This is a genomic window from Gordonia sp. (in: high G+C Gram-positive bacteria), assembly GCF_052106715.1.
Classification (GTDB): Bacteria; Actinomycetota; Actinomycetes; order Mycobacteriales; family Mycobacteriaceae; genus Gordonia.
Map to the genome: position 1 here is coordinate 20293 of NZ_JBQEDL010000008.1, position 57671 is coordinate 77963.

Annotated in this window: 48 protein-coding genes and 1 pseudogene (1 of these 49 running past the window's edge); 28 read left to right on the forward strand and 21 right to left on the reverse strand. The window is 65.7% G+C overall.

Annotation, left to right across the window (positions count from 1 at the left end; translation table 11 throughout):
* Window positions 1-16: 16 nt before the first annotated feature.
* Window positions 17-1087, forward strand: a pseudogene (locus ACTIMF_RS05845) (MFS transporter); the annotation flags it as partial.
* A 345-nt stretch (window positions 1088-1432) separates the two neighbouring features.
* On the opposite strand, the gene ACTIMF_RS05850 reads toward ACTIMF_RS05845, so the two are convergent.
* The 6 genes from ACTIMF_RS05850 to ACTIMF_RS05875 form a co-directional block, all read right to left on the reverse strand.
* Window positions 1433-3667: an NADP-dependent isocitrate dehydrogenase gene (locus ACTIMF_RS05850; RefSeq protein WP_442349341.1), complete on the reverse strand. Its 2235-nt coding sequence runs from the start codon at window positions 3665-3667 to the stop codon at window positions 1433-1435.
* 346 nt (window positions 3668-4013) lie between these two features.
* The gene (locus tag ACTIMF_RS05855; protein ID WP_442349342.1) at window positions 4014-4757 is read right to left on the reverse strand and encodes a MerR family transcriptional regulator; all 744 of its coding nucleotides are present in this window, start codon (window positions 4755-4757) and stop codon (window positions 4014-4016) included.
* A gap of 9 nt (window positions 4758-4766) precedes the next feature.
* The gene (locus ACTIMF_RS05860; protein WP_442349343.1) at window positions 4767-6281 is read right to left on the reverse strand and encodes a flavin-containing monooxygenase; all 1515 of its coding nucleotides are present in this window, start codon (window positions 6279-6281) and stop codon (window positions 4767-4769) included.
* Window positions 6282-6291: 10 nt separating this feature from the next.
* Complete coding sequence (locus ACTIMF_RS05865; protein WP_442349344.1) at window positions 6292-7215, reverse strand: ferritin-like domain-containing protein; 924 nt, start codon at window positions 7213-7215, stop codon at window positions 6292-6294.
* A 21-nt stretch (window positions 7216-7236) separates the two neighbouring features.
* Window positions 7237-8136 (reverse strand): SDR family NAD(P)-dependent oxidoreductase, encoded by a 900-nt coding sequence (locus tag ACTIMF_RS05870; RefSeq protein ID WP_442349345.1) that lies wholly within the window; start codon window positions 8134-8136, stop codon window positions 7237-7239.
* Window positions 8133-9119, reverse strand: coding sequence for an alpha/beta hydrolase (locus ACTIMF_RS05875; RefSeq protein WP_442349346.1), 987 nt, complete (start codon window positions 9117-9119; stop codon window positions 8133-8135). Before ACTIMF_RS05875 ends, ACTIMF_RS05870 begins: the two co-directional genes overlap by 4 nt.
* A gap of 169 nt (window positions 9120-9288) precedes the next feature.
* Here ACTIMF_RS05875 and ACTIMF_RS05880 point away from each other — a divergent pair, with 169 nt between their 5' ends.
* Both ACTIMF_RS05880 and ACTIMF_RS05885 read left to right on the forward strand, forming a co-directional pair.
* A complete protein-coding gene (locus tag ACTIMF_RS05880) occupies window positions 9289-9825 on the forward strand; it encodes a hypothetical protein (RefSeq protein ID WP_442349347.1) in 537 nt (178 codons plus the stop codon).
* On the forward strand, window positions 9822-11081 hold the full coding sequence (locus ACTIMF_RS05885; protein WP_442349348.1) for a flotillin family protein: 1260 nt from the start codon (window positions 9822-9824) through the stop codon (window positions 11079-11081). Before ACTIMF_RS05880 ends, ACTIMF_RS05885 begins: the two co-directional genes overlap by 4 nt.
* A 16-nt stretch (window positions 11082-11097) precedes the next feature.
* On the opposite strand, the gene ACTIMF_RS05890 is transcribed toward ACTIMF_RS05885, so the two are convergent.
* On the reverse strand, window positions 11098-11718 hold the full coding sequence (locus ACTIMF_RS05890) for a pyridoxamine 5'-phosphate oxidase family protein (RefSeq protein WP_442349349.1): 621 nt from the start codon (window positions 11716-11718) through the stop codon (window positions 11098-11100).
* Between the two features lie 111 nt (window positions 11719-11829).
* On the opposite strand from ACTIMF_RS05890, the gene ACTIMF_RS05895 reads away from it, so the two are divergent.
* The gene (locus tag ACTIMF_RS05895; protein ID WP_442349350.1) at window positions 11830-12291 is read left to right on the forward strand and encodes a carboxymuconolactone decarboxylase family protein; all 462 of its coding nucleotides are present in this window, start codon (window positions 11830-11832) and stop codon (window positions 12289-12291) included.
* A 45-nt stretch (window positions 12292-12336) separates the two neighbouring features.
* On the opposite strand, the gene ACTIMF_RS05900 is transcribed toward ACTIMF_RS05895, so the two are convergent.
* The 4 genes from ACTIMF_RS05900 to ACTIMF_RS05915 are packed head-to-tail and all read right to left on the reverse strand — an operon-like array spanning window position 12337 to window position 14990.
* Window positions 12337-12672, reverse strand: coding sequence for a GNAT family N-acetyltransferase (locus ACTIMF_RS05900; RefSeq protein WP_442349351.1), 336 nt, complete (start codon window positions 12670-12672; stop codon window positions 12337-12339).
* Window positions 12669-13658, reverse strand: a complete 990-nt coding sequence (locus ACTIMF_RS05905) for a pirin family protein (protein ID WP_442349352.1) — start codon at window positions 13656-13658, stop codon at window positions 12669-12671. Before ACTIMF_RS05905 ends, ACTIMF_RS05900 begins: the two co-directional genes overlap by 4 nt.
* A gap of 28 nt (window positions 13659-13686) precedes the next feature.
* Complete coding sequence (locus ACTIMF_RS05910; RefSeq protein ID WP_442349434.1) at window positions 13687-14307, reverse strand: LON peptidase substrate-binding domain-containing protein; 621 nt, start codon at window positions 14305-14307, stop codon at window positions 13687-13689.
* A gap of 5 nt (window positions 14308-14312) precedes the next feature.
* Entirely contained in the window at window positions 14313-14990 is a 678-nt protein-coding gene (locus tag ACTIMF_RS05915; protein WP_442349353.1) for a VOC family protein, read from the reverse strand.
* 101 nt (window positions 14991-15091) lie between these two features.
* Between ACTIMF_RS05915 and ACTIMF_RS05920 the strand changes: the two genes are divergently transcribed.
* Both ACTIMF_RS05920 and ACTIMF_RS05925 read left to right on the forward strand, forming a co-directional pair.
* Window positions 15092-16810 (forward strand): alpha/beta hydrolase, encoded by a 1719-nt coding sequence (locus ACTIMF_RS05920; protein ID WP_442349354.1) that lies wholly within the window; start codon window positions 15092-15094, stop codon window positions 16808-16810.
* A gap of 62 nt (window positions 16811-16872) precedes the next feature.
* Complete coding sequence (locus ACTIMF_RS05925; protein ID WP_442349355.1) at window positions 16873-17730, forward strand: crotonase/enoyl-CoA hydratase family protein; 858 nt, start codon at window positions 16873-16875, stop codon at window positions 17728-17730.
* Window positions 17731-17786: 56 nt separating this feature from the next.
* Here ACTIMF_RS05925 and ACTIMF_RS05930 read toward each other — a convergent pair whose 3' ends face one another.
* Together ACTIMF_RS05930 and htpG are read right to left on the reverse strand one after the other, a co-directional pair.
* A complete protein-coding gene (locus ACTIMF_RS05930; RefSeq protein ID WP_442349356.1) occupies window positions 17787-18245 on the reverse strand; it encodes a nitroreductase family deazaflavin-dependent oxidoreductase in 459 nt (152 codons plus the stop codon).
* A gap of 3 nt (window positions 18246-18248) precedes the next feature.
* Window positions 18249-20147 carry a molecular chaperone HtpG gene (gene htpG / locus ACTIMF_RS05935; protein WP_442349435.1) on the reverse strand — a complete coding sequence of 633 codons (1899 nt, stop codon included), beginning with the start codon at window positions 20145-20147 and terminating at the stop codon, window positions 18249-18251.
* A gap of 136 nt (window positions 20148-20283) precedes the next feature.
* Here htpG and ACTIMF_RS05940 point away from each other — a divergent pair, with 136 nt between their 5' ends.
* On the forward strand, window positions 20284-21060 hold the full coding sequence (locus ACTIMF_RS05940) for a PIG-L family deacetylase (RefSeq protein ID WP_442349357.1): 777 nt from the start codon (window positions 20284-20286) through the stop codon (window positions 21058-21060).
* 17 nt (window positions 21061-21077) lie between these two features.
* Here ACTIMF_RS05940 and recD read toward each other — a convergent pair whose 3' ends face one another.
* Genes recD through ACTIMF_RS05960 form a run of 4 tightly spaced genes read right to left on the reverse strand, consistent with a single transcriptional unit; the run spans window position 21078 to window position 30201 of the window.
* Window positions 21078-22943, reverse strand: a complete 1866-nt coding sequence (gene recD / locus ACTIMF_RS05945; RefSeq protein WP_442349358.1) for an exodeoxyribonuclease V subunit alpha — start codon at window positions 22941-22943, stop codon at window positions 21078-21080.
* A complete protein-coding gene (locus ACTIMF_RS05950; protein WP_442349359.1) occupies window positions 22940-26296 on the reverse strand; it encodes a UvrD-helicase domain-containing protein in 3357 nt (1118 codons plus the stop codon). Before ACTIMF_RS05950 ends, recD begins: the two co-directional genes overlap by 4 nt.
* Window positions 26293-29661, reverse strand: coding sequence for an exodeoxyribonuclease V subunit gamma (recC, locus tag ACTIMF_RS05955; protein WP_442349360.1), 3369 nt, complete (start codon window positions 29659-29661; stop codon window positions 26293-26295). The genes ACTIMF_RS05950 and recC overlap by 4 nt, the downstream gene beginning before the upstream one ends.
* 54 nt (window positions 29662-29715) lie before the next feature.
* On the reverse strand, window positions 29716-30201 hold the full coding sequence (locus ACTIMF_RS05960; protein WP_442349361.1) for an acyl-CoA thioesterase: 486 nt from the start codon (window positions 30199-30201) through the stop codon (window positions 29716-29718).
* A 60-nt stretch (window positions 30202-30261) separates the two neighbouring features.
* Here ACTIMF_RS05960 and ACTIMF_RS05965 point away from each other — a divergent pair, with 60 nt between their 5' ends.
* Both ACTIMF_RS05965 and ACTIMF_RS05970 read left to right on the forward strand, forming a co-directional pair.
* Window positions 30262-30879, forward strand: a complete 618-nt coding sequence (locus tag ACTIMF_RS05965; RefSeq protein WP_442349362.1) for a GNAT family N-acetyltransferase — start codon at window positions 30262-30264, stop codon at window positions 30877-30879.
* An 87-nt stretch (window positions 30880-30966) separates the two neighbouring features.
* On the forward strand, window positions 30967-32397 hold the full coding sequence (locus tag ACTIMF_RS05970) for an NAD(P)/FAD-dependent oxidoreductase (RefSeq protein ID WP_442349363.1): 1431 nt from the start codon (window positions 30967-30969) through the stop codon (window positions 32395-32397).
* A 210-nt stretch (window positions 32398-32607) separates the two neighbouring features.
* Here the strand turns inward: ACTIMF_RS05970 and ACTIMF_RS05975 are convergent, their stop codons facing one another.
* Both ACTIMF_RS05975 and ACTIMF_RS05980 read right to left on the reverse strand, forming a co-directional pair.
* The gene (locus ACTIMF_RS05975) at window positions 32608-34344 is read right to left on the reverse strand and encodes a BCCT family transporter (protein ID WP_442349364.1); all 1737 of its coding nucleotides are present in this window, start codon (window positions 34342-34344) and stop codon (window positions 32608-32610) included.
* Between the two features lie 240 nt (window positions 34345-34584).
* Window positions 34585-35004 carry a PaaI family thioesterase gene (locus ACTIMF_RS05980; protein WP_442349365.1) on the reverse strand — a complete coding sequence of 140 codons (420 nt, stop codon included), beginning with the start codon at window positions 35002-35004 and terminating at the stop codon, window positions 34585-34587.
* Between the two features lie 282 nt (window positions 35005-35286).
* Between ACTIMF_RS05980 and ACTIMF_RS05985 the strand changes: the two genes are divergently transcribed.
* The 8 genes from ACTIMF_RS05985 (at window position 35287) to ACTIMF_RS06020 (ending at window position 45155) form a co-directional block, all read left to right on the forward strand.
* Window positions 35287-35679, forward strand: coding sequence for a BlaI/MecI/CopY family transcriptional regulator (locus ACTIMF_RS05985; protein WP_442349366.1), 393 nt, complete (start codon window positions 35287-35289; stop codon window positions 35677-35679).
* A gap of 53 nt (window positions 35680-35732) precedes the next feature.
* A complete protein-coding gene (locus tag ACTIMF_RS05990; RefSeq protein WP_442349367.1) occupies window positions 35733-36674 on the forward strand; it encodes a M56 family metallopeptidase in 942 nt (313 codons plus the stop codon).
* Window positions 36675-36737: 63 nt separating this feature from the next.
* Window positions 36738-38177 (forward strand): GuaB1 family IMP dehydrogenase-related protein, encoded by a 1440-nt coding sequence (locus tag ACTIMF_RS05995; protein ID WP_442349368.1) that lies wholly within the window; start codon window positions 36738-36740, stop codon window positions 38175-38177.
* Between the two features lie 10 nt (window positions 38178-38187).
* Entirely contained in the window at window positions 38188-39570 is a 1383-nt protein-coding gene (locus ACTIMF_RS06000; protein WP_442349369.1) for a hemolysin family protein, read from the forward strand.
* Window positions 39563-40639 (forward strand): hemolysin family protein, encoded by a 1077-nt coding sequence (locus ACTIMF_RS06005; RefSeq protein ID WP_442349370.1) that lies wholly within the window; start codon window positions 39563-39565, stop codon window positions 40637-40639. Before ACTIMF_RS06000 ends, ACTIMF_RS06005 begins: the two co-directional genes overlap by 8 nt.
* Window positions 40639-41535, forward strand: a complete 897-nt coding sequence (locus ACTIMF_RS06010) for a 3-methyladenine DNA glycosylase (RefSeq protein ID WP_442349371.1) — start codon at window positions 40639-40641, stop codon at window positions 41533-41535. The genes ACTIMF_RS06005 and ACTIMF_RS06010 overlap by 1 nt, the downstream gene beginning before the upstream one ends.
* 110 nt (window positions 41536-41645) lie before the next feature.
* Complete coding sequence (locus ACTIMF_RS06015) at window positions 41646-43808, forward strand: malate synthase G (RefSeq protein WP_442349372.1); 2163 nt, start codon at window positions 41646-41648, stop codon at window positions 43806-43808.
* A gap of 135 nt (window positions 43809-43943) precedes the next feature.
* Window positions 43944-45155 (forward strand): hypothetical protein, encoded by a 1212-nt coding sequence (locus ACTIMF_RS06020; protein ID WP_442349373.1) that lies wholly within the window; start codon window positions 43944-43946, stop codon window positions 45153-45155.
* Here ACTIMF_RS06020 and ACTIMF_RS06025 read toward each other — a convergent pair.
* Window positions 45152-46327 (reverse strand): Cmx/CmrA family chloramphenicol efflux MFS transporter, encoded by a 1176-nt coding sequence (locus ACTIMF_RS06025; RefSeq protein WP_442349374.1) that lies wholly within the window; start codon window positions 46325-46327, stop codon window positions 45152-45154. The two genes, ACTIMF_RS06020 and ACTIMF_RS06025, sit on opposite strands and share 4 nt — an antisense overlap.
* A gap of 399 nt (window positions 46328-46726) precedes the next feature.
* Between ACTIMF_RS06025 and sfnG the strand changes: the two genes are divergently transcribed.
* The 6 genes from sfnG to ACTIMF_RS06055 are packed head-to-tail and all read left to right on the forward strand — an operon-like array spanning window position 46727 to window position 52602.
* Entirely contained in the window at window positions 46727-47893 is a 1167-nt protein-coding gene (sfnG, locus tag ACTIMF_RS06030; RefSeq protein WP_442349375.1) for a dimethylsulfone monooxygenase SfnG, read from the forward strand.
* Window positions 47894-47938: 45 nt separating this feature from the next.
* Entirely contained in the window at window positions 47939-49174 is a 1236-nt protein-coding gene (locus tag ACTIMF_RS06035; RefSeq protein WP_442349376.1) for an acyl-CoA dehydrogenase family protein, read from the forward strand.
* Window positions 49175-49178: 4 nt separating this feature from the next.
* The gene (locus ACTIMF_RS06040; RefSeq protein WP_442349377.1) at window positions 49179-50348 is read left to right on the forward strand and encodes an SfnB family sulfur acquisition oxidoreductase; all 1170 of its coding nucleotides are present in this window, start codon (window positions 49179-49181) and stop codon (window positions 50346-50348) included.
* Window positions 50349-50396: 48 nt separating this feature from the next.
* Window positions 50397-51569 carry an LLM class flavin-dependent oxidoreductase gene (locus ACTIMF_RS06045; protein ID WP_442349378.1) on the forward strand — a complete coding sequence of 391 codons (1173 nt, stop codon included), beginning with the start codon at window positions 50397-50399 and terminating at the stop codon, window positions 51567-51569.
* A 59-nt stretch (window positions 51570-51628) separates the two neighbouring features.
* Window positions 51629-52177, forward strand: a complete 549-nt coding sequence (locus tag ACTIMF_RS06050; RefSeq protein WP_442349379.1) for a flavin reductase family protein — start codon at window positions 51629-51631, stop codon at window positions 52175-52177.
* A complete protein-coding gene (locus tag ACTIMF_RS06055; RefSeq protein WP_442349380.1) occupies window positions 52174-52602 on the forward strand; it encodes a hypothetical protein in 429 nt (142 codons plus the stop codon). Before ACTIMF_RS06050 ends, ACTIMF_RS06055 begins: the two co-directional genes overlap by 4 nt.
* Window positions 52603-52647: 45 nt before the next feature.
* Here the strand turns inward: ACTIMF_RS06055 and ACTIMF_RS06060 are convergent, their stop codons facing one another.
* Entirely contained in the window at window positions 52648-53148 is a 501-nt protein-coding gene (locus ACTIMF_RS06060) for a nuclear transport factor 2 family protein (protein ID WP_442349381.1), read from the reverse strand.
* 151 nt (window positions 53149-53299) lie between these two features.
* Between ACTIMF_RS06060 and ACTIMF_RS06065 the strand changes: the two genes are divergently transcribed.
* The 5 genes from ACTIMF_RS06065 to ACTIMF_RS06085 all read left to right on the forward strand — a co-directional run.
* Window positions 53300-54484 (forward strand): acyl-CoA dehydrogenase family protein, encoded by a 1185-nt coding sequence (locus ACTIMF_RS06065; protein ID WP_442349382.1) that lies wholly within the window; start codon window positions 53300-53302, stop codon window positions 54482-54484.
* A gap of 35 nt (window positions 54485-54519) precedes the next feature.
* A complete protein-coding gene (bphC, locus tag ACTIMF_RS06070; protein WP_442349383.1) occupies window positions 54520-55443 on the forward strand; it encodes a biphenyl-2,3-diol 1,2-dioxygenase in 924 nt (307 codons plus the stop codon).
* A 55-nt stretch (window positions 55444-55498) separates the two neighbouring features.
* Window positions 55499-56305, forward strand: a complete 807-nt coding sequence (locus ACTIMF_RS06075; RefSeq protein WP_442349384.1) for an SDR family NAD(P)-dependent oxidoreductase — start codon at window positions 55499-55501, stop codon at window positions 56303-56305.
* Between the two features lie 85 nt (window positions 56306-56390).
* Complete coding sequence (locus ACTIMF_RS06080) at window positions 56391-57185, forward strand: IclR family transcriptional regulator (RefSeq protein ID WP_442349385.1); 795 nt, start codon at window positions 56391-56393, stop codon at window positions 57183-57185.
* A 175-nt stretch (window positions 57186-57360) separates the two neighbouring features.
* On the forward strand, window positions 57361-57671 hold the 5' portion of the coding sequence (locus tag ACTIMF_RS06085; protein WP_442349386.1) for an NADH:flavin oxidoreductase. The gene runs 967 nt beyond the window's last position; the window shows 311 of its 1278 coding nt (coding positions 1-311); the start codon lies at window positions 57361-57363; the stop codon falls past the right edge of the window.

Consider the following 57671-nt stretch of genomic DNA (forward strand, 5'->3'; position numbering starts at 1 on the left):
CCCTCTCATCCCCCAACTGCCCGACCTCGTCCACACCTCGTCCAGTAATGCTTCCTGGGCGCTGACCATCACGCTGCTGGTCGGGGCCGTGGCGACACCGATCGCGGGCCGACTCGGCGACATGTACGGCAAGCGCCGCGTGATGATCGGCAACATGGTCTCTGTCGCCGCCGGCTCAGCGATCTGTGCCGTGTCGACAGCACTGCTGCCGTTCCTCCTCGGCCGAGCCCTGCAAGGCGTCGGCATCGGAACCATCGCGGTCGGCATCAGCATCCTGCGCGACATCGTCCCGGCCGATCGCCTCGGCTCGTCGGTCGGCGCCATGAGCGCATCGCTCGGCGTCGGCGGCGCGCTCGGGCTCCCGTTCGCCGCCGTCATTGCCGAACAGATCAGTTGGCACGCACTGTTCTGGATCAGCGCCGCGACCGCGATCGCAGGCGGGATCGGTCTACGCCTGTGCGTACCCGAGAGCCAGGAACGCGCCGGCGGCAAGTTCGACGTGATCGGAGCACTCGGCCTCACCGCGGTCCTCACGTTCGTCCTACTGCCGATATCGAAGGGCGCCCAGTGGGGCTGGACCGAACCGGTGACCCTCGGACTGTTCGCGGCGTTCGCAGTCGCCGCAGTCATCTGGTGGCGGTGGGAGCGGCGGGCCCCCAACTCGCTCATCGATCTCGACGTGCTGACGAGCAAGCCGATCATGCTGACGAACATCGCGTCGATCGCGACCGGATTCGCGTTCTACGCGTCGCAGATGGCACCCATTCAACTCCTCATGGCGCCGACCGAGACGCCGGGCGGCGTCGGCATGACTATGGTCATGGCCAGTCTCGTCCTGATGCCGATGGGGCTGGTCATGTTCGGCTTTTCATACGTCAGCGCATGGCTGACCGATCGGAACGGCGCGCGTATCTCCCTGGCCTTCGGCGGCCTGGTGATCGGCGCGGGCTATGTCGTATTTCTGCTCGCGCTGATCGGACCGTGGACGGTGAACTGGCTGTCGATCCTGCTGTCCGGAGCGTTCGTCGGTGCAGGCCTCGGTCTCGCGTACTCGGCCATGCCCGCCCTCATCATGCAAGTGGTCCCCGCGTCACAGACCGGGGAGGCCAACGGCGTCAACGCCCTCATGCGTGCCATCGGCACCTCGACGTCGACCGCAGTGGTCGGCATGGTGCTCACCGCGTCAACCGTCTCGACGTCGACACCTAGCGGACTGGTCGTCACGCCGACCATCTCCGCGTACTCGGCGACCGTCCTGGTATGTCTGGCCGTCTGCCTCATCGCATTCTTCAGTTCCATGGCGATCCCGCGCCGCACGGTGCTGATCAGCGACGCCGTGATCGGACGGCCTGGCGATACAGCGACCGACGGCGGCGACCCCCGAGGATCATCCTCGGGGGTCGCCTCCTATCGAAATCTGCGACTTCGTGTGTCAGACGGCTGCCTCGTCGAGCAGCGCGTTCAGCGTCGTGCTCGGACGCATCGCCGCCGCCATCTTGTCGGCGGCCGCCTCGTAGTAACCGCCCAGATCGACCGGGTTGCCCTGTACCTCGGAGAGTTCGTCGATGATCTTCTGCTCGTCGGCAGCGAGCTTCTCGGCGAGTGCGCTGAAGTGTGACGCGAGTTCCGCATCGTCGGTCTGCGCCGCCAACTCCTGGGCCCAGTAGAGGGCGAGGTAGAACTGACTGCCGCGGTTGTCGAGCTCGCCGGTGGTGCGCGACGGCGACTTCCGGTTCTTCAACAGTTTGCCGGTCGCCGCGTCGAGCGTCTCACCGAGCACCCTGGCCTTCGCGTTGTCGTTCTTGCGGCCCAGGTCGTCCAGGCTCGCAGCGAGAGCGAGGAACTCGCCGAGCGAGTCCCACCGCAGGTGATTCTCCTCGACGAGCTGCTTGACGTGTTTCGGGGCGCTTCCGCCCGCGCCGGTCTCGTACAGTCCGCCGCCGGCCATCAAAGGGACGATCGACAGCATCTTGGCGCTGGTACCCAGTTCCAGTATCGGGAACAGGTCGGTGAGGTAGTCGCGCAGAATGTTTCCGGTCACCGAAATGGTGTCGAGCCCACGCCACGCCCGCTCGAGCGTGTAGCGCATGGCGCGCACCTGCGACATGATCTGGATGTCCAGGCCCTCGGTGTCGTGGTCCTGCAGGTACTTCTTCACCAGCGAGATCAGGTTGTTCTCGTGCGGACGGTACGGATCGAGCCAGAACACGGCAGGCATACCGGACTCCCTCGACCGCGTCACCGCGAGCTTCACCCAGTCGCGGATCGGTGCGTCCTTGACAATGCACATGCGCCAGATGTCGCCCGCTTCGACGTCCTGCGACAGCAGAACCTCGCCGGTCGACGCGTCGACGATGTTCGCGACGCCGGCCTCCGGGATCTCGAACGTCTTGTCGTGCGAGCCGTATTCTTCGGCCTTCTGCGCCATGAGGCCGACGTTCGGGACGGTGCCCATCGTGGTCGGGTCGAATGCACCATTGGTCTTACAGAAGTTGATGATCTCCTGGTAGATACGCGCGAAGGTCGATTCCGGCATCACTGCCTTGGTGTCCTTCTTACGGCCGTCCGCGCCGTACATCTTGCCGCCGATACGGATCATGGCGGGCATTGAGGCGTCGACAATGACGTCGCTCGGCGAGTGGAAATTCGAGATGCCGCGCGCCGAGTCGACCATCGCCAGTTCGGGGCGGTGCTCATGGCAACGATGGAGATCTTCGACGATCTCTTCCTTCTTCGACGCGGGGAGCGTCTCGATCTTGTCGTAGAGATCGGCCATTCCGTTGTTGACGTTGACGCCGAGTTCGTCAAACAGGTCGCCGTGCTTGGCGAAGGCGTCCTTGTAGAAGACCTTGACGCAGTGCCCGAACACGATCGGGTGCGAGACCTTCATCATGGTCGCCTTGACGTGGAGCGAGAACATGACGCCGGTCTCCTTGGCGTCGTTGAGCTGCTCTTCGTAGAAGTCCAGAAGCGCCTTCTTACTCATGAACATGCTGTCGATGACGTCGCCCTCGTCGAGCGGGACCGTCTTCATCAGGTGGGTCTGACCGTCCGGCGTCACGACCTCCATACGTGCCTCGCACGCATGGTCCAGGATCATCGACTTCTCGCCAGCGTAGAAGTCGCCGTGCGTCATGTGCGCAACGTGCGACTGTGACGCCATCGACCACTTGCCCATGCTGTGCGGGTTCTCCCGGGCGTACTCCTTCACCGCTTTCGGCGCGCGGCGGTCCGAGTTCCCCTCACGGAGAACCGGATTCACCGCGCTGCCGAGGCACGCCGCGTAACGATCGCGGACCTGCTCTTCCTCCGGAGTCTTCGGATCCTGCGGGAAGTTAGGGACAGCGAACCCCTTCTCCTGCAGTTCGCGGATCGCAGCATTCAACTGCGGCACCGAAGCGCTGATGTTCGGCAGCTTGATGATGTTGGTCTCCGGCAACTGAGTGAGGCGGCCTAACTCGGCGAGGTTGTCTTGGACCTTCTGCTCGTCGGTCAGGTAGTCCGGAAACGCGGCCAGTATTCGCGACGCGACCGAGATGTCACTCGTCTCGACTTCGATTCCGGCTGGTCCTGCGAAGGTGCGGATGATCGGCAGAAACGCTTCCGTCGCCAGGCGGGGAGCCTCGTCGGTGAGCGTGTAGATGATCGTCTGCTTCTGGGAGGTCATGGGTGTCGCTGCCTCTTCTCGATCGTGTTCTTGTGGAACTCGTTATTTGCGTCGCTGACATTGTCCCGCTTGTTGTGACCCGGTGCGACCGGTCCCCGATTTTGCGAGGCAGCGCACACACCGTCGGCCACTGACCTGCACCGCTTGCTGTGGGCAGCGGAGCAGATCTGTCAGCGGGTGCCAGATCGGGTGAAATCGACCGGTGTCTACCGGCGATTTGCAGTGCTCGGGACGGCGTTGTCGATCCGAGCGCTTCCACCGGCATCATACGCCGGAGACCGAACGATCCCTCGGCGGGTGATGGTGTGTCCGACCGCCGACGGCCCGCTCGCCAGACAGCTCGGTCCTACTGCCGAATGATCGGCCGGCCCGACGCCTGCTCGTGTTCGCGGAGTTGCTCGTCGAGGGTGGAGTCGAGTGCCCGATCCAATGCGCTGTACGCGTTGTCGGTCGCGACCCGCCGCATCGCCGCCAAGAGGTCGGTGACCCAGGCGACCTCGTCGGAGGTCTGCGGAACCCACCCGATCCCCTCTCGCCTGATGAACTCGTCGTGCGCCGCTCGCATCAGGACTCGGACCGCGTCGGACAACTTGTCGGTGAACTCCGCGTGTGCGTCGACCACCGATTCGAAGGGCATGCCGCGGTCGATCAGTGTGGCGAGGTTGTCGACGATCCGTGCGTCGATCGCCTGAACGTCTTCGGAGCCCTCGATCCGACTCACGATCCCCGCACCGACCAGCCGATCGACGGTAGCGTCGTCGGCCATGCCCAGCTTCACCGCCAACTCACGTCGCGACATCCGGCGACTCGGCTCGCGCGACCAGTGCTCGCCGAGTACGTCTGTGAGTTCGAGCGCCTCGCCGACTCGCGCACGCGGATCGGTCAGGAACGTGGCGATGTGCTTGAGATTGAATCCTTTGCCGAGCAGATCGTTGATCGCCCGCAGGTTGGCCAGATGTCGTTCGGTATAGATGGCGACCCGTCCGCGCCGAAACGGTGCGGGCAGGAGGCCCCGTTCCTGGTATCCGCGGATGTTCCGGGTCGTGGTACCCGACTCACGGGCGAGGTCGTCGATCCGGTACTCGGTCATCGAACGACCTTATCTTGACATCGCGGGCCCAGACACAGCGTGTGTAGCCGTGTCATGAGTGGTCGGGTCGTGCACGAGAATCCGGTAGTCCTGCAAGTCGACTCTGGCCAACTGGTTGGTGTACTGCGTGGCGAATCCGGGGAACATCGTGGCGTTGAAGCCGTCCTCCGTGAGATACCAACTCTGGCAGCCCGAGTTCCACGTCGTCGCCCCGAGTCGCTTCTGGATCTCCCGGTTGTATGTGGACTGAACCTCTTCCCGGACGTCGAGCGCTTTCCATCCGTTGACTTCGAGCATCGAGACAGCATCTGTGATGTAGTCGATCTGCGCCTCCATGTACACGAGCGCCGAGTTGTGGCCCGGCCCGGAGTTCGGACCGAACGTGACGTGAAGATTCGGGTACCCGGCCACGTTCACGCTGCGGTACGCATACGCGCCGCCCGCCCACTCGTCGGTGAGTGTCCGACCGCCGACACCGGTCACGGGGAACGGCGTCCCCTGTTTGCCTACGTCGAATCCGGTCGCGTACACGATGACATCGGCTTGGTGTTCGATGCCTTCGACGGTGCGGATGCCTTTCGGCGAGACCCGCGCGATCGGCCAGGTGACGAGCTTGCAGTTGTCGGCTTGCAGCGCCGGGTAGTAGTCACTGGTCATCAGCAGACGTTTGCACCCGGCCGAGAAGTCCGGCGTCAGTTGGCGACGCAGCCACGGATCCTTCACCTGCAGACGCAGATTCAGCTTGCTCACCGCCTCGACGACTCGGGTCAGCGGCGTGTCCCACACGACGCCGAGAGCGACTGACTCGTGACCCCAGAACCACGCGGCACGGGCGAGCCTCTGCGCGCCGGGTACCTTGCGGTACACGCTCTTCGCGAATTCGCCGGTCTCCACATCGATACGTGGAAGCACCCACCCCGGTGTCCGCTGGAACACCTTGACCGATGCTGCGTCGTTCACCAGGTGCGGAACGATCTGGACCGCGCTGGCGCCCGTACCGACGACAGCGACCTTCTTACCGCTGAAGTCATAGTCATGATCCCAGCGCGCGCTGTGGATCCGGTGGCCTTCGAACGTGTCGATACCCCGGATGTCGGGGAACGACGGGTTCGCGAGCGGCCCGGCCGCCATGATCACCGAACGGGCCTTGACCGCCCGACGTCGGCCCGCGAATCGCACGGTCCACTCCCCTGACTTCTCGTCATACGAGAGCCCGGTCACGTCGTAGCCGAATCGAATGCGTTCCGCCACACCGAATTCGGCAACCATACCGTCGATGTAGTCGAGGATCTCGGCGCTACCGGAGTAGGTGTGCGACCACTCCGGGTTGGGAGCGAAACTGTACGAGTACAACTGCGACGGGATGTCGCACGCTGCGCCGGGATAGGTGTTGTCGCGCCATGTGCCTCCGACGCGGTCGCCGCGCTCGTAGATGACGAAGTCGTCGATCCCCTTCTGTTTCAACTTGATCGCCGCGCCGATCCCCGCGAATCCGGCTCCGATGACTGCTACTGCGATGGCCATGCGCGTCCCTTCAGGCTGCCGGTTCGTAGGTGAGTTCCTGCGACCAGGTCGGAGTGCGGTGGACGAGATCGAACGGTATCTTGCCGGTGATCTTCACCAGACTGTCGGCGACCAGGTGGTACGGGAGGTTGTTGCGATTGATCACCCAGGAGCCGTGCAGCGAGACCAGTCGGAACATCGGCAGACGGTTCACATACTTGCTGCGGCCGCCGACGGCCCGGTACTTCTTCATCGCGCCGTAGAGCTTCTCCTCGTCGACGCCCATCGCGACGATGTTGTCGCGCATCTTGTTCAGCAGTGGCATGTAGCTGAGGAAGCCGATCATGAGCGACGGGTTCAGCCAGCCGCCGATGAAGTCGGCGATCAGTATGCGCAGTTCGGCGTGGCCGAGGATCTCCATCACCTCGTAGTCGACGGCGAGGTGACGCGACTCGTCGGAGTTGATGTGCCGGAACACCTCTTGCGCCACCGGGTCCTTCACTTCGTCGGTGATGAACTTGATGAGCGCACCGTCGAGCGCCACTTCGAGCATCGGGATCACCGTGCCGAGGAACGACAGCGACATCCCGTCGGAGTGCTTGTCCAAGAAGTTGATGATCAGCTGGACATTCACGTTCGGCGACGGGATCTCGTCACCGTCGAGCATCCCCCAGCGCCGCATCAGAGCGAGCTCGGCATTGGCGTGCTTCTGCTCCTCGGCGTGAAAGTGCTCGTAGATGCTCTTGAGCGTCGGTGTCGGGGCCTTCTTCGCCATCGCAGCGAATCCGCGGGCTCCGACGTTCTCGATCCACATCAGATCCGACAGGAACGGCTTGAGTTTCGCATGGAGTTCGGGCTCGATGAGCTCGGCCCCCGGTGCGTCCCAGTCGATGTCGGCAAGCGCCCACTGGCGGTCTTTGATCATTTTCAGCATACGGTCCAGGTCCATGGCCATGACGAGTCTCCTTCGGTTGATCTAGCGGGTTCGGGTCGCCGCGACGACCTCGGGCTCAGTGCCGACTCGTTCGCCGGGCAGCAGACGGTTCAGCAATCCCGCACCCCACGTGTACGGCGCAGGCAGATGCCGTTTGAGGTGCCAGACGACGGTGGCGTCGATCTGGGGAACGACGTAGAGACGTCCGAGATCATTGGCGTCGAGCGTCGCTGCGGCGACACTCTCCGGCGAGTGGCCGGTCTTCTCCATCAGCCAGTCCGCCAGGCCGCGACCGTCGTCGGTGATCCGGCCGTCGCGTGCGACGTTCGTTTTGACGAACGTCGGACAGAGCACGGTGACGGCGACTCGGGTTCCGCTCATCTCCGCGGAGAGCGTCTCGGACAGAGACATGACGCCCGCCTTGCCGACGTTGTATGGCCCCATCATCGGCGCCGCGGCGAATCCGGCAGCCGACGCCACGTTGATGACCCCGCCCTGTCCCGCGGCCCGAATGAGCGGGGCGAAGGTCTCGCAGCCGTGGATGACGCCCCAGAGATTGATACCGAGCGCCCAGTTCCAGTCGTCCATACCGATCTCGCCGACGGGTCGTCCGCCGATACCGACGCCCGCGTTGTTGACGACGAGTGTCGGCGGACCGCCGAATTCGGTCACCGCGACGTCCGCCAGTTTGACGACGTCGTCCAGAACGCTGACGTCGCAGAACTGCGCTACCGCACGACCACCGGTTGCGCTGATCATCTCAGCGGTCTCAGCGGCTCGTTCGGGGTCGATGTCGGCACAGACCACGTGCCCGCCCCGCGCAGCGAGTTCAACGGCGAATGCTCGGCCGATGCCGCTGCCCGCGCCGGTGACGACCGCGTTCGCGCCATGACTGCGTCGGGCGCGGACCAAGCTGACGAGCAGCGAGTCGACGGGAGTCATGACGCCGCTCCTTCTGTGGCGCGGCTGATCTCGAACGCGCCGATGACGAACTCGCGTACCCGACGCAGCGCCGCGTCGGGCTCGGGGCCCAGACGCGGTAACGCTTGGAAGACGTGCATCTGCTCGGGCCACAGTTCGCTGGTCACTACGCCGCCGTTGGCCGCGAAGTGATCCGCGAAGTGCCGCGCATCGGCTTGCAGCATCTCTGCCCCTCCCGACTGCACGAGCACCGGAGGACAGTCCGCGGCACTGTCGTAGTGCAGAGTCAGGCGCCGATCGCCCAGGTCGGCACCGACGGTGTAAAGGTCGACGAGGCGTCGGGCTCGAGCCGCACTGATCATCGGATCGCGACGAATCCGCTCCTGCTGCGCCGCCAGACCGAAGGTCACGTCAACGACCGGAGAGAACAAGACGGCACAGGCGGGCAGCGTTTGCTGCGCGGCAGCACGGTTCAACATGAACGCTGCCGCGAGGTGCCCGCCCGCGGAGTCTCCGACGACGACGATGTTCGACGGGTCGTATCCCTGGGCGATCAACCAGTCCCAGCCCGCGTCGACGTCGTCGGCCGCCGCCGGAAACCGATGCTCGGGCGCGAGTCGGTAGTCGAGAACGAATGCGGGCAGCCCGGTGATCTCCGACAGACGCGCAGCGAGACTTCGGTGCGTCGTCGGCGAGCACATCATGTACGCACTCCCGTGCAGGAGGTAGACAACGTGATCGGATGCGCGATCCACGTCGGGGCCGTACACCCATTCGCCTCGCACGCCTCGTGCGTCGACCTTCTCGATCGTCGTTCCCATGGGCATCGAACCGAAGGCGCGCATGAGCGTCGCGATCGTCCGCCGGGCCAGGCGCACTCCGAATGGACTCGTCCCGATGAATCCGGTGAAGGTTCCCAGGCCGATCCGAGTGACGGTGGCTGCGGCCCGCGACCTCCTCGATGCCGAAACCGGTACCGGCCCGACTGTTCGTGTTTCAACCATATCGGAATATCACCACCCACCGTGCCAATTGTCAATGGCACTATTAATGGTGGCTGCGTACACGCCTGCGCCCCGGCGTGTCGAACCCCTGCGTCATCCACACATCCGGGCCTACTTCCTCCTTATGACAGAATGGATCTACGCGAAACTCTGCAGAAATGGAGCACCGGTGCTCGGAATCGTCCTCCTTGCGATAGGGCTCGTCGGCTTGACGCTGACGGTCCTGTCGCTCATCGGCGTCGAGTTCGGTTCGGTCGACATCCATGTCGGCGACTCCAGCGCAGGCCTACTGTCGGTCGCCACCCCGTTCGTGACCGGCTTCGGTCTGTTGTCCGGTGGTCTTATCGTCTTCGACGCGACGGGCACGGGCGTCGCACTGGTGTCCGGTGCGGTCGCGGGAATCGTATTGGGGCTCGTCGCATTCGCGGTTCTCGGATATCTCGTCGGGTCCGAAGAGGAACTGCCGTCGTACGACCTCGTCGGTTCGGCGGTCCGCATCGTCGAACCGATCGCACAAGGCCGATTCGGCACAGCGGAGGTCGCCACCCCTCTCGGTACACGACAGGTCACGGTCACCTCGGACGAGTCGTTCGCCCACAACGACCGCGCGGTCATCGTCGAGAAGATCGAGCATCGCGAAGGTTTCTTTGTCTCGTCGCTGACATTCGACGAGGTCACCCACCCAGAAGGGAATGATCACCCATGACCGCGATCATCACGGCCGTGGCCGTCGTCGTCGTCCTGCTCGTGCTCGTCGTACTCCTCCTCTTGTCGCGCTATCGCGTTCCGGGCGCCGAGGAGGCGTTCATCGTCACCGGCACCGGCAAGGGCCACCAGGGAAAGGTCTACCGCGGCACCGGAACGTTCGTCCTGCCCGTCGTGCAGCGAGCGACACGGGTCCAGTTGTCGTCGATCAAAGCCGACCTCGATACGTCGACGCCGGCCAACGACGGCATCGAACTGAAGGTCCGCGGTGTCGCCGTCGTCAAGGTGGGCGACACACCTGAGGACATCCTCAAGGCGGGGCCGCGTTTCGGCGACGACCTGAACCGGGTCAAGGCGCTGGTCACCGAGCAGTTGTCCGGTGAACTGCGATCGATCGTCGGCACCATGACGGCCAAGAGCATCCTGGTCGATCGCCAGCAGCTCGTCGACCAGGTCGCACAGTCGATCAAGGAGATACTCGGCAACCAGGGTCTGCTTCTGGACAGCTTCTCGATCAATGACGTCCAGGACTCGGACGGCCAGTACTTCAGTGACCTCGCCGCCAAGGAGCGGTCCGATCAGGCCGCCATCGCGTCCCAGTCGCGCGCCGAAGCACACCGAGTGGCCGAGCAGAGCCGCATCGCCAACGAACAGGCGATCATCGAGCAGCAGCGAGAGCTCGACATCCAGCGTGAGGCCGCCCGTCAGGCCACCGACCGTGCGGCCGCCGAGGCGGATGCGGTACGACCCCTGGTTGAGGCGGAACGTCGCCGTATCCAGGTCGAGAAGGACAACGAGGTCGCCGCACAGAACGCTCGACTGCGCGACACGGAGCTCGATGCAGAGGTCCGTCGCCCCGCCGAGGCCGACCTGTACGCGGCACAGCAGCGCGCCGAAGCACGAAAGGCGGAGATCACCGCCGAGGCCGAAGCGCAGGCCGAGAGCATCCGAATCAAGGGCGAGGCTGAGGCCGATGCTCTGGAGAAGCGCGCCGAAGCACTCGGCAAACTCGACAAGGTCGGTCAGCTCGAACTGGTTCTGAACAACCTGCCGGACATCGTCAGCGCCGCGTCGCAGCCGCTCGCCGACTCGAACATCACTCTCGTCGGCGATTCGGTCAGTCCGTTGACCCGAAGCGCTGGCAGCGGTGTCGCGAGCACACTCGAGGTGATCCGTTCGACCACTGGTATCGACGTCGCCAGCATGCTCGCCGATCTCGGCGAGTCCTCAGGAGATCGTGAGAAGATCACCGACTGATCGAACCGTCGACGCGCTACTGCTCGTCGACCAACCTCCGCACCGAAGCCGGAACGGTGTCACCGGTCTCGGCCACCGGCTCACCGTAAACGGTGCTCACCGGGACAATCCCGGTCCAGTCATCGGTCCCGATGCCTGCGCCGCCGCTTCGCGCTTTCGCAATCCATCGACCGTCGACGATAGGTAGCCGAAGAGTCCGTGTGGCCGCGACCTGCTTAGCGGTTATCGGCGGTGTCTCGGACGAACGCCCCGGAACAATGCGGTCGGTCAACGCTGCGAGAGCGGCGGCGGCGTCGTCCACGGGTTCGAGGACTCCACGCACCACTGCCGCACGGTAGTTCGCGGAATGGTCGAACATCGTGTCGGCGACTACGAGGCCATCGAGCACGTACGCGGTCAGCGTCACCGCACTGCCCTCCGCGACGTGGCGGAGCAGGCCCGCTCCCGTCGACCCGTGGATGATCACGTCGTCGCCGAGCCGCGCGAACAGCATGGGCACCGACCACGGCCAGCCGTCGACGACCGTCGAGACGGTGCCGACCAATGCGTCGTCGAGCACCTCATCGAGGAGGCCTCGGTCTCCACCCCGATCCGGTTTCCGAGTCAAGGTCCTGAGCTTCTTCGGTTCAGTCTCCATACCGTCGATCTCACGCGAATTAGGTTGGGAGTTCAACATATTTGCTCGTCCAGTCGCCGGGGGGCGGGCGGACCGGCGAGGAGTCTCCCGGTGGCCGCTACCGTGGGACGTATGCCGACACCTCGCGTGAAACTCGACAAGCAGGATCCCGACGTCTACAAGCACCTGGTCAGCGTCTCGATCGCGGTCGCTGACGCGGCGGCAGACGCCGGGCTCGACCGCCGGATCATCGAATTGGTCAATCTCCGCTGCTCGCAGATCAACGGGTGCGCGTTCTGCCTCAGCCTCCACCACGCGGACGCTGTCAAGGCAGGTGTGACCGAACAGCAGATCGCCGTCTTGCCGGCCTGGCGCGAGGCGCCGTCGCTCTACGACGACCAGACGAAGGCCGCCCTCGACCTCACCGAGGCGGTGACTGAGCTACCGGGCCACAGGGACGCGAACTGCGCGTACGAACGCGCCGCCGACATCCTCGACGCGGCACAGATCTCCGCCGTCACGTGGGCGGCCATCACGATGAACGCGTTCAACCGAGTGTCGATCATGAGCGCACACAACGTGCGCCCACGGTAGACGGGACGTCGCGGCCTGCAGCTCACTGGCCGACACGCGTCGGGACTAACGCGAATCGAGGAACTCGAGGGCTTCCGGAGTCGCTCGGTCGACGATGTCACCGACCTCGTCGTGATGCTTGGAGATGTAGCGGGCGACGAGCGGGCAGATCGGAACGATGCGCTGCCCGGCCGCCCGCGTGTCGGCCAGTGCCTGACGGACGAGGACCGAACTCAAGCCGCGGCCCGAAAACGTCTCGTCCAACTCGGTATGCGGAAAGATGCGTTGGCGGTCGTGGTCGACGAACTCGGTGAAACCTGCGAGTTCGCCATCGACGGTGATCTCGTACCGACCGGCTTCGTCGTTGCGGGTGACTTCGATCTGCTCGGTGCTCTCACTCATGACTGTCCGGGCCTCCTTCTCGGCTTGAGCCGACTCTTGGGGAGCGGCGGCGCAGGAATCCGTTCGTCGAACGCCCAGCCGTCTACCGATCCGAAACGCTCTGCGGCGCGTTCCCATTCCTCGCGGAAGATCACGATCTCGTCGTGGTCGCGCCCGACGAAATTCCACCACATGACGAGGTCCTCCCCGAACGGCTCGCCCCCGAGCAGGATGACCCGCGCGGGAGCGTCGGTCGGATTCTCCAGTGTGAGAGTCGACGACCCGGGCCCCGCATAGCAGAGACTCGCGTGAGCTATCTCGACGCCCGCGACGATGAGCCGCTCCGTGTCCAGGATCGCGCCGTGCTCGAAACCCGGGTCCACAGACAGGTCGACCCGCGCACCCGGTGTCACAAGGAGTTCGGCGCCGAGTAATGGCGTCGCGGTCACGACCGGCGACGACGAGCCCGCGAGGTCACCGATGAACACGCGTGCGCTGCCCGCCGGCGTCCCGTCGGCCGCGACCAGCGCAACCGGCTCCGGTACGAAGTGCTGAAAACCGTTCGGCTCGTTACGGACTGCGTCGGGCAGCGCGAGCCACAACTGCATGCCGTGGAGAATGTCGGTGGCCGTGGTGGACACCTCCGAATGGCTGATTCCGTAGCCCGCCGACATCAGATTGAGCTCGCCCGGCAAAACCATCGCATTGACACCGGCGCTGTCGCGGTGCTCGATCTCGCCTTCGAACAGCCAACTGACCGTCTGCAGGCCGGTATGCGGGTGTGGCAGCACACGCATACCGCCGCTCGACGACACCTGCTCGGGACCGTAGTGGTCCGCGAAACACCAGGCGCCGATCATCGACCGATCGCGGGTGGGCAACGTCCGGCGGACGAGCATCGCTCGAATCCCGCCGAGCGGTACCTCCCTGGGGGTCACCACCTCAACTCCATCGGATGCGGTACCCGAGCAACCGACCTCGTCGGGCTGGACTTCGAGATTGCTCATGACGCCGAGGATAGACGCCAACGCCGATTCAGGCTTGAAGACGGAATCGGAGGGCCGCGAGCAGGTCGTCGACCGCCGAGACGAGGACGTCGACACGTGCTGCGGCATCGGGCGCGACCAGTGCCCGCTGTCGGTCCGCCGCACCCAGCGGCAACTCGGACGTCGCACGGAAACTCGCCGCGGTCGCATCAGGAACGGAATAGTCGATCGGTTCGGCGAGTTGCGAAGCAATCCACCGTAATTGCGGGTCGCGGCGGCCACCTTGTCCGCACAACAGCTGGAGTTGCGCACGCCGGTCCAGCAGAGCCGACCAGACAGGCTCATCCCCGTCGGCATCGGGCAGATCCCGAGTGCGGGCTCGCGGGTACGGGTCGTCGGTCAGCCACTCGTCGATCACGATCCGCTGGACACCCGTGCACAGCAGCGAATACTGACGTGGCGCGCTCTCGGCCCACTCCTTGATCCACGCGAGAGTGCCGACGTCGCCCCGGGCATCGCCGCCACCGACCTCGGAACCGCGTTCGATCAAGACGACGCCGAACGTCGAGTTCCCGGCGATCACGTCGTCGAGCATCGAGGCGTACCTTGCCTCGAAGATGCGTAGCGGCAGTTGTTCGCCCGGCAGCAGCACCGATCCGAGTGGAAACATCGGAGTCACGACGGATCGTTCTCGCACGGTGACTGCTCGATCAATAGAGTCGGGGTCCCCAAGGCGCGTTCTCGGATGGTGCAGACACGGGTCCCGGGCTTGCGGCCTTCACGGACTTCGCTGGTGTCCAGACCGGCTTCGACGATGCGTTCCTGGTCGGCGTCGATGTCCTCGGTCAGCCAGGCGAGCCCACCGAACCGGTCGCGATCGGCCATCGCCGGACCGGCAACCACTTCGACGACCACTGTCGACGTCCGGAAGAACAGCTGTGCCAGTCCGTCCCCGAGCGGCCGGACCCGGCGCAGATCCAGCCCGAAACGGCCCGCGTACAGCGCGATCGCCGCATCGGAGTCTGCGTGTGTGAGGACGATGTGGTCCAGGACCGGGGAGTCGCCGTCCCGCTGGATCTTCTCGGTGACACCGAGCGGCGCGTGATCGGTGGCCGACAGACCGCGTCGTTCGAGCTGGACACGCGCGCGGGTCTCATCCGGCACCACGAAGTCGACCGATGGATCTGCGTCCGCCGGAAGCAGTACGACCGACCCGTTGGCCGCCGCCCACAGGCGATCGGCCGCCGGTGCGCCGAGCAGGATCCGATAAGCACGCGTCGCGGCCTCGACGTCGACGACGGGGATACCGATGCGGACGTCGGACACAGCGATCGGATCGTTCGAATTCCTCACGGCCTCATAGTCCCACACCACTTCGGCCGGAACGGGATCGTTCCGGCCGATCACGCCATAGCGTATGAATTGACCTCAACGCGCGAGGAGAAGGAGGCGACATGTCCGTTGACACTGAAGCTGTGACGGATGGCGCCGATTCCGGCGACGAGGGTCCGCCCGAGCATTCCCGGACCCGCCGGTGGGCGACGATCTACTGCGGACGTCTCTCGTTCACCGGCGCGATCGTCGCCACTGCGTTCCTCTGGTTCTCAACGACTCCGTCGCTCCTCCCGCGTGGCCCACTGTTCCAGGGAGTAGTGAGCGCGGGGGCCGCTGCCCTCGGCTATCTGCTCGGAGCCCTTCTCGCGTGGCTCGCACGGTATCTCGTCTCGCGTGCCGAGCCGTGGCCGCGCCCCCCTCGTACTGCGTGGATCGTCCTCGGCGTGGTCGCGGCGGCCGGCACCGCGGTGATGCTCTACTGGTTCGCTCGGTGGCAGGACCAACTTCGCGATCTGATGGGCGTCGGGCGCCTCTCCTGGGTCGCGTACCCACAGATCTTGGTGATCGCGGTGGTGGTGTTCGCCGCCCTCCTGCTACTCGGCCAGGCGTGGGGTGCACTGGTGCGCGTGCTGACGCGCCGATTGAGCAGGCATGTCCCGCCGCGGATCTCGTCCGCCGTCGCAGTCGTCATCGTCGTCGTGGTCAGTTTGGTCTTCGTGAACGATGTCGTCGCGAAGAACACGATGCAGGCGCTCAATTCGACGTTTGCGGCTGTCAACGACGAGTCAACCCCCGACTCTGCGCCACCTGCGTCCCCGTTGCGGTCGGGTGGACCGGGCTCGCTGGCGAGTTGGGAGAGTCTTGGCCGAATGGGTCGTGCGTTCGTCTCAACGGGGCCGAGCGCCGCCGAGATCGCTGAGTTCAACGGCGAGCCGTCCGAGGAGCCGATCCGTGTCTACGCAGGCATCGATTCGGCGCCCGACATCGACGCCGCCGCCGACCTCGCCGCCCGCGAACTCGTTCGCGCGGGCGGACTCGACCGAGCGGTCATCGGCATAGCGTCCACGACGGGCACCGGCTGGATCAACCGAGCCAACCCGGACTCACTCGAGTACATGTTCAACGGCGACACCGCCATGGTGTCGATGCAGTACTCGACGTTGCCGAGCTGGCTGTCGTTCCTAGTCGACCAGGAACGCGCCCGGCAGGCCGGCCGTGCGTTGTTCGAGGCCGTCGACAAGGTGGTCCGCGAGGTACCCGAAGCACAGCGCCCGAAGGTCGTCGTGTTCGGTGAGAGCCTCGGCTCGTTCGCGGGCGAGTCGCCGTTCGGCTCCATCCCGACGATGGCTGCACGCACCGACGGGGTCCTGCTGACCGGGCCGACGTTCAGCAACACGTTGTGGCGAGACACGACCGACGACCGCGACCCCGGCTCACCCGAGTACCTCCCCGTGGTGGCCGACGGCGAACAGGTCCGCTTCATCAGCGACGCGACCGACTTGGACCGTCCGACCGACGAGCCGTGGTCGACCCCGCGCATCGTCTACCTCCAACACGCATCCGATCCGATCGCCTGGTGGTCGCCGGACCTGATCCTGTCCGAACCCGACTGGCTCGACGAACGGCGCGGCCCAGACGTCCTCGGCGCAACTCGGTGGATCCCGTTCGTCACGTTCTTGCAGGTCTCCGCCGATATGGCGGTGTCCGTCGATGTACCCGACGGCCACGGACACCACTACCTCGCCGCGATCCCGAAGGCGTGGGCGAGGATCCTGGAGCCTGCGGGGTGGACGGACGCCGACACCGAGCGACTACTGCCCCATCTGACCCGCGACTGACCTGTGGCGATCGGTCAGGATGCAGACGGCACCAGCTACTACCAATGAGTAACATACGAGAGATGAGCAACGACGTGACCACTCCCGCCTACAGTGACAGCACCCAGTACAAAGCCTTCGACGTACACGTCGCCGACCAGGTCGCCGAGGTGACCCTGATCGGTCCGGGCAAGGGCAATGCGATGGGCCCGGACTTCTGGGCCGAACTCGTCCCTCTGTTCGAGGGCATCGACGCCGACAACGACGTTCGCGCGGTCGTGCTGACCGGATCGGGCAAACACTTCTCGTTCGGACTCGACCTGCCTGCGATGGCAGGCGACCTCGGCGCCGTCCTCACCCCGGGTGCGCAGGCTCGCCCGCGCACCGATTTCCACGACATGGTCAAGCGGATGCAGAAGGGGGTCAACACCCTCGCAGACTGCCGTAAGCCGATCGTCGCCGCGGTGTCCGGTTGGTGCATCGGCGGCGGCGTCGACCTCATCACGGCCGCCGACATTCGAGTCGCCAGCACCGACGCCAAGTTCAGCGTGCGCGAAGTCAAGGTCGGCATGGTCGCGGATATGGGATCGCTCGCGCGGCTTCCGTTGATCATCGGCGACGGCCACACCCGCGAACTCGCGCTGACCGGTAAAGACATCGATGCCGCCCGTGCCGAGAAGATCGGTCTGATCAGCGACGTATACGACGACCAGGACGCCGCCCTGGCCGCAGCTCGCCGTACGGCATCCGAGATCGCCGCCAACCCCCCGCTGGTCGTGCAGGGGGTCAAGGACGTGCTGGACCACTCACGCAGCGCCACCGTGGACGACAGCCTCCGCTACGTCGCCGCGTGGAACGCCGCGTTCTTACCCAGCAGCGACATCTCTGAGGCGATCGCCGCCGTGTTCGAGAAGCGGTATCCGCAGTTCACCGGAGAATAGCGCCCCGCCGGTTCCCGCAGTCGTGGTACGACTTCGGGAACCGGCAGACCATCTAGTCAGGGCACGCGCGTGAGCGCGAAGATCGGGATCACCCGGTCAGTGCGCTGCTCGTAGAGGTCGAAGTTCGGCCACACCGATCGAAGTCTCTGCCATGCGTCATCTCGTGCGTCACCGGACAGTTCGACAGCCGTGAACTCGGCGTCGCCGATCGTCACCGATCCCGCGGCACGCACGTTGTACACCCAGGCTGGAGCCTTAGGCCCGCCAAAGTACGAGCCTGCGATCAGCCATCCGTCACGGTTCGGAGCCGCGAGCAGCGTGGTGGTGCGCGGCTGGCCGCTCTTACGTCCGACGACGGTCATCGTCACGCTCGGCAGACCGGCGAGCCGCAGAAGGCAGACGCTGTCACCGCTCACCCTCTGGATCAGATCGTCGACCTTGACAATGGTCGGCAGATACTTCGGCATCCGCGGCAACGATCCGATCTTGACGGCGAGCGGTGTCAGCAGTCCCACGCGTCAGCCCAAGGATTCTGTGAGTTGCGCGGCGATCAGGCGGGCGACCGAAGCCGGATCCTGCAGTTCCCCGCCCTCAGCCAACACCGCTGCCGCATAGACGAGTGACGCCGCCGACTCGAGGCCGGTGTGCTCTTCCGACGATGCGAACTTCTCACGCAGACGCGTGACGAGTTCGTGGTCCGGGTTGAGCTCCAGGATCCGCTTACTGTGCGGCACCGGCTGTCCGGACGCTCGGTACAGCTTCTCCAGTTGCGGCGTCATCGAGAACTCGTCACCGACCAGGCATGCTGCCGAATCGGTCAGACGCGAGGTCAGGCGGACCGACGAGACATCCTCGGTCAGGGTCTCGCCCAACCAGGTGAGAAGGGGTGCGAACTCTTCGTTCTGCGCCTCGTCGACCTTTTCGACGTCCTCGCCGTCCAGGTCGACGACGCCCTTGGCAACCGACACGAGCTTCTTGCCGTCGAACTCACCGACGGTTCCGACCCAGACCTCATCGACCGGGTCGGACAGCAGCAGGACCTCGATTCCCTTGGCGCGGAACGCCTCCAGGTGCGGGCTCGACTCGATCTGGGTTCGCGACTCGCCCGTCATGTAGTAGATGACGTCCTGTCCGTCGGCCATCCGCGTCACGTAGTCGGCGAGCCGGGTCGGCTCGGTCTCGGACTGCGTCGAAGCGAACACCGACGCCTTAAGGATCGCCTGCGCGTTGTCGGTGTCGTTGACCAGACCTTCCTTGAAGACGCGGCCGAAGTTCTCCCAGAACGTCTTGTAGTCCTCGGGGCGAGTGTCGGCGATCTCCTGAATCGTGGAGATGACCTTCTTCACCAGGCGTCGACGGATCGCCCGGATCTGCCGGTCCTGCTGCAGAATCTCCCGCGAGACGTTCAACGACAGGTCGGCAGCATCGACCACACCCTGCACCCAACGCAGGTATTCGGGCATGAGTTCATCGGCGTCGTCCATGATGAATACGCGCTTGACGTACAGGTGGATGCCGCTGGACCGCTCGCGCATGAACAGGTCGAACGGCGCCTGCGTCGGAATGAACAGCAGTGCCTGATACTCGAACGACCCCTCGGCGTGCAGCGAGATCGTCTCGAGCGGTTCGTCCCACGCGTGCGAGACGTGGCGGTAGAAGTCGGCGTACTCCTCGGCGGACACCTCGTTCTTATTCTTGGACCACAGCGCCTTCTGCGAGTTCAACGTCTCGTCGACGGGCTCAGTGTTGTCGGGCCAAGTGTTGTCAGAATCAGTGTTGTCAGAATCAGTGTCATCGGACTCGGCTTCGGCGGGTTCGGGAGCCTCGCCCTGCATCCGGATCGGCCATGCGATGAAGTCGGAGTACTTCTTCACCAGGCGGCGCAGTACTGCGCGATCGGTGTAGTCGTTGACCGCGTTCTCCTCGTCGACCGGGGTCAACGCGAGCGTGATCGTCGTGCCCTGCGGCGCGTCCTCGACATCGTCGATCGTGTACGTGCCGTCGCCGGTCGACGACCATCGAGTGCCAACGCTCTCCCCCGCCTTGCGGGTGACGAGCGTGACCTCGTCGGCCACCATGAATGTCGAGTAGAAACCCACACCGAACTGCCCGATGAGTTCCTCGGACGCCGCCTTGTCGGCTTCGGCGAGCTTGCTACGCAGCTCTGCGGTGCCCGACTTGGCGACGGTGCCGATCAGATCGATCACCTCGTCGCGAGACATCCCGATACCGTTGTCGATGATCGTCAGCGTGCGAGCCGCGGCGTCCGGCGCTAACCTGATGTGCAGGTCAGAGATGTCAGCGTCGAGATCCTTATCCGTCAGCCCCTCGATGCGCACCTTGTCGAGTGCATCCGAGGCGTTCGATATCAATTCCCGAAGGAAGCTGTCCTTGTTCGAATAGATCGAGTGGACCATCAGGTCGAGCAGTTGGCGTGCCTCCGCCTGAAACTCGTGTACCTGTGACGACAACGCAGTTCTCCTCTCTCACCCCTGATCGGGGACCAGTGACGCCGATCGGCTCAGACGAGTTTACCTATGCCCTGCGCGTAGCATGGACGCCGTGTCCGACATAGCGCGTGCAGTGTTCGTCCACGCCCACCCAGACGACGAGTCGCTGTGGACAGGCGGTTTGATCGCTGCACATCTCATGCGGGGCGGCGACGCCGACTTGATCACCGCGACATGGGCTCCCGGGACGAGCCGCCACCGGGAACTGCTCGACGCCGCCCGCGAACTCGGCCTCCCACGAGCGCCGATCGCTCTCGGATACGCCGACAGCATGGTCCCGGAATCAGCCCCTGAAGCACCATCGATCCTGGACGTCCCGTTCGACGAACAGGTCGGCGTCCTCGTCGAGCACCTCCGGCGGCTCCGCCCCGATGTCGTCGTCACGTACGACGCCTTCGGTATGTACGGCCATCCCGACCACATCCACGTCAACCGCCTCGTGTGTGCGGCCGCCGACGCCGCACCGCTGGTCCACTACCGTCCGGACACCGGCTACCCGTGGCAGGTGAAGTCGCTCTACTTCGCGACCATTCCGGTAAGTGTCGTCAACCTGCTGCGTCCCTATCTCCCGGACGAACGCCACCTGCCCGTCATCGGTACGCCCGACGACGACGTCGACGTGAGAATCGAGCTGCAGGATCAGGTCGGCGCGAAGATCCGCGCGATCGTCTGCCACCAGACCGAGATGAAGCGGAGTGCGTCGATGCGTAGCTTCTCCTCGCTGCCGGCCGAACCGCAGAGACGGTTCCTCGGCTCGGAATCGTATCTGCGGCGCGATCTCGTCAAGGGCGGCGCAGAGTTGGCGCCGCCCCCTCGTTGAACGCGCGGACCGGTCGGCTACCCGCCAACTTCGCCTACTGCGCTCACTTCGCGCAGTTGCGTACGAAGCCCGCTCGCTCGGGCGACGCGGCGTCCGACTGCGGCGCGCAGTGCGTCGGGTGTTCCGACGATTCGCACTCGGTCGCGGGCACGGGTGATCGCGGTGTAGAGCAGTTCGCGAGTCAACAGTTCGGCGTCTGCCGGCGGCAGGATGACGGTGACCTCCGAGAACTGGCTGCCCTGGCTACGGTGGATCGTCATGGCGTATACGGGAACGACGTCGCCCAACTGACTCGGGTGGAGCCGCTTCACCTGATCGCCCCGCTCGAACACTGCGACGAGCGACTCCCCGGCGGCGATCACCACACCCGAGTCTCCGTTGTACACCTCCTGGGCACGGTCGTTCGCCGTCACCAGCAATGGTTCGCCGGGGTACCAGGAGCCGTCTGACGGTCGGGCGCCGAGATCGTCGCCGATCCAGCCCACGATGCGACGCGACCATCCGGCGACCCCGAACCGTCCGATTCGGTGCGCGCAAAGCACTCGATGCGCCCGCAGTGCTGCCACCGCTGCACCCGCATCCCCCGAGCGCGCGGCCTCGGCCAGGTCACCGGCCCAGCCGACGACACTCTCCCGCACCGCATCGAGCTCGCCCGGGTCCACAAGAGTCACGGTGTGCTCGCCTGCCGCCGAGTCGTCGGCCACCAGCTCCAGGACTCGTTCGGCGTCACCCGCGTTGACCGCTTCGGCGACGTCGCCGATCCGGTTTCCGAATCGGTGTCCGCGCCGCAGCGTAATCACTCCGTGTGCCAACGCCGCACGCTCGTCGTCGGTGAAGTCGCTGTCGTCGATCGATGCAGCTGTCTCGAACGCAGTCGGCAGGCCCGCTGCGGCGGCCGAGTCCATTCCCCTGTCGACGAGGTCGGCGAGCACCGCGCCTGCTTCGACCGACACGAGTTGGTGGGGGTCACCGACGAGGATCAGTCGGGTGTCTGTGCGCAACGACTCGAGCAGGCGACACATCATGGTCACCGGCAGCATTGATGTCTCGTCGACGACGACGACGTCGAACGGAAGTCGGTTCCCGGTACCCCGCACAAACGTGCCGTCGGGCCGGGAGCCGAGGAGGCGGTGGACGGTGACTGCCTTCGGATCGCTGTGCAGTCGGTGGTGAGTGCGGCTGTACTCGCCGATCACCGTCTGCAGTTGAGCTGCTGCCCGCCCCGTCGGGGCGCACAGTCCGATACGCACGTCTGTGCCGAGGAGTTCTTCCATCATCGCCAGGATCCGCGCCACCGTGTACGTCTTACCGGTGCCCGGACCGCCGGCAAGGACGGTCGTCCAACTGGTCGCGGCCAATGCGGCGGCCGCGCGCTGACGGTCGTAGCCGACGTCGTCCGCTGCGCCGAACGACGCTTCGATCGACGAGCTCACGTCATCGGCGTCGACCTCCGGCCGACCCGCTGCACGCGCGCCCAAGATCTGCCGAACGCTCTGCTCCTGCCGAAAGTACTTGCGCAAGTATAGGAGCGGGCCGTCCGCCGACTCGGCGAGGGCAAGTGGTCGCAGCGGCCCAGACGAGCTCCCGGTCACCAACTCGGAGGCCGCGAGCGCGCGAACCATCCGGTCGACGGGCGGCCACGGGAGCGTGCCGTCCTCGCTGTCACTCCGGTCCACGACCGTCTCGCCGATGCGGTTCAGCTGCACGCACGTCGAGCCGGTCCGGACTGCCCGGACGGCCAATGCGGTGGCGACCAGGACGTCGTCGTCGACGGTGGCTCCGGACAGCCTCGCGACACGGCGTGCCACGTGTACGTCCGACGCCGTCAGCACGCCCGCGGCGTTGAACGGCGCGAGGACACCGTCCTCGGAAGCGACGATCATGACTGTTCCCCGCTGTCTCCGGCCAAGAGGCTGCTCATGGCGACGACGAGATCCGGCGGCATCGCCCACTCGAAGACTCCGCAGTCGGGCGGCGTCTGCGGCCCCGCCATGCCTCGCACGAAGTGGTACTGCACCGCGCCGAGATGCTCCCGCGGCCGATAGCCCGGAAGCCTGATCGTGAGATACCGATGCAACGCAACGGAATACAGGAGCGCCTGGAGCGGGTAGTGCGCGCTCATCATCTCCGCGGCCATCGCCTCCCGGTCGAAGTCCTCGACGGCGAGCTCCCCCGGACGGAGACGGTTCGTCTTGTAGTCGACGACCACGAATCGACCGTCAGGCGTCCGCAGCACCGAGTCGATGCTGCCGGTCAGGAATCCGCGGAAGCGGTCGTCGGATACCGTGCGGACAAGGTCGGCGTACGGGGCCAGAACGTCGTCGGCAGGCAGATACTCGGCGAGGAGCCCGCCGACCGTCTCGAGACCGAATCCGCCGTCCACCGACGAGAGCGGCATTTCGAAATCCATCTCGGCGAGACGGTCGCGCGGGCCGATGCTCCAGAGGTCACCGAATCCGAGTGGTGTGGTCAGTACCCCGACGAGGGCCGCCGTCAGCACGTCGACGTCGATGTCTACGCCGCGGCGGGCCGCCCCCTCGACGACCTGGGTGCGGACGTGCTCGTCGATGTCGGGTGCGGAGGTGTCGACGTGCTCGAGAACCTCGTGCACGAGCGTGCCGAAGCCCGCGCCGAATGGGAGTCCGTTCATCGGGGAGCCAGTGCCGTCGGCGACGGCGGACTCTCCGATCGTCGGATCCGGGCCGTCCGACGGCTCGTCGGCGACCCGGCTGTCGTCGGGCTCGCTTCCGGTCCCGATGGCTGCCGAGCCGTGTGCTGTCGGTCCCGTCTCCGGATGTGCTGCGGCGTGCGCCGCTGCGACGATCGCCGAGTACGAGGTGCGCCGCCACCCGTCGTCGATCCGCCGGGTGAACCGCGCAACCGACATTTGCTCGCCTGCTCCGTCGACGATCGGCCGAGGCGCGCGAACGCCCTCGTGGCGGCCTGCGGGCTCGACGACGATCGACGACTGCACTGCGGACACCTGCCGGAGAACTGCGACGCAGTCGATGTCCTCCGCGGGAATCGGCACGGTGTCGGGAATCGGAACCGTCGTGGCGTCGCGCACGGCCACCTGACGATCGCCGACCGTGAACAGGAGGCGGTGCAGTGCGCCGCGCGCCGTCGTCGTGCTGGGCGCCCACCACAGCACCACCTGTGAACGGGCCCGGGTCGCCGCGACATACAGCAGGCGCAGGTCCTCGCCCGCGCTCTCCGAACGTGCCCGGCCGTCGCGGCGCGCGTACCCACGGGCCTGCTTGCCCGCGACGTCGAGATAGCGTTCGTCGTCGTCCTCGTGGTAGACGAACGTCGCCGGATTGACGCGCGACGCGCCGTCCCACCCGAACGGCACGTAGACGATCGGGAACTCGAGACCCTTGCTCGCGTGCACGGTCATGATCTGCACCGCCGCGGTGTCCCGGTCCAGGCGTCGGGTGGCGTCGCCGCGCCCGAACCACCTCGACAGTCCGGCTATCTGTTCACCGAGCCAGTCGACGATCGCCGACAGTCCTCCGCCGGAATCGGCGACGCGCCGATTACACACGTCGGCCACCTGTCGGACGTCGGTGAGGAGTCGCTCGCCTCCAGCAGATCCGAGGACGCGCTCCGCCGTGTCGAATTCGTCGAACAGCCGAGCCGCCATGGCCGCGAATCCGGCGTCGACGAACACTCGTCCGAGCTCGGCGAACTTACCGGCCAGCGTCCCGATCCCGGTGTCGCCCTGCACCTCCAGGCTCTCAGCGGTGTGGCCGACGAGCGGAGTCAACGCGGCGAGTCGTACTCGGGGCTGCCGTGACGGATGGTCGATCGCGGTCAGGACATGCCACCAGTGGCGGGCGGCGTCCGTCGCGAACACCGACGTGCCGGACGTGACCACCGATGCGACGCCACGATCGGCGAACTCGCACTGCAACGGTTCGATGGTCCGGTTGGTTCGCAACAGAACTGCGATGTCGCCGGGCGCCACCCGCCGCGTGTGCCCGTCGACGTCGATCGTCGTGTCGGACGCGAGCAACGCCGCGACGTCGGCCGCGACGTCCTCGATCACCGCGTCGCGGACCTGCGCGACGAGCGGGGTCGTGCCGTCCTTCGTCGTCTGGGTGAACTGGTTCCTCGTGAATCCGCGTATGCGCACGGCAGGCGAACCGTGGATTCGGCTGCCCGGGTAGTGCGCCTGCACCTGGTGGTAGGCGATGTCGCGGTGTCCGAACGTCGCACCGCCGAACAACGCTCCGAGACCGTTGACGAAGGACTCGTCCGACCTGCGGTTCACTGTCAGCAGGCGCCTGTGCTCCGCTGTCTCGACCGCGTTCAGGTAGCTGAGGACCTCCGCGCCGCGGAACGCGTAGATGGACTGTTTGGGGTCGCCGACCAGGACCAACCGAACATGCCCGTGAAAGCAGCGCCGGACGATCTCCCACTGCTGCGGATCGGTGTCCTGGAACTCGTCGATGAGCACGACATCGAACTGGTCGCGGATCCGCGCGCATGCGAGCTCACCGATGTCGGGGTCCGTGACGATCCCGTACAACGTGTTCTGCAGGTCGTCGTACGTGCGGAGTCGGGCGAGCCGCTTACGTCGCTGAGTCTGTCGCCGTACGTGTTCGGCCATCCGGACGCGGAGGTCGGATTCGTCGGTGCGCTCGTCTTCGCGCGTCGGAGCGAGGATGGCGTTCATGTTCCGCACCGCGGCCTGCGCGATCTCGACCGATTCGTCGAAGCCCGGCGCGGAGTCCGGGTCTCCGGCGAATCGCGCCAGATAGGCGTCGCGCGCGACGTCGGCGACGATGTCTTCGACGTCCTCGACGATCGGGTACTGCTGTTCGCGGCCGCCGAGGAAACCGAGTGCCGCCAGCATCCTGTTGCAGAAAGTGTGCGTCGTCGCGACAGTGGCGGCGTCGAAGTCCGACAGCGCGGCCACCAGGCGCCCGCGACGAATCGCGACCTCGGCAGCGGGAGCGTCGAGCATCCACGCGACCAGATCGTCATCGGGGACACCGCCCTCGTCGAATCCGGCGAGGCATTCGACGAGCCGAGAGCGCGTTCGATCTCGCAGTTCGGCCGACGCTGCGTTCGAGAATGTCGCCATGAGCAGTTTCGACACCGGTACGCCCTCAGCGACGTGCCGCACCGCGACCGAGACGATGGCGTACGTCTTGCCGGTGCCTGCGCTCGCCTCCAGGACGGTTGTTCCGTTCGGGAGGGGCGCACGCAGGTCGAAAGCCGCCGCGGTCATCGGTCCTCCTCGTTAGCGCGCAGTGGACCGAATAGTGCGGTCGCCAGTCGTACGTACATCGCGGTCGACCCCGTCCCGGGAAGCCACTGCTCCGCACCTGCCAGCACCGTCGGCTCGGGGACCGAGACGCACAGCTCATCGAAGGACACCTTCGCACCGGGGTCACCGTGGAACACCAGACTCGCGTACCTGTTGGAGTCGTTGTACGAGGACCTGTACGCCCACGCCGCGCGCTGCATCGCCCGGCGCGCGTTGCCTGTCCTGTCGAACTCGGACGCCGCGGCCTCGGCGGCGTCCAAGGTCAGTCCGATCGGTGCGGTCAGCCCCGCGTCGCGGATCGCGACGAGGACCGCGAGGATCTGTGCGGCCTCGTTCGGCGCACTCAACCGACTCATCTTGGCTGCCGGGCTGTGCCCGCCTGCGCTCCCGACGACCACGGCCTCAGGATCGGTGACAGCGCCCGACGCGGCCATCGCCAATAGCCGAATCCATGCTGCGAGCCGGTGCTTGGGCCCGAGACGCGAATAGCCGACGGGGACGAGGCGGCCGCCGAACACGTCGCCGACCGTTCCATACAGACGCCTCCCCGCAGGAAGGTCTACGCGGACGTCGATAGCGTCCGCGGAATCGGAGCGGTAGCCGTCGGCGGCGGTCGCCACCGCCTGTGCCCTATCGCGGATGGGACCGAACGTCGCAGCACCGAAGGCGAAAGGCGGCAGGCTTCCACGCCGCAATTCGGCGCCCTGCGCTGCAATCGGATCTCGTCCGTCGAGCAGCGCCCGCAGGTAACGGTCGCCGACTCCCCATTTCTCAAGGCCGTCGAGCGATACTGCGAGCTGGTCTGGATACTCTTCGACCTCGTCGGGGATGCCGATCCCGAGCCGTTGACGGGCGAACCCCTCCACCGGAGCCGTCAAGAACTTGATCAGCTCGTCGAGGTCGACGTCAGCGGTGTCGGGTGCCGAAAGTCGGGCGTCGGAGATCCGCGGCAGCGCCTGAGCAGGCAGGTCGGAGCGTGCCTGGTCGCGCAAAGCCCTCGCTCCGGACACGAGTGCTGCGTCATAGCTGAACGGACCTCGCCCGTCTGCGTCCGCGAAGTTTCGTTCATCGAACGCGTGCAACGTGTGCCGGTGCACCACCGGCGACTCGCCGTGAGCCGTCTCTGCGGACGCATGCGCACCGAGGACGCCGTCGACCGCGTCGAGGAGCTCGCTGACGACCACCGCCGGCGGCAGCCGCACACCGGTCAGCGGGTCCGCTCCCGTATAGAAGATCAGCAGATGGTCCTGCGCGGCACATACCGCGTCCAAGAAGATCTGGCGGTCTTCGTCCCGCCGATCACGTTCGCCGACGAGAGGCTTCACCGCGAGCGCGTCGTCGCCGTCGAGCGAGGTCGGACGAGGATAGGCGGCGCTGTCCATACCGAGCAGGACGATCACCCGGTGCGGAACCGACCGCATCGGGACCATGGAGCACACCGTGAGTTCGCCGGTGCAGAAGTTCGATCGCGACGGTCGTGCGGCGACCAACCCGGTCACGAGATCGCGCACGTCACCGAGTTCGAGCTCGGTCGTGGCCTCGGGCCGATCGGCGTCGACGACGAGTGCACCCCCGATGAGACCGACTGCCTGCGCCCGCTGCCATTCGTCGTCGTCGGCGACATCGGTCAGCGAGTCCACGGCATCGATCAGCAACTCCGCCCACTCGGTCACCGTGTGCGGACGTACGACGTCGGTGACGATCGTCGACAGTCGGTCACACAGCTCGGCGAACCGTCCCACGAGGTCGGTGTCGGTCGAGTCGATACCCGACAAAGGCAGGGCGGTGGCCAACCACTCGTTCTCGGCTTCTTCGGCGACGACGCCCAGCAACATCCGGTCGAGGCCGGTCGTGACCGTGCCCTGGGGGAAGCCGCCGAGACCGAAGCGGTCACGTTGGGTGGAATCGAGCCCCCACCGAACCCCGGATCGCTGGATCCAGGCGGCGAGGGCGTCGACGTCGTCGTCGGTGAATCCGAAGCGTGCCCGCACTGGCGGTGCGGACGCGAGATCGATGAGTTCGCCTGCGCGGATACGTCCTGCGGCAAGATCGAGCACCCGTGCCAGGACGTCGAGGACCGCATTGGATTCGCGCAGACCCCGGTCGGCAAGGCGTACGCGCAGCCGATACGCGGGGTGATGCATACCCGTTTGCCCGAACGATCCGCGAATCAGCGGCGCGTAGGCCTCGACGTCGGGACACATGACGAGGACGTCGCGCGGCTCGAGTGTCGGATCGTCTGCGAACAGGTGCAGCAGCCGATCTCGCAGTACCTCCACCTGCCGTTCCGGACCGTGGCAGGCGTGCACTTCTACCGATTCGTCTGCGGCAGAACGACTTTGCTCGAGTCGGTCGTTCCCGAGCCCGTCCTGCAACGCCCGGAGCACCGTCGCCGCGGGCGGCCGTGTCCGACCATGATGCACGTCCTCGTCGATCGACGATCGGAGCGTCTCCTGCATCTCTTGAACGTCTCGCGAGAGCGCCGCGAGCAGCGGATGCTGCACGGCGACGGCTGCGCGGGACGCGCGGCCGACCGGCTTCCCCTCTGCCGGGCCTTGGACGATCGAGCGCCACAACGCGTCGGACGGGTGTGGGAGGTAGAGGCCGACCTCGCGGTGGACGGCGAGGGCGGCGAGCACCGACTTCAACGTCTGTGGGATCCGCGTCGGACCGAACAGCGAGATCCGCTCGGGCAGGTCGACGAGTTCCGGATTGGCGCGCAACCGAGCGGTCAGTCCGTGAAGGTCCTCCGCGGGGTGCGGAATCGCCACGTGTTCGCGGACAAGGCGCCAGAACCACGGTTGCCACTGCAGGTGTGGCGCGAGCACCTCGCCTGCGCCATCGGTGTCGCGGCCAAGCGCCCACTCGGCGATCATCGCGGGGCGCTGCCAGCCGTACGTGCCGAACAGTCGGGCGATCGTCGCCGCGGTCGAGAACCGTCGGCCGCGGCGTAAGTCGGCGCGCTCGGTGCCGCCCGTCATTCCGAGGTGGGCGGCGAGGACCGCGAGCCGATCGTCGCCGATGTGCTCGTCGAGGACTCGCAGAACCGGCCACCGAAGCCGTTCGGCGTGCCAGGCCTGTGCGGCGTCGGCGTCATCGGCCGCGACTGCGCTCACTTGGCGCAGCAGCGACGCAGGCGAGTCGAAGGCGATGTTGGCGGCGATCCCCAGCCGCAGTGAGAGTTGCTGGCCGAGCCATCGCTCCACACCCCGTTCGGGCACGGCGACGATCTCTGTCGCCATCGGATCGGCCAGCGGGATCGCGAGTGCGTCCGCCAAGACCGCGACCAGGGTGTCGGCCTGTTCGGCCCGATGCACTCTCAGCATCTCGGTCTTCTCAGCATCTCGTCCACTCCCCTTCGTCTGGCCTATGCCCGGGCGTCAGCGACGGCGACGCAGCGGCACCGGTTCGCCGAGGTGCTCATGGAACCCGCGCACGGCAGACTCAGGCCATGGCATCGGGCGGGAAGTCTGCGGGTCGACGGCGGTGAGAGTCGTCTCCGCCAGCGCGGCAACCTGTCCGGTCGGTGCGATCAGACGGCAGCCGAAGTCGACCGAGGAGTTTCCGATACGCGTGATCCACACCTGCACTTGAACCGGCTTCTCGTCGTAGTGCAGGACGCTCGCGAATTCGATCTCCTGGCGGGCGAGAACAACCCAGAATCCGCGACGTGCTTCGCCGAACCACGTCGACATCGCCCGGATGCGTGCTTCCTCCACGACGCGGGCGATCTGCACGTTGTTGATATGGCCGAGCGAATCCTGGTCGCCCCACCGCAACTCGACCTCGACGACCAGCGCGTCCGTCGAGCCTGGTTCCGGCACGTCTGGCTTGCTCGACACCGTCATGTTCTCTTCATCCGACACGGGTCGACCATATCCCCGCCGTCCGACACGATCTCCACACGCGTGGTTAGACTGCCGGGCGTGGCCATCGACTCCGAACGTCTGCGACTACGTCCAGTGTCGCCCGACGACGTGGATCGACTGCACGCGCTCGACTCCGACCCCGAGGTGATGAAGTTTGTGAGCGGCGGCGACCCCACTCGCCGCAGCACCGTGTCCGACTGGATCGTGCCCCGCTCGCAGGCACAGTTCGCCACACACGGCACCGGGATGTGGACGGCGTCGTTGCGGCGCGGCGACGAGTTCGTCGGCTGGGTTCAGCTGCGATTGCCGCGGCACAGTGCCGAACAGGAACTCGAACTCAGCTATCGCATCGCCCGCAGGCATTGGGGCTCGGGACTGGCGACCGAAGCCGCGTCGGCGTTGATCGCGGTCACCTTCCTGTCCACTGACACGCGCCGGGTGTTCGCCAGCGCGCACGCCCAGCACGCTGCGTCGCACCGAGTGATGCGCAAACTCGGGATGCGACTCTCCCCGATGTCGCTGTCTGCAGATCACCTGTCCGGCAATGGGGTCGACGGCGACGTCGAGTACGAATTGCTCCGCGACCAGTGGATCGCGAGCCGCGGCAGACATCATTCGGTGAGCGCCTCGGGCAGACACCGTCGCACAATCGGCACCACCGAGATGACCGCTTGACCGTCAGGTACTACCTTTGTAATGCAGCACTCGACGCAGTGACGCTCGACAACCCTGAATGACTCTCGACAACTCTGGAGACAACCGATGAGCAACACCATCGCCACCGATCCGATGCGGCGCCGACGAGTCGTCATCATCGGTTCGGGTTTCGGCGGGCTGTTTGCGGCGCAACGCCTCAAGAAGGCCGACGTCGACGTCACCCTGATCGCCAAGACCACCCACCACCTGTTCCAGCCGATGCTCTACCAGGTGGCGACCGGAATCATCGCCGAGGGCGAGATCGCCCCGGCTACGCGCGTCATCTTGCGGAAGCAGCGCAACGCGACCGTCGTGCTCGGCGAAGTCTTCGACATCGACTTGCAGTCGCAGACCGTCAAATCGCAGCTTCTCGAGCGTACGACCGAGACCCCGTACGACGATCTGATCATCGCGGCGGGCGCCGACCAGTCGTACTTCGGCAACGACGGCTTCGCCGAGTACGCACCGGGAATGAAGACGATCGACAATGCGCTCGAACTGCGTGGCCGCATCCTTGGCGCGTTCGAGCAGGCCGAACTGTCCGATGATCCCGCCGAGCAGGAGATGCTGCTGACGTTCGTCGTCGTCGGCGCCGGCCCGACCGGCGTCGAGATGGCCGGGCAGATCGCCGAGATGAGTGACAAGACACTCAAGGGCGCGTTCCGCAGAATCGATCCGACGAAGGCACGAGTGATCCTGCTCGACGCCGCGCCCGCCGTCCTCCCGCCGTTCGGCGAGAAGCTCGGCAATAAAGCGAAGGCTCGACTGGAGAAGCTGGGCGTGGACGTTCGTCTCGGGGCGATGGTCACCGATATCGACGACGACAGCCTCACCGTCAAATACCCGGACGGCGAGATCGCCCGCATCGAGAGCCAGTGCAAGGTGTGGTCGGCCGGCGTCCAGGCGTCCTCGCTCGGCAAGATCCTGGCCGAGCAATCCGAAACCGAACTCGACCGGGCCGGCCGTGTGAAGGTCAGACCGGATCTGACGATTCCCGGTCACGACAACGTCTTCGTCGTCGGCGACATGATGGCCGTCGACGGCGTCCCGGGCGTCGCACAGGGAGCAATTCAGGGCGGACGCTATGCCGCCGACGCGATCCGCGCGGCACTCAAGGGGCACACCCCCGACCAGCGCAAGCCGTTCAGCTACTTCGACAAGGGCTCGATGGCGACGATCTCTCGGTTCAGCGCCGTCATGCAGGTGCCGATTCCCGGAACCAAGCGCAAGTTCGAGACCGAGGGCTATTTTGCGTGGCTCGGCTGGCTGGCCCTGCACCTGGTGTACATGGTCGGCTTCCGCAACCGCTTGAACACGTTCGTCAACTGGTTCTTCGCGTTCAGCACCCGTGGCCGTACGCAGCTCGCGGTGACCGAGCAGCAGGTGTACGCCCGTCACGCGCTCACCGAACTCTCGTATCTCGAACGTCTACGACTGGCCGACGACGAGCGAGCCAAGGCCAAGAAGGCCCTCGAGGAGCGCAACGGCACCGCTTGACCCGAGCGGGCGCACGCACAGGGCGTGGTACGACCCTGTGGATAACCGCCGGATGCCCACACGTCACAACCACAGCGGGCTGTCCGACGACGACGTCGCCGAGTTCGACGGGCATCGTCACCCCGTAAACGCTACAAGCGTCGCCTCCCGCTACTAGTCCGAACTAGTAGCGGGAGGGCGACGCTTGACGCGTAGTCGAAACAGCCGAGGCTACGTCATCTTCTCGGTATCAGTATCGGGCTCTGGCTCAGGGTCGACACCGTCGTGGATGACCGGCTGGGTGCCGGTCTCGCTGTACGTGGTGACGAGGTCGAAGTCGTCGCCGTAGCTGTCTTCGCCGATGGCGACGGCGCGTTCGACGAGCAACGAACTTCGGCTCTCTACCTTCATCACCCGGTCCGTGCGCAGATCCTTGTACAAGGCGACACAGAGCACCAGCATGACGATGACGAACGGAACCGAGGCGATGATCGTGATCGACTGCAGCCCGTCGAGCGCCGTGCTGCCACCGCCGCCGATGAGCAGCATGATCGCAGCGACGGCACCGGTCAGGACACCCCAGAAGATGACAGTCGGCTTGCGCGGCTCATGCGCGCCCTTCTCCGACAACGACCCCATGACGATCGATGCAGAGTCGGCGCCCGACACGAAGAAGATCGCCACGAGCAGCATGACCAGGACCGCGGTCACCCCCGACCACGGCATCGTGTCCAGAAGGTCGAACAACGCGCCCGTCGAGTTGATGTCGTTCGGATCCTTGACGAGATCGCCGACCTGCTCCTGCTGGCGAATGGCTGCACCGCCGAAGACACAGAACCAGACCAGGCTCACCATCGTCGGAACCAGCAGCACGCCGGTCACGAACTGACGGATCGTGCGACCGCGGCTGATCCGCGCGATGAACATGCCGACGAACGGTGTCCACGAGATCCACCAGGCCCAGTAGAAGATGGTCCACGTGGACAGCCACTTGGCGAGTTCGGCGTCGCCGTCGGCACCGGTCCGCGAACTCATCGCGACGTAGTCCTGGATGTAGTCACCGAGCGCACTCGGGATCAGGTTCAATATCAGCAGGGTCGGACCGACGACGAACACGAAGACGGCCAGCACCAGCGCCAGGACCATGTTGATGTTCGACAGCCACTGAATGCCCCGGGCGATGCCCGAGACGGCCGACAGGATGAAGCAGCAGGTCAACACGGCGATGACAACGACGAGGATCGGTGTGCCGACCTCACCGACCCAGCCCGCGAATTTCAGGCCGTCACCGATCTGCAGCGCGCCGAGACCCAGCGACGCCGCCGAGCCGAAGAGGGTCGCGAAGATCGCGAGGATGTCGATGACCTTGCCTGCAGGACCATTCGCCCGGTCGCCGAACAGCGACGTGAATGCCGCGGACAGCAACTGCGAGCGCCCCTTGCGGTACATGCCGTAGCCGATGGCCAGGCCGACAACCGCGTAGATCGCCCACGGCTGGAGTCCCCAGTGGAACATCGTGGTCGCCATGGCGGTCTTGAATGCCTCGACCGTCTCCGGGTCGGCCGTTCCCGGCGGCGGCGACACGTAGTACGTCAGCGGTTCGGCGACACCGAAGAACATGAGTCCGATGCCCATGCCCGCGCTGAACATCATCGCGATCCACGAACTCGTCCGGAACTCCGGCCCCTCGTCGTCCTTGCCCAAGCGGATACGGCCGTACTTACTGATCGCCAGCCAGATCACGAAGATCACGAAGCCGGTCGTCGCGAGGACGAACAACCAACCGAGGTACTTGATGACCCCGTTCTGGGCGTCCGCCGAGATCGTCTTGAGCCCCTCCTTGTCGAGGAACCCCCAGACCACGAACGCGATCGACAGCGCGGCCGTGATCGAGAAGACGATCCAGTCGCGCGTCGGCCTCTCCGGAGGCCGGGCACGCGCGACCTTAGGCGAAGTGTCCTTGGACATATTCGGCGTAGCCCCGGGCTTACTCGGCGTTGACACTGATCTCCTTCGCAACAATCTCCATGTAATAAAACGAACTCCACGCAATTTCACTCGCCTGACCGACGACGTCCCGGACCGCTATGTCCTGGCCGCCGCCGTCGCAGCGTTTTGACCGTAACAGGTTCGGACGGTTCGCAAACTGACCGCAACGTAAAAGGCGCCGCGATCGTTTCCAGGCGATTTTCTCGGCAAAGCCGTCAGTCACAGCTCGATGTTTGCCATGCGCACCCGAGACTGAGCGACGAGTCTTCCTTGCTCATCGGTCATATCGACCTGCCACAGTTGCTGACGACGACCGCGGTGAATCGGCGACGTCGACACCGAGATCACTCCGTCGGAAACGGACCGAAGGAAGTCAGTCGAGTTGTTGACGCCCACCGCGGTACCGCCGATACCGGTCTCCTGAAGCCAACAGAACGCACTCACGCTCGCCGCACTCTCGGCGAGCGCACAGTACGTTCCGCCGTGCACTATGCCGAACGGCTGGTGGTGGTCGGAGGTGATCGTCAGTGTTCCGGTCACGCGTTCACCGGAGACCTCGTCGACGACGAAGCCAATATGCGCATCCAGACCGACCGATTCCCGTGCCCGCGCCAACAGCTCATCGAGGTGCTCATCCATACCGGTCAGCGTGCCATTGCGACGTGGACCGCGGGCACCCGGCCCCGGAAAGTCAGCGACCCCCGCACTCGATACGAGCACGGGGGCCACTGCGGCGGATCGGAGGTCTCTGCAGCCCTCAGGACGCTCAAACGATCCTTGCCATTGAATGTAGGTTATCCTTACCTACATGTCAAACGATTAGTTTCACGAGACCCGAACCACACCGGGAACCAACGCAAGACCAGCAGCGTTGTCCACAAGGGATAGGGCAACACGACCTTCGACGGGAGTCGACGTAAGATGAAGAAGATGAACGGTCTCGGAGAGCTCGAACGCGCAGTGATGGACACCCTGTGGGCGTCGCCGACGCCCCAGACGGTGCGCCAGGTGCACGCCGAGCTCTCTCGTTCGCGAGCACTCGCGTACACCACGGTGATGACAGTGCTCCAGCGGCTCTCGAAGAAGGAACTGGTCACCCAGATCCGCGACGACCGCGCACATCGATACACAGCGGCGCGCCCCCGCGAAGACCTCGTCGCCAGCCTCATGGTCGACGCGCTCAAGGGCGCCGAGGCACCGGGTTCGCGGCACGCCGCACTCGTGTCGTTCGTCGGACAAGTCGACGCCGACGAGATCGCCGCGCTGCGGGAGGCGTTGGACGAATTGGAATCGTCCCGCAGCTCGAAACACTAGAGTCGACACCGACCCGCGAGCTACCGCTCGCCCGCACTACCAGAGGGAAGCCGATGACCGCGCTGCTGTTCGGCATCCTCACCATTGCCCTGGTCGGTCCCATCCCACAAGCACTCGCCCACGCGTCCTGGCCCGTCTACGCTCCACGCGCAGCCATGACGTTGTGGCAGGCGGTGGCGTTGGCAGCAGTGCTGTCCGCGTTCAGCACCGGTCTCGCCATCGCCGCGAACCTCCTGTCCCCCGGCGTCAACGGCGCCCCGACGACCAATCCGATCGACGAGATCGACCGCCTCGGCTGGCCGCTGTGGACCGTGTACGTGATCGTCTTCGGCCTCACCTTGCTAGTCGGCGCGAAACTCATTTACAGCGTCCTTCGAGTCGGCGTCCGCACTCGTGCGCGCCGCAACGCACATCGCGTGCTCATCGACCTCGTCGACCGCGTCGACATGCACCGGGAACGTGGCCGCGACATTCGCGTGCTCGACGTCACCACACCGTTGGCCTACTGTCTGCCCGGTCTTCGCGGCAGCAGAGTGGTGCTCAGCGAAGGAGTGTTGAGTCGGCTCTCCGACGACGAGCTGTCCGCCGTCATCGAGCACGAGCGGGCGCATCTGCGCGCTCGGCACGATCTCGTCCTCGAAGCATTCATTGCGTTGCACGAGGCGTTCCCCCGCTTCGTCCGTTCTCGGAGCGCCCTCGGAGCGGTGGAACTGCTGGCCGAAGCCCTCGCCGACGATCAGGCGGCCAACGCGACCGCCCCGGCGACGGTCGGCCGTGCACTAGTGGCGTGCGCGGACGCGACTGCTCCGCGTGGAGCGATGGCGGTCGGCGGACCGACCACCCTCGCGCGAGTCCGCCGACTCTGCGACACCCGCCCGGTGCCTGCGATCTCGGCGACCGCCTACCTGCTTGCGATGGCGATTCTCGTCGTCCCTACCTTGGCCGTCGCCATCCCGTGGCTCACCGAGCTCCATCGACTCGTGTCTCATCTGTGAGCCCCGAAGTTCCACATTCCCGGTCCACCCCGCTGACACCCCACCGCTGAAAGGCCTATCGACGTGCGCTTCTTAGAAGGCCACCGACCCGACCACGATCTGACGTACGACGATCTGTTCATCGTCCCGAACAGGTCGTCTGCGACGTCCCGTTTCGACGTCGACCTGTCGACCGACGACGGAAGCGGGACTACGATCCCGCTCGTGGTCGCCAATATGACAGCGATCGCAGGAAAGCGAATGGCGGAGACCGTCGCACGCCGTGGCGGCCTCGTCGTACTTCCCCAAGACGTCCCGATCGATGCCGCCGCCCGCACGATCGGCGACGTGAAGTCCCGGCACCTCGTCGCCGACACTCCGGTGACATTGCGTGCCGACGACTTGATGGCGAACGCGCAGGCCCTCATCCCCAAACGCGCCCACGGTTACGCGGTGGTCATCGACGACGACACCCGGCCGATCGGGTTGATCGCTCGCGCCGCAGCGGGGCACGAGATCGACATGTTCACCGACCTGCGTTCGGCGATGACCCCGATCCCGGTGACGCTGTCCGCCGACACCGATCCGCGCGCAGTTTTCGACGCCCTCGTCGATGCCAACGCCGACCTCGCTGTCTTGACCGACGACGACGGTCTGCTCGTCGGGGTGCTCACACGCACCGGAGCACTACGCGCAGGCATCTACCAGCCGAACGTCGACGCGCAGGGTCGGCTACGCGTCGCGACGGCTGTCGGGATCAACGGCGACGTCGTCGGTAATGCCCGCGCTCTCGTCGAAGCAGGCGCCGACCTCCTCGTCGTCGATACGGCGCACGGACACCAGGAGAAGATGCTCTCGTCTCTCGCGGCCGTCGCCGGCGCGGATCTCGGCGTGCCGCTCGCTGCGGGCAACGTCGTCTCGCGTCGCGGAGCTCTCGACCTGATCGAGGCGGGTGCGAACATCGTGAAGGTCGGGGTCGGCCCCGGCGCGATGTGCACCACCCGGATGATGACCGGCGTCGGCAGGCCCCAGTTCTCCGCGGTCGTCGAATGCGCGACCGCCGCCCGCGAGGCAGGCGCCCACGTGTGGGCCGACGGCGGTATCCGGCATCCCCGCGACGTGGCTTTGGCGGTCGCCGCGGGCGCGTCGAACGCGATGGTCGGTTCCTGGTTCGCAGGCACCTACGAGTCGCCCGGCGATCTACACGTCGACGCGACCGGTGAGTTCAAGGTCAGCTTCGGCATGGCATCCAAACGAGCCGTCGCCGCCCGGTCGTCGGGCGACAACGCGTACGACCGGGCCCGCAAGTCTCTGTTCGAGGAGGGCATCTCGTCCTCGCGCATCCGCATCGACCCCGAACGTCCCAGCGTCGAGGACCTGATCGACCACATTTCGTCCGGGGTGCGTTCCACTGCGACGTACACCGGAGCGACGAGCCTGCCGGAACTGCACGAGAAGGTCGTCCTCGGCGTCCAATCGGCCGCCGGTTTCGCCGAGGGCCGACCGCTCCCCGGGGGATGGTGACCGACTCCCGATGGACATCCTGATCATCGTCGCGAGCCTCATCGGGTTCGTGGCCTTGACCCTCGGCACTGCGCTGTTCGTGGCCGGTGAGTTCTCATTGACCGCCCTCGAGCGGTCGACGATCTCCAACGACCTCACTCAGCGCGGGGACCGCCGTGCGCGTGCGGTCGACCGTGCGCACCGATCTCTCTCATTCCAACTGTCCGGTGCCCAACTCGGCATCACGATCACCACGCTGATCACCGGTTACATCGCCGAGCCCGTCCTGGCGAAGGTCTTCGACCCGGTACTCGAAGCTGCCGGCCTGCACGGTTCGGCGAAGAGTGGAGTCTCGTTGGCTCTCGCTCTCGTCATCGCGACCTCGTTGTCCATGGTGCTGGGCGAGCTCGTTCCGAAGAACCTGGCCATCGCCAAACCACTGGCCGTGGCCCGCGCCACCTCGGGCCCCATGATGGTGTTCTCAAAGGTCTTCAAATATGCCATCAACGGACTCAACGACGGAGCCAACTCGCTCGTGCGACGTCTCGGCGTCGAACCGACCGAGGAACTGCAGTCCGCGCGATCGGCAGCCGAATTGGTCGCGCTGGTCCGCAACTCCGCGCTGCAGGGCGAACTCGACGCGGACACCGCACGTCTGGTCGATCGGTCACTACGTTTCGGCGATCTGACGGCCGAGGACCTGATGACTCCGCGTGTCCGCGTGGAGAGCCTCGAACCGGGAGACACCGTGCGCGACCTGATCGCTGCGTCCTCCCGCACCGGCCATTCACGCTTCCTGGTGGCCGACGACGGCGACCTGGACAATCTCGTCGGCGTCGTGCACATCAAACAGGCCTTCACGGTGCCAACCGCGACGCAGACCACGACCCAGTTGCGGTCGATCGCGCGACCGGTGACACGCGTCCCCGGATCCTTGGACGGCGACGCGCTCCGGGCCCGCATCTCCGCCGACGGACTCGAAGTCTGCGTGGTGGTCGACGAATACGGCGGGACCGCAGGCCTGGTCACGAGCGAGGACCTCATCGAGGAGATCCTCGGAAACGTCACCGATGAGCACGACAACGAGGAGACCGAGGTCGCGCGAGTCGGCAACGGCTACCGCTGCTCCGGGCTGCTTCGCCTCGACGAGGTGCACGACGCGATCGGGTACCGGGCACCTGAGGGCGCATACGAGACACTCGGCGGGCTGGTCATGTTCCAGCTCCGCCGGGTTCCGCGAGTCGGCGACGTCGTGGATCTGCCAGTCCGTGAATCGAGCGGCGACGATGACCTCGACACGGCGGTCCAGCGCTGGCGCGGCACCGTCGTCCGCATGGACCAGCGCCGCGTCGACCAGGTGTGGATGACGCAGATCGACAGCGCGACGGCAGAACGGGGTGAGCAGCGTGGGTGACCTGTCCGGAATCCTTCTCGCAGTCTTGCTGCTAGCCGCGAACGCCTTCTTCGTCGGCTCCGAGTTCTCGTTGATCGCGGCGCGCCGCGACCGCCTCGTGGCGTTGGAGGACGCGGGCAAGAAACGCGCACGAACAGTGATCCGTGCTTCAGAACACCTGTCGCTGATGTTGGCGGGCTGCCAGTTGGGCATCACGATCTGCTCGATCCTCCTCGGCCGCATCGCCGAACCCGCGATCGCACACATCATCGAACAGCCGCTCGACTTCCTGAACGTCCCCGATGGCCTGTTGCACCCGATCGGATTCACGATCGCACTGGTCATCGTCGTCGTGCTGCACATCCTGGTCGGCGAGATGGTGCCGAAGAACATCGCGCTGGCCGGCCCGGAGAGTGCAGCGATGCTGCTGATCCCGGTTCACCTGTGGTTCCTACGAATCGCGAAGCCGTTGATCTGGCTGTACAACGCTCTCGCCAACGGCACGCTCCGGCTGATGCGCGTGGAACCCAAAGACGAACTGGCGTCGACCGTCACCGAGACGGAACTCGCACAGATGATCGGTGAGTCGCGTGAGCTCGGCCTCCTGGACGCGGGCGAGCACGATCGACTCACGCGGGCCCTGGACACCGTGAGACGCACCGTGGACGAGGTAATGATCCCGCTGTCCGACGTGCACAGCGTGCGACTGCGTCCGGACCCCGCGACCGGCGGCCTCGGTCCACGGCTCGGGTCTGTGGAGGACGCGGTCCGCGAGACGGGGTTCTCCCGGTTCCCCGTGCGCGGGCTCGACGGCTCGTACATCGGATATCTCCACCTCAAGGACGTTCTCGATGATGTGTTCGACGCGAACGTCGAAGCCGACTCGCTCGTGGCCGTCGACAAGATCCGTCCGTTGCCGAAGATCAGTGCGTCGGTGCCGCTCGACGAGGCCGCGACGCAGCTGCAGAAGGCCAGCGCACACCTGGCCGCTGTCGTGGACGGTTCCGGCGCAATCATCGGCATGCTCGCCCTCGCCGACCTCGCCGAAGCCTTCGTCGGCGATGTCCGAGATTCGACACACCGGATCTGATGGGCCACCCCGCTCGGATCCTCGAACGCAGTGACTGGTCGGCACGGGCGGACGAGCACCGGGCACGCATCGAGACATTGATCGGACCGTACTTTCGGGCACGCCGTACCGGAGCGACCCATCCGGTGATCGACTTCCTGTTCACCTACTACGCAGCGCGTCCCGCGCAGATCACCCGGTGGCACCCCGGGTTCGGGACCGTGCTGCTCGATGCACCCGAGTACGACGGATTGCGCGGCTACCAGATCTGCGACGGAGCCGCCCAGGTCACCTGGGATCACCTCGTGGACAAGGCAGACCTCGTCGCCGGAACGCTGCGCATCCTGGAGGCGACGGCGTCCCGACCGCCCAGACTCGGATGCTTCGGACTGCACGAGTGGGCGATGGTCTACCGCACCGACGAGAAGCGCCATCGGAACCCGCTCCGGTTGGGCGCCGCGGGCACCGACGCCGTCGTCGAGGACAACCGTCTGCTCTGCACCCACTTCGACGCGTTCCGCTTCTTCACCGATTCGGCCCGAGGTCGCAATGCCGTCGAGTTGTCCCGAGCCGATACCGTGGCCAACGAGCAACCGGGATGCCTACACGCGACGATGGACATGTACCGCTACTGCCTTCGACTGTCGCCGTTGGTCGGCGCGGACCTGCTCGCGGACTGTTTCGACCTGGCGCTCACGGCCCGTGAACTCGATATGCGGGCGAGCCCCTACGACCTGTCCGACGTCCTCGACATGAGGGGCGACCCATACCTGCCGGTGCCGATCGAGACTCCCGAGGGGCGTGCCCGTTATGTGACCGAGCAGACGGAGATCGCGCGACGCGGAGCAGCCCTCCGCGATAAACTCATCGACGCCACACGGGCACTCGACGCGGCGTCACGCACCGCCAGGAACTGACAAGTTACCAGTGGGTACAATTGCCGACGCAGGGTGCATCCGTACCCGGGACGAGCCAGCGCCCTCGGCGCCGGAGATCGTCCCCTTCCGATCGCACAGGAAAGGTCGTCATGTCCAACCGTGTCACCGTCAACGGCTTGCAGGTCGCTGAGGTCCTCTACGACTTCGTCAACAACGAAGCTCTTCCCGGTACCGGCGTAGACGCCGACAAGTTCTGGGCGGGCGCCGCCTCCGTGATCAACGACCTCGCGCCCCGCAACCGCGAGCTGCTCGCCATCCGCGATGACTTCCAGACCAAACTCGACGCGTGGCACCGCGACCACAAGGACGCGGACTTCGCCGAGTACAAGGCGTACCTGACCGAGATCGGCTACCTGGTTCCCGAACCTGCCGACTTCGAGATCACCACGACGAACGTCGACGAAGAGATCACCACGGTCCCCGGACCGCAGCTGGTGGTCCCGATCCTCAACGCCCGCTTCGCACTCAATGCGTCGAACGCGCGCTGGGGCTCGCTGTACGACGCTCTGTACGGCACCGACGCGATCAGCGAAGCCGACGGGGCTGAGAAGGGCTCGTCGTACAACAAGGTTCGCGGCGACAAGGTGATCGCCTTCGCCAAGGCGTTCCTGGACAAGGCCGTGCCCCTCGAGCAGGGCAGCCACGCCGACGCCACGTCGTACGTCGTCGACGGCGACAAGGTCGTCGTGACAGTCGACGGATCCGCCACCACGTTCGCCGACCCGTCCGCTTTCGTCGGTTACACCGGCGAGCCCTCGGCACCGGCCGCAATCGTGCTGCGCAACAACGGTCTTCATCTAGAGATCCAGATCGACGCGGAGTCGCCGGTCGGGTCGACCGACGCCGCGGGTGTCAAGGACGTGTCCGTCGAGTCGGCGATCACCACGATCATGGACTTCGAGGACTCGGTCGCAGCGGTGGACGCCGAGGACAAGGTCCTCGGTTACACGAACTGGCTCGGCCTCAACAAGGGCGACCTGGCCGAAGAGGTCAGCAAGGGCGGCAAGACGTTCACGCGAGTCCTCAACCCGAACCACGTCTACACCGCTCCGGACGGCTCGGACTACGAGGTGCACGGCCGCAGTCTGCTGTTCGTCCGCAACGTCGGCCACCTGATGACCAACCCCGCCATCCTCGACGCCGAGGGCAACGAGGTCCCCGAAGGCATCATGGACGCGCTCATCACCGCAGCCATCGGCATCCACGGTATGAGCGCTGAGGGCCTGCAGAACTCGCGGACAGGTTCGGTCTACATCGTGAAGCCCAAGATGCATGGCCCTGACGAGGTCGCCTTCACCACGGAGCTCTTCGGTCGCGTCGAAGATGTGCTCGGACTCGAACGCAACACCATCAAGGTCGGCATCATGGACGAGGAGCGCCGCACATCGGTGAACCTGAAGGCGTCTATCAACGCGGCCTCCGAGCGCGTCGTCTTCATCAACACCGGATTCCTCGACCGCACCGGCGACGAGATCCACACCTCGATGGAGGCGGGACCCTTCGTTCGCAAGGATGACATCAAGGCCCAGACCTGGTTCAACGCCTACGAGGACTCGAACGTCGACGTCGGCCTGGCCGCGGGCCTCAAGCACAAGGCGCAGATCGGCAAGGGCATGTGGGCCATGCCCGACCTGATGGCCGACATGCTCGAGAAGAAGATCGGGCACCCGACTGCCGGTGCCAACACCGCGTGGGTTCCGTCGCCGACCGCAGCCACGCTGCACGCTCTGCACTACCACGAGGTCGACGTCTTCGAGCGTCAGGACGAGATCGCCAAGCGCGAGCCCGCGTCGGTCGACGACATCCTGACCATACCGTTGGCGAAGACCACGGACTGGAGCGACGAGGAGAAGCGCGAAGAGCTCGACAACAACGCACAGTCGATCCTCGGCTACGTCGTCCGCTGGATCGACCAGGGCGTCGGCTGCTCCAAGGTGCCCGACATCCATGACATCGCGCTCATGGAGGACCGTGCGACCCTGCGCATCTCCAGCCAGTTGTTGGCCAACTGGCTCCGTCACGGCATCGTCACCGAAGACGATGTCGTCGCCGCCCTCAAGCGGATGGCTCCTGTCGTCGACCGCCAGAACGCAGGCGACCCGGAGTACCGCCCATTGGCTGCCGACTTCGACACCAACATCGCGTTCAACGCGGCGAAGGCGTTGATCCTCGAGGGCACCACCCAGCCGAGCGGTTACACCGAACCGATCCTGCACCGGGCGCGCCGCGAGTACAAGGCGGCCAACGCCTGATATACCCGAAGGTGAGAACACCGAGCCCGGGCCGGATTCGGTCCGGGCTCGGTGTTCTCACAACGGGTTCTTTCACGAGTGACACAGGTTTGACGAGTGACACTGAGGTGTCGGGACGACTAGAGGAGAACCGGCGTGTCGAAGCATTCGACGGGTGGAGAGCAGCCGACGGGCAGACTGCAGCACACGGGCGCACGCGCGCCGTTCATCGCGCGACCGCTCGTCGCGATCGCGTTGATCGTGATCCTGATCGCTGCGGTTATCACGGCGTGGACCAAACTCGGTCACCATATCGACGACACGGCGACCGACGAGGCCGCGTCGTGTGTCGAGGGCAAGGCGACGGTGCCGATCGTCGCCGATCCGGCCATCGCCCCGGGACTGCAACGGATCGCCCAGAACTACAACAAGACCTCCCCCATCGTCCGCGACCACTGTGTGACGATCCAGGTCCGACCTGCCGACGCGCGCGCCACTCTCGAAGGACTCACTGCCCGCAAATGGGATGCCACGTCGTTCGGTGCCTTCCCCGGCGCATGGGTTCCGGAGTCGTCGGTGTGGTCCGCTGCGTTGCAGACCGAGAGGGCGCAGGCGCTTCAGGGACCACCTGAGTCGTTGGTGTCCTCCCCCGTCCGGCTCGCCGTCGAACCTGAACTGGCCAAAGCCGCGAACGGCCGCATCGGCTGGTCCGACCTGCCCGACCTGACATTGGCGAACTCACTCTCCGCGTACGGCCAGCGGAGTTGGGGATCGCTGCGCATGGCCATGCCGAACGGGCCGCAGTCGGACGCGACGGCGCTCGCCGCGCAGGGAGTCGCGTCTGCGGCTGCCGACAAGAAGGATCCGCTCACGCTCGCCGAGGTCAACCGGTCGAGTGTGCGCAGCGCAGTCGAGCAGCTGATGTCGGCACCGCCGCGCATCGGTGACGGTTCCACCGAGGCCGCTGTCGAGGCGATCGCCGCGGCAGGCGATCCGGCCGACGCGAAGGTCCGCGCGGTCCCGGTCACCGAGCAGCGGTTGTTCTCCCTCACGAAGTCCGACGAGCGGCCCCGCGTCACCGCCGTCGCACCGACCGGGTCCACGCCGGTAGCCGACTACCCCGTCATCAAGCTGTCCGGCGATCAGGTTCCCGCGCAAGTCGGCGACGCAATCGCCGAGTTCTTCACCTTTGTCCGCAAGCCCCCGCAGATGAATATCCTGACCGGCATGGGATTCCGGGGCGCGGGTCACCTTCCCGCCGCGACCGCGACCGTGAAGTTCGGCGACGTGACCGATTCACTCCCCGCACCCGAACCGGCCGCCGCAGTCGCCATCAGCAAGCTCGTCCTTCCCGCCGCCGCCCCCTAGGTGCGATGTCCGGGGACGCTACGTGAGCGTGGCCGGATTTCATGCATGAAAGCGAGAGCGATCGCTGCCAGCGCCGCGGCGACCCACACCGGACCGAGCACTCCTAGCCCGGCCGCGAGCACGATCGCGGCAAGTACAGGCCCCGCGGCAGCTCCGGTGTTCAATGCGGCGGTCGCGTACGCACCGCCCATGGTCGGCGCATCCGACGCGGCGTACAACACTCGCGCGATCACGGTGCTGCCGACGCCGAATGACAGGAAGCCCTGAACGAGGATGAGAACCATCAGCACGACGGGGTACGACGCGAGCGCGGTCAGCGCGATCCAGCCGGTCAGCAGCAACGGTCCACCGACTGCAAGTACGATGCCGGGTCGTTGATCTGACAGTCGCCCTGAGACCGTGATGCCGAGGAACGATCCAACGCCGAACATCACCAGCGCGACGGGAACCCACCCCTCGGCCAACCCCGCGGTCTCGGTCACGATGGGCGCAAGATGAGTGAAGGCCGCAAAGGTCCCTGCGTTGACCAGCGCTCCGAGAGCCATGGTCAGAATGAGCTGCCGCGTCGCCAATTGGCTGAGCTCGGCGCGAAGCTTCGGTGACGACGAGCCGGTCTCGGCCTGGGCGGCACTATCCGTAATGCCTCGAATGACTCCGAAGATCGCCGGAATGCAGAGGATGGCAATCGTCCAGAATGTCATTCGCCAGCCCAATGCTGCCCCGATCAGAGAGCCACCGGGTACACCAGCGACAGTTGCGATCGTCGTCCCCGAGAGCAGGATGGAAAGTGCGCGGCCTTTCCGGTCCGCCGGCACGAGGGTGATGGCAGTGCTAAGCGCGACAGCGAGGAATCCGGCGTTTGCAAGTGCACTGAGCACCCGGGTAATGAGCAGGAGCGATAACACGTGGGTCAACGCTCCGACGACGTGGCTCCCCGCGAACACGACGAGGCAGGCCATCAACGTGAGCCTCGGCGGCCACCGGCGAGAGGACACCGCCATAACGGGAGCACCGAGGACCATGCCCAGTGCGAACGCCGATGTCAGCAAGCCCGCCGTGCCGACCGCGACGTCGAGTTCGGACGCGATCGCCGGGAGCAAGCCCGCGAGCATGAATTCTGAAGTGCCCATGACGAAAATCGCCAGGGCAAGAGTGTATAGGGCAAAGGGCATTGACTGCTCCGAGGTGAGAGAACAAGAAAGTGGTTCTACTTGTCACCACGGCCGGCGCCCCTACGCCAGATATCCGCCCACGCTGATCGCGGGTGTGGAACTAGTGGTTCATGGGGCCGACGGTGTGACCGACGACCCCCGACCTGTCTGACTCAGGGCTCACCATGTCGAGAAACGCTACAGCACTGACTGCGAGCGACCTCCGATGCCCGGATCGAGCGCAACATCATCGGTATTGAAACCACGACGATTGAATTTCTCGACGTACTGCTCGCCCGGGCGCACACTCTTCCCATGACCACCTCGAGCCACATCCGATGTCGCTGACCGAGTGATCGTCGGGAAACCCCGCCACCGCTGAAACCACCACCACCAGACCTTCAGGAGGTCTATTTCGTCATGCCCGAAATCAGTTCACAACGCCTCGAGGCCGCGATCGCACCACTGCAGTTCGCGTACTGGGTGCCCAATGTCAGTGGCGGGCTTGTCGTCTCGAAGATCGAGCAGCGCACTGACTGGGGCTACGACTACAACCGCCGTCTCGCGGTGCTCGCCGAGAACAGCGGATTCGACTACGCCCTCTCACAGGTCCGGTACATCTCGTCGTACGGTGCCGCCTATCAGCACGAGTCGACCAGTTTCTCGCTGGCGCTCCTACTCGCGACCGAACGCCTCAAGGTGATCGCTGCGGTCCATCCGGGTCTGTGGCACCCCGGCGTCCTCGCGAAGTTCCTGGCAACAGCCGACCACCTCTCCGGGGGACGCGCCGCGGTGAACGTCGTCTCCGGTTGGTTCAAGGACGAGTTCACCAAGCTCGGCGAGCCCTGGCTCGAGCACGATGAGCGGTACCGCCGCGCCGAGGAGTTCATCACGTACCTGCGCAGCATCTGGACCGACGACCACGCCGAACTGTCCGGGGACTTCTACCGTCTGCACGACTTCGACCTGCGGCCCAAACCCGTCGACGTGCCGGGCCGCCCGCATCCCGAGATCTTCCAGGGCGGAAACTCCACCGCTGCACGTGCGATGGCAGGCCGTGTCTCGGATTGGTACTTCAGCAACGGCAAAGACTTCGACGGGCTCTCCGAACAGGTGCTCGACGTCAACACCGAGGCTGCGATCCACGGCCGGACGGTCAAGTTCGGGCTGAACGGTTTCCTCATCGGTCGTGACACCGAAGCAGAGGCTCGGGATGTGCTCCGCGAGATCGTCGACAAGGCCGACCGCGAAGCCGTCGACGGATTCGGGTCCGCTGTGAAGCAGGCCGGTACGTCGGCAGCGGATGGGAAGGGGATGTGGGCGGACTCCGAGTTCGCGGACCTCGTCCAGTACAACGACGGCTTCAAGACCGGCCTCATCGGCACACCCGAACAGATCGCCGAACGCATCGTCGCCTACAAGGCACGCGGCGTGAATCTGTTGCTGCTCGGCTTCCTGCACTACCTGGAGGACGTCGAATACTTCGGCACCCGGATCTTGCCGATCGTCCGCGAACTCGAAGCCGATCTCGTCTCCAGCGGTCGCCTCGAATCCGAGTTGGCGCGCAACGGTGTGCTCACCGCCTGACCTTCTGCACCACACCCACGACCACCAGATTCGAAGGGGATCACCATGACCATCACCAATGACGACCGCCGCACCCACGGCATCGACACACACGACGACCCGACACGCGACGACCTATTCGCCGACGCCCTCCGCCGCGCCGACATCGTCGCAGCGCAGTTGCGCGCCACCGCAGCCGAACGCGACCGCGCGAACGCCGATCCCACCGCGGAGATCGCTCTGCTGCGCGAACACGACCTGCTGCAGGTCGGTGAGCCAATCGAATTCGGTGGATCCGGACTGAACTACGCGCAGAGTCAGCAGATCACCCGACGCATCGCACGCGGCGACACCTCGATCGCTCACCTGATCGGCTACCACTATGCGCAGCAACGGATCCCCCACCTGTTCGGGACTCCCGAACAGGCCGAGGCGATCTCCCGTCGCAACGGACAGGAGAAGCTGTTCTGGGGCGGAGTACAGAACCCGCGCGGTGCCGACGGGCTGGTACTCACCAAAGACGGTGACGCATACCGACTCAACGGCCGCCGCACCTTCGCCTCGGGTGCCAGCATCGCCGACAGCCTGTCGGTGACCGCCGCCTACGGCGACGCGCTGGTTTTCCTGACCTTGCCGACCGACCGGCAGGGGTTCGAGCCGCAAGGCGACTGGGACAACATCGGCCAGCGTCTCACCGATTCCGGCGGCGTCGTGTTCGACGACGCTGTGGTTCACGCGAGCGAGATCCTCGGAGATCCTGAGTCACCGCCCACGTTCACTCCCTATCAGACCCTCGTAACCCCGCACTGGCAGCTCGCGTTCGTCAACTTCTACATTGGCACCGCCGAGGGCGCGTTCGACGAGGCACTCGACTGGACACGACTGAACGCAAATCCCTGGGAGACCTCCGGCCTCGATTCTGCGGGGGACGACCCGTACATCTTGGAGACGATCGGTGAGCTGCGTGCCCAGATCAGAGGCGGCGCGCTCCTCGCCGACCGGGCGGGCGACGCCCTGCAGAGCGCTCTCGACGTCGGCGACTCACTGACTGCCGAGCAGCGCGCCGACACCGCGATCGCGATCGCCGAAGCCAAGTTCGTCACCACCAAGGTCTCGTTGGACGCTGCGTCGCGTCTGTTCGAGATCCAGGGCGCCCGCGCCACGACGACCGCGTACGGCTTCGACCGGCATTGGCGCAATCTCCGCACACACACGGTCCACGATCCCGTCGCGTACAAGGCCAGGGAGATCGGCGACTGGGTGCTGAACGCTCGCGCTCCGCAGTTCACTCTCTACAGCTGACGCTGTGGCAATCACCGATCATGAGTCTGCGGTCAGCGCCGCCCGTGTACTCGCACCCACTGTCGCAGCGGGCGCGAGTACACGCGACAACGACCGCGTCCTCCCGTTCCAGGAGGTCACAACACTGACGGCCAGCGGCCTCCTCGCACTCACCGTGCCAGTCGAGTTCGGTGGTCCTGGGCTCGGAGCCCGCACTCTCGCCGACGTCGTCGCGATCGTCGCCGCCGTCGACCCGAGCGTGGCGCAGATCCCACACAGTCACTTCGTGTTCCTCGACGCCGCCCGTCGGGTCGGGTCCGACGTGCTCAAAAGGAATCTGTTCTCCCGGGTGCTCAACGGCGCTCGAGTGGCGAACGCGCAGACCGAGCGGGGCGGCAAGACCGTCCTCGACGATGCGACCACGCTGCGTCGCCGGGACGGAGGGCTGCGTCTGACGGGCACCAAGTTCTATGCCACCGGAGCGCTCTTCGCCGACATCCTGGCGGTCCGGGCGCTCGGGCCAGACGGCGGCAGCGTCGTCGCCTATGTCGACGCCGGCGCCGTCGGCATCAGGATCGACGACGACTGGGATGGATTCGGGCAGCGCACCACGAGCAGCGGAACCGTCGCCCTGGACGACGTGGCGGTGGACCCCGACCTCGTCCTGGACTACACCCGACTGCTGGCGACACCGAGCACGTACGGCACCCGGGCGCAGTTGTTGCATGCCGCAATCGACGTCGGGATCGCGCGGGGAGCTCTCGACCTCGTCCCCGAATTGACAGCCGCGGCTCGCCCTTGGTTCGAGGCCGGTGTCGACCGGGCCGCCGAGGATCCGCTCCTCCTCGCCCAAGCGGGCGAACTCGAACTCATCGTCCGATCTGCGACAGCACTGCTGCGCGAAGCGGCCGATCGGATCGACGAAGCTGACGCCGCACCGACTCCCGACGCGATCGCCGACGCGGCGCTGGCGACCGCGGCGGCCAAGGTGGCCGCCGGTCGCGCCGCCCGGAGGGCCGGCAGCGAGCTCTTCGACTTCGGCGGAACACGCACTGCGTCCGTGCGGGCGAATCTCAACCGCTTCTGGCGTGATGCCCGCACCCACACCCTGCACGACCCCGAGCGTTGGAAACTCCAACATCTCGGACGGTGGGCGATCGACGGGCAGCGTCCGCCCAGCCACGGAACCCTATGACCTCGACACGAGCTGACCTTCGCAAACGCTGTAAAGGAATATCGACACATGCCTGTAAAACTCCATTGGTTCCTGCCGACGTATGGCGACTCGCGGTTCATCGTCGGCGGCGGTCACGGCCTGCCGGCCGGGGTCGCGAGCGGCGACCGTGACGCGTCGATCGGATACCTCTCGTCCATCGGACGAGCCGCCGAGGACTTTGGTTTCACCGCCGCGCTCACCCCTGCCGGCGCCTGGTGTCAGGACGCGTGGCTTACTACGGCGATGCTCGCGAGGGAGACCGAACGCATCGGCTTCCTCGTGGCGTTCCGTCCCGGACTGATCAGCCCGACGTTGGCCGCTCAGATGACGTCGACCTTCGCCAAACATGCGCCCGGCCGCATCCTGCTCAACGTGGTGACCGGTGGCGAACCCGCCGAACAGCGTGCGTACGGTGACAGCCTCGACAAAGCGTCCCGCTACGCGCGCACCGATGACTTCCTGTCGATCGTCCGTCGCCTGTGGACAGGCGAGAACGTGACATTCCGCGGCGAGCACATCACCGTCGAGAACGCGAGTATCCCATCACTTCCGGATCCGGTGCCGCCGATCTACTTCGGCGGCTCGTCCCCGGAGGCCGGCCCCGTCGCGGCTCGGCACAGCGACGTCTACCTCACGTGGGGTGAGCCGCCCGTCGCCGTCGCCGCGAAGATCGACTGGATCCGATCCCTGGCCGAACAGCAGGGGCGGACCGTACGGTTCGGCATCCGACTCCACGTGATCGCTCGGGACACGTCCGAGCAGGCGTGGTCTGAGGCCGGGCGCCTCCTGTCGGCCCTCGACGAGGAGACCGTCTCTCAAGTGCAGTCGGGGCTGGGCCGCAGTGAATCGACCGGGCAGGCCGCCATGCGCGCACTGCACGAGTCGCATCGCGCCGACGGGTCGTGGCGGGATCCGCGCGCCCTCGAGGTGTACCCCGGCCTCTGGTCGGGAGTCGGACTGGTCCGTGGCGGAGCGGGCACTGCACTCGTCGGATCGCACGCCGAAGTCGCCGACCTGATCGCCGAGTACGCGGCTGTTGGCATCGATGAGTTCGTGCTCTCGGGCTACCCGCACCTGGAAGAGCTCTACTGGTTCGGCGAGGGGGTCATCCCCGAACTGACCCGGCGCGGGCTCTTCGACGGGGCGCGGGCGTCGCTGTCGACGAGTACCGGCACCCCTTTCGTCCCGGCGGGACGCTGATCCGCTCCATTCCGCCGCTACGCACCCCGACCGCAGGAATCCAGGCAAGTAGGGAGACCATGACTATTGCATCCGAACCTCACACAGGCACGACACGATCCAGTCCAAGCGCGGTCACCGCGGCGAGCGATCAAGCCGAGCTTCGCCGCGTGTTCGGCCATGTGCCGTCCGGGTTGGTCGTCGTAGCCGCACTGGGGCCGGACGGTCCGGTCGGCCTGCTCGCGTCGTCGTTCACCTCGGTGTCCCTGGATCCGCCGTTGGTCTCGGTGAACATCGCCCGCACATCGACCACCCTGCCGGTGCTTCGCAAGGCCGACTACTGGGGTGTAACTGTCCTCGGTCACGGGCAGCGCGCGCTCGCCGACCAACTCCGCCGACCCGCATCCGAGCGATTCGATGGAACCGACTGGGCGGCGAGCGACGACGGCGCGATCCACCTGGACGGTGCGGTGGCAGGGTTTCACACTCGGGTCGACCGACTGGTTCCGGCAGGCGATCACGTGATCGCCCTACTGGCCGTGCACGGTCACTTCGTAACTCCAGACGTCGACCCGATCATTTTCCACCACAGCCGTTTCCGCCTTCTCGAGCAGGAGCACCCCGCATGAATGTGCTACGCATCGCCGTCGAGTCCGACGACACCGCCTGGACCGAACTCACCGACTCCTCCGCGGACGCACCGCCTACCCGAATACGGTCGTCGAGCCTCGGCGAGGCCGCCGCAGCGACCGCTCGGTCGACCCGGCCGGTGTTCGTCGACATCGACGTCCACGTCGCCGACACCGTGAAGGAGGCGTTCGCCGAGTACGCCGACGCACACCCCGGGTGGGCGCCGGGCGCGCGGACCGGGACGATCGTGCATCCCGGCACGGTCGGAACCCTCGTCGGGCTGCTCCGCGACATCGTAGCGACCGGCGTCGCCGACGGCGTCACGCTGCGCGGACCGGCCGCGATGACATTGGTGCGGCACGTGAGGGCCGAGATCATGCCAGCGTTGGGAGTCGACGTCCGAGACCAGGTCGGGGTCCCCTGACGCACACTGCAGCAGTTGGCGAACTGCTGGCGTCCGACTGCGCGGTCACTCGCCCGCCGATGCAAGGAGTTCGCGGGCCTCCGAACGACCGTCCAGTACGCGGCCTATTCGACGAGCGCACTTCCATCCCTCGTCGGTTCGGACCAATTCCCAACGATTCGCGGTGGCGCGTAGCACGGTGAAACCGTCGCCACCGTGCACGATCAGCATCGACTTTCCGGTGGCGACTGCGGTATCGCGATCGACGCGAATGCGCCCAGGTTCCATGATGTGCGCGCACCCTGCGCGCACATAGCCCTGATGCATGTCGCCCCGCACCATCGTGGCGATCTCTTCCCGCCCACACATCACACCGGTGTCGACGTCATATACACCGTCGGAGGTCCAGACCCGTGCGACTGCATCGGCACTTCCGGCATCGACGGCCGGACCGTAGGTGGTCATGAGGTCCACGATGGCCTGCCTGTCTTCCAGATACGCCACCCGGGCGTTGAGTTCAGCGATTGTCCGGGCGACTGCGTCGCGGTCATTCTCCGTGTTATCCACGAACCCAGTCGGCCAGGATTTGTGGGCCCGGCCGGCACTCTTCCCGTAGAGCGGGAACTTCGGAATCACGTTCTACATGAGACGTGAGCATGGTGTCAGAAATTCTGTAGAACACCACGGCGCACCGCAGCCGCCATGATCGGAGACAAGGATGCCGAACACGGTTCTCGACTACATCAACGAACACGCAGACGAGTTCTTCGCGCAGGGAGCCGAAGCCGAGCGCATCGGCAGGCTCACAGACAAGACTGTGCAGCTGTTGAAGGAATCAGGAGCGATGAGGATGCTCCAACCCGCCGACTACGGCGGCTACGAGTTCCATCCACGCGACTTCGCAGAGACCGTGATGAGGCTGGCGTCCCTCGACCCGGCCGCCGGATGGGTACTTGGCGTGTGCGGCGTTCACCCATGGCAGCTGGCGTACAACGATCGCCGCGTCCAGGAAGAGGTCTGGGGTACCGACAGCAGCATCTGGATGGCTTCCCCGTACATGCCCGGCGGCGTCCTGATCCCCCAGGACGACGGCGGTTATCGGTTCAGCGGCTCGTGGCAGTTCTCGTCGGGAACCGACCACTGCGATTGGGTGTTCCTGGGCGCGATGATGGGTAACGCCGACGGAAGCATGGCGCAGCCCCCGCAGATGGTCCACGTGATCATCCCGCGCACGGATTACACGATCGTCGACGACTCCTGGAACGTCGTCGGGCTCCGGGGTACCGGCAGCAAAGATCTGGTCATCAAGGGGTGCCGTGTGCCCGAATACCGCACGATGTCATGGGAGGACGTGTCCGGCGGCGACGGTCAACGCCGATCGGACCGCACGCAGACGCTCTATCAGATGCCGTGGTCGAACATGTTCCCGCTCGGCATTACTTCCGCGACGATCGGCATCTGCGAGGGATTGCTGCGGCAGGCTTCGACCTACCAGGCGAACCGCATCGATGCTAACGGCGTCAACGTCAAAGACGACCCGTACACCATGTTCGAGTTCGGCGAGTACATGGCGGATCTCCGGGCGGCCCGCCGCGAGTTGATCGACAACGCCCAGTACTTCTGGGACGTCACCGAGCGCGGTGACACGCCGACGTTCGCTGAGCGTGCCGCGGGCCGCGCCACCCAGGTACGAGCAGCTTGGCGCGCAGCGCGCGCCGCGAACGAGATCTATGCACGCTGCGGAGGCAATGCCCTTCGGATGGATCAACCGATGCAACGCTTCTGGCGCGACAGTCAGGCCTGCATTCACCATGCGATCCACGCGACGAACACGGTCTACCACGCCGCCACACTCAGCTCGCTCGGAGCCGAACCCGCGGGACCGCTGCGAAAAATGATCTGACGCGTCTCCACCCACACACAGCAAAGGAACCAATGATGACTTCCCACCCGTATGGCGCCGACGTCAAGGCGCTCGGCTACGTCGAGATCGTGACCACCGACGTGCCACGCTGGCGCACTCTGGCACTGGAGGTCCTCGGCTTCGCCGAGGGGTCCGGTCCCGACGACGATGCGCTATACCTTCGTCTCGACGAACGCGCCGCGCGGATAATCGTCCGTCCCGGCGATACCGACAAAGTCGCTGTCGTCGGTTGGGAGGTCCGCGACCGCGAGAGTATGGAGCGCGTTCGGGCCAGTGTCGTCGCCGCTGGAATCGAAGTCCGGGATCTTTCCCCGGACGAAGCCAGTAGCCGTCGAGTCGAGGCCGCCATCGCCTTCACCGACCCCGCAGGCATTCCGCTCGAGGTGTTCTTCGGCGCGGTCCTGGACCACCGTCCCGTTATCACTCCGTTCGGTGCGCGCTTCGTGACCGGAGCCCAAGGCCTCGGCCACGTGGTGATCCCGGTCCCAGACCAGGATGAAGCGTACGAGTTCTACGTCAAGACCCTCGGCTTCCTGCCACGTGGCGCATTCCGGCTCGAGACGCCGCCGGAAGTTGGCCCGATGCGGATCCGCTTCTTCGGTGTCAACCAGCGCCACCACAGTCTCGCGATGATGCCTGCGCCGAAACAGGGCCCAGGTCTGATCCACATCATGGTCGAGGTAGACGACCTCGACACCGTCGGGCAGGCACAAGACCGTGTCGTCACTGAAGGCACATCGCTGTCGTCGACCCTGGGCAGGCACACCAACGACAAGATGCTCTCGTTCTATGTCCGGGCCCCCGGCGGCTGGGACATCGAATTCGGCACTGACGGCGTCTTGGTCGACGAGAGCCAGTACACGACCGAAGAGATAACCGCCGACAGCTATTGGGGCCACGACTGGTCCGGGAGCGAGCCGCTCGCGGTCATCTCATAACGATGCTTCGCCCCGCTTCCACCTTCATGCTCACACGATTCAGGAGGACGACCCCATGACATCGACATCGACATCGATCGACACCGAGAAGTACGGACCCTGGGCGGTCATCGCAGGCGGGTCCGAAGGGGTCGGTGCTGTCTTCGCGGACGAACTGGCCAGGTCGGGACTGAACCTGGTGTTGATCGCGCGCAACAAAGACGCGCTCGAGTCGACCGCCGAGCAGGCACGCAAGCACGGTACCGACGTCCGCATTCTCGTTCAGGATCTGTTGGCCGACGACGCGGTAGCGAACATAGCTGCGGCGACCTCCGGCCGCGAAGTGGGACTGCTGATCTTCAACGCAGGCGCCAACACGTACGGCAACGAGTTCGTCTTCGGCGACATGAAACGGTTCCGCGACGTGATGACGCTGAACATCGACCGACAACTCGAACTGGTTCAGCTGTTCGGCAAACCCATGGCAGAGCGTGGCCGCGGCGGCATCGTCCTACTCGGCTCGGTCACCGGTTTCGTCGGCTCCGGTCATCAGAGCATATATTCGGCGGCCAAGGCGTTCAGCCGCGTCTTCGCCGAGGGACTGTGGTGGGAGATGCGCGACCGCGGCGTCGACGTCGTGGAGTTGGTCCTCGGCGTCACCCGCACGCCTGCGATGGCCCGCGCCGGACTGAACTTCGACGCCCCCGGTCTTCGAGTGTCCGAGCCGGCCGACGTGGCTCGTGAAGGACTAGCTCATATCGCTGACGGACCGGTGTGGGTGGTCGATGCGGAACAGGAGGGTGCTCGTGCACGGTCGCAGTTCCCGCGTGGCGAGCGTGTCCTGGCGGAGGCCGCTGCCGTCGCCGCGATGATGGGAAGATAGCAGTGCCGAGTCGGCCGACAGCTACCGTGATCGGGGGCAGGCCTTCCGCCGACTGACTTCGACCTGTGACCACGCTGGAGGCGCCATGGAGGACGGCAGAGACAACGGACCGTCGCTGTCTATGCTCGATCGAATCGACATGATTCTCGACGCCGTCGAAGAGGCAGGTTTTCTCACTCTCTCCGGGGTGATGGAGAGGACCGGCCTCACCCGATCGACCACCCACCGACTGCTTGTTCAGATGGAGCGTCGCAAATGGCTCTTCCGCGTGGGCACCAACTACGAGCTCGGCGTCCGGCTGTTCGGCCTGGGAACCAACGGCCTCCGGACTCACTGGTTCTATCGCCGGGCGATGCCGACGTTGAGTTGGCTGCAGCTGCAGACTGGCCGCGTCGTGCACATGGCCTACCTCGACGGCGCCGACTCAGTGTATTGGGAGAAGCTCGGGTCGGGCCGCTTCCAGTGGGAAGTGCCCACCAGGATCGGTGCGCACCGGCCCGCACACACCACGTCCGTTGGAAAGGCGTTGCTCGCCGTCCAATCCGACGACTACCTGCGCGGCATCGAGCCGCTGACAGAACTCACCGCCGATACGGTCACGTCGACCGCCGCACTACGACAGGAGCTCGACGTGATCCGCAGGCGCGGATACTCGATCGAGCGGGGCGAAAGCGTTCCAGGTGTCGGCTGTTTCGGCACGACGGTCAGCGCGGCCAGCGACGACTCGTCGACGGCGCGTCGTACTTCTGCCGCGATCTCGATCTGCGCGCCGTTGGCAGAACTCGACACCAGACTGGTACCGATTCTGCTCGCTGCGAAGAAGCGGATCGACCACAATATGCGCGTCAACCCGATGATCGAGTCCTCTGCAGACGACTGAGCCGGACACGGGCGGGTGCTCTTCCCACAAGGCGGGAATGTGGCGTGCACGAGCCGATCGCACTGGAAGTGTGAGGTGCACCACGTCAGAACAAAGCCTCGAAGTAGGGAGATCTTGTGAGAAGCCTTGTTATGAAGAGCAGCGCTAGGGCGACATTCGTGCCGGTGATGACGCGATGAACCGGGGCGACCCATTCGAACCCGGACGCATCGGTCCGGTGAAGCTGTCGAACCGGATAATCAAGTCGGCGACGTCCGAAGGGCGCTCCCCCGAGGGACTGGTCACCGATGAGCTCATCGATTTCCACCTGGATTACGTGCGCGGCGGTGTCGGCATGACCACTGTCGCGTACTGCTGCGTAAGTAAGGAAGGCGCTTCGGCGCCGGGGCAAATCCTCATGTCGAAGCGAGCGGCGCCAGGTCTATCCAAGCTCACCGACGCAGTACACGCCGAAGGCGGTGCGATCTCTGCGCAACTCGGGCACGG

Bases quoted from the DNA above. Each gene is read 5' to 3' on its own strand.
- ACTIMF_RS05940 (WP_442349357.1), top strand. From the start codon at position 20,284: ATGGACGCCGTGTCCGACATAGCGCGTGCAGTGTTCGTCCACGCCCAC.
- ACTIMF_RS06035 (WP_442349376.1), top strand. From the start codon at position 47,939: ATGACCATCACCAATGACGACCGCCGCACCCACGGCATCGACACACAC.
- ACTIMF_RS06010 (WP_442349371.1), top strand. From the start codon at position 40,639: ATGGGCCACCCCGCTCGGATCCTCGAACGCAGTGACTGGTCGGCACGG.
- ACTIMF_RS06050 (WP_442349379.1), top strand. From the start codon at position 51,629: ATGACTATTGCATCCGAACCTCACACAGGCACGACACGATCCAGTCCA.
- ACTIMF_RS05890 (WP_442349349.1), bottom strand. From the start codon at position 11,718: ATGGAGACTGAACCGAAGAAGCTCAGGACCTTGACTCGGAAACCGGAT.
- ACTIMF_RS06055 (WP_442349380.1), top strand. From the start codon at position 52,174: ATGAATGTGCTACGCATCGCCGTCGAGTCCGACGACACCGCCTGGACC.
- ACTIMF_RS05865 (WP_442349344.1), bottom strand. From the start codon at position 7,215: ATGGCCATGGACCTGGACCGTATGCTGAAAATGATCAAAGACCGCCAG.
- ACTIMF_RS06080 (WP_442349385.1), top strand. From the start codon at position 56,391: ATGGAGGACGGCAGAGACAACGGACCGTCGCTGTCTATGCTCGATCGA.
- ACTIMF_RS06015 (WP_442349372.1), top strand. From the start codon at position 41,646: ATGTCCAACCGTGTCACCGTCAACGGCTTGCAGGTCGCTGAGGTCCTC.
- recD (WP_442349358.1), bottom strand. From the start codon at position 22,943: ATGATCGTCGCTTCCGAGGACGGTGTCCTCGCGCCGTTCAACGCCGCG.
- htpG (WP_442349435.1), bottom strand. From the start codon at position 20,147: ATGGTCCACTCGATCTATTCGAACAAGGACAGCTTCCTTCGGGAATTG.
- ACTIMF_RS05975 (WP_442349364.1), bottom strand. From the start codon at position 34,344: ATGTCCAAGGACACTTCGCCTAAGGTCGCGCGTGCCCGGCCTCCGGAG.
- ACTIMF_RS05895 (WP_442349350.1), top strand. From the start codon at position 11,830: ATGCCGACACCTCGCGTGAAACTCGACAAGCAGGATCCCGACGTCTAC.
- recC (WP_442349360.1), bottom strand. From the start codon at position 29,661: ATGCTGAGAGTGCATCGGGCCGAACAGGCCGACACCCTGGTCGCGGTC.
- sfnG (WP_442349375.1), top strand. From the start codon at position 46,727: ATGCCCGAAATCAGTTCACAACGCCTCGAGGCCGCGATCGCACCACTG.
- ACTIMF_RS05980 (WP_442349365.1), bottom strand. From the start codon at position 35,004: ATGGATGAGCACCTCGATGAGCTGTTGGCGCGGGCACGGGAATCGGTC.
- ACTIMF_RS05905 (WP_442349352.1), bottom strand. From the start codon at position 13,658: ATGAGCAATCTCGAAGTCCAGCCCGACGAGGTCGGTTGCTCGGGTACC.
- ACTIMF_RS05970 (WP_442349363.1), top strand. From the start codon at position 30,967: ATGAGCAACACCATCGCCACCGATCCGATGCGGCGCCGACGAGTCGTC.
- ACTIMF_RS05860 (WP_442349343.1), bottom strand. From the start codon at position 6,281: ATGGCCATCGCAGTAGCAGTCATCGGAGCCGGATTCGCGGGGATCGGC.
- ACTIMF_RS05925 (WP_442349355.1), top strand. From the start codon at position 16,873: ATGAGCAACGACGTGACCACTCCCGCCTACAGTGACAGCACCCAGTAC.
- ACTIMF_RS05885 (WP_442349348.1), top strand. From the start codon at position 9,822: ATGACCGCGATCATCACGGCCGTGGCCGTCGTCGTCGTCCTGCTCGTG.
- ACTIMF_RS06075 (WP_442349384.1), top strand. From the start codon at position 55,499: ATGACATCGACATCGACATCGATCGACACCGAGAAGTACGGACCCTGG.
- ACTIMF_RS06000 (WP_442349369.1), top strand. From the start codon at position 38,188: ATGGACATCCTGATCATCGTCGCGAGCCTCATCGGGTTCGTGGCCTTG.
- ACTIMF_RS05990 (WP_442349367.1), top strand. From the start codon at position 35,733: ATGACCGCGCTGCTGTTCGGCATCCTCACCATTGCCCTGGTCGGTCCC.
- ACTIMF_RS05900 (WP_442349351.1), bottom strand. From the start codon at position 12,672: ATGAGTGAGAGCACCGAGCAGATCGAAGTCACCCGCAACGACGAAGCC.
- ACTIMF_RS05950 (WP_442349359.1), bottom strand. From the start codon at position 26,296: ATGACCGCGGCGGCTTTCGACCTGCGTGCGCCCCTCCCGAACGGAACA.
- ACTIMF_RS05855 (WP_442349342.1), bottom strand. From the start codon at position 4,757: ATGACCGAGTACCGGATCGACGACCTCGCCCGTGAGTCGGGTACCACG.
- ACTIMF_RS05985 (WP_442349366.1), top strand. From the start codon at position 35,287: ATGAAGAAGATGAACGGTCTCGGAGAGCTCGAACGCGCAGTGATGGAC.
- ACTIMF_RS05850 (WP_442349341.1), bottom strand. From the start codon at position 3,667: ATGACCTCCCAGAAGCAGACGATCATCTACACGCTCACCGACGAGGCT.
- ACTIMF_RS05920 (WP_442349354.1), top strand. From the start codon at position 15,092: ATGTCCGTTGACACTGAAGCTGTGACGGATGGCGCCGATTCCGGCGAC.
- ACTIMF_RS06025 (WP_442349374.1), bottom strand. From the start codon at position 46,327: ATGCCCTTTGCCCTATACACTCTTGCCCTGGCGATTTTCGTCATGGGC.
- ACTIMF_RS05870 (WP_442349345.1), bottom strand. From the start codon at position 8,136: ATGACTCCCGTCGACTCGCTGCTCGTCAGCTTGGTCCGCGCCCGACGC.
- ACTIMF_RS05875 (WP_442349346.1), bottom strand. From the start codon at position 9,119: ATGGTTGAAACACGAACAGTCGGGCCGGTACCGGTTTCGGCATCGAGG.
- ACTIMF_RS06045 (WP_442349378.1), top strand. From the start codon at position 50,397: ATGCCTGTAAAACTCCATTGGTTCCTGCCGACGTATGGCGACTCGCGG.
- ACTIMF_RS05910 (WP_442349434.1), bottom strand. From the start codon at position 14,307: ATGTTTCCACTCGGATCGGTGCTGCTGCCGGGCGAACAACTGCCGCTA.
- bphC (WP_442349383.1), top strand. From the start codon at position 54,520: ATGACTTCCCACCCGTATGGCGCCGACGTCAAGGCGCTCGGCTACGTC.
- ACTIMF_RS06065 (WP_442349382.1), top strand. From the start codon at position 53,300: ATGCCGAACACGGTTCTCGACTACATCAACGAACACGCAGACGAGTTC.